The organism is Streptococcus oralis SK304 (assembly GCF_000287715.1).
In the GTDB taxonomy this organism is placed as follows: Bacteria; Bacillota; Bacilli; order Lactobacillales; family Streptococcaceae; genus Streptococcus; species Streptococcus oralis_Y.
Genome location: NZ_ALJN01000011.1, coordinates 1 through 47,309, shown reverse-complemented (window position 1 = coordinate 47,309; position 47,309 = coordinate 1). Strand labels below are relative to the sequence as shown.

The following is a 47,309-nucleotide window of genomic DNA, read 5'->3' as shown; positions in this document are numbered from 1 at the left end:
TATCGTAAGCAGTTCCCACTTCAGAACGTGGTGTATCCGTCACTTTCGGTGCAATCGTCACACCATCTTTGTTCTTGTACTCAACTGTGACATCACCATATTTCTTAGCTGGTGTGTCTGGAACAAGATCATAGTAGTAAACGATATTGGTATTGCCTTCTACCACTTTACCAGTTTCCGCTCCTTGAGTTGCGGTTGGATCCAGCTTGTACTTCTTACCATCTACAGTAGTAATAGTATCCTTGCGTTGATCCGTAGTATCGTAAGCAGTTCCCACTTCAGAACGTGGTGTATCCGTCACTTTCGGTGCAATCGTCACACCATCTTTGTTCTTGTACTCAACTGTGACATCACCATATTTTTTTTCTACCGGCTTTTCAACTTTGTCATAAACATAGACAACGCGGGTTGTTCCTTCAACAACCTGACCACTTTCTTGACCTTGTGTAGCATTGGTATCAATACGATAAGTTGTGCCATCATCCGCCGTAATGGTAGTTGGTTTGTGATCAGTTGTGTCATAGTAAGTACCAACCCGTGAAGTTGGTGTATCTACGACACGCGGAGAAATGGTGTTACCTTGCTTATCTTGGTAATCAACGACAACATTACCATACTTCTCTACTGGTTTTTCAAGCTTATCATAAACATAGACAACGCGGGTTGTTCCTTCAACAACTCTACCACTTTCTTGACCTTGTGTAGCTGTAGGGTCAATACGGTAACTTGCTCCATCGGCTGTAGTGATTGTAGACGGTTTGTGATCAGTCGTGTCGTAAGCCGTTCCGACTGATGTGTCTGGTGTATCTACGACACGCGGAGAAATGGTGTTGCCTTGCTTATCTTGGTAATCAACAACAACATTACCTTTTACTTCGGTATAGTAGTTTGCTACGTTTGTTGTACCTAATTTCACTTCACCTGTTGTATTATTAGTTGATGACACATATTTATAGACTTTGCCATCCGCTGTTGTAATTCTGTCTTGGTGTGTTGTTGTGTACTCTTCACCAACAGGAGTTCCTGTAGGTTTAATTGTTTGAGTATTGGTTAGTTTAGTAGTTGTCCCTTGAATATAGTTATCAAGTACGACATTCCCTGCAAGATTATATTCAACTAGATTGTATTCAAGATCTGGTTTTACAAGTGTAAAGCGAGATGGTAATTTGCTAGTAATAGCTAGCCAATATCCACCTTCCCATTGAGATGCTCGTTGCATCACAAAAGAGAGGGTATCTCCGCTTTCTGCTACACCGGCAATCCCCATTTTATAGAAATTTGGATCATCATAATCATCTTTAATATTGCTAGTTGGAGTATTTGCCGCCAAACGTCCATCAGTTTGTTTGTCAACCAAAGATCCGGTAATTTTTACTGGTCGGAAATTATAATCGGTAATACTTTCCTCATGTTTGAGACCAGCTAACCTCCCTGAGGTTGGTTCCGTTTTCGTTAGACTCGTCATAGCTAAAATAGCTGGATTCGTCTTTGTAAATTGAATTGGATTGCCATCCTCACCATAAAAACGAATATTTACACGGAATCTAGATAACTCATTAATTTTATAAAAAGTATAAATACCTTTTGTTGGATCTTTCTCCGCAAAGCCAACAATACCAGTCCCACCACTTAAGTTTGTAACCTCATAAATTACCTTAGAAATTTTCTGTCCATTATAAGTCGAATTCTGAAGATTGGTATAAGTAGCAGTGATAGTCTGTCCGTTTTCAATCTTAGGGATGTAAAATCTACTTCCACCACCTGAGAGTCTTGTTGTAAGTGATGGCACTGGATTGGATCCAAATGTTCCACCACCCGCCACATATTCCTCGTAGGACTGTGATCTAGGCATATCCTTTTGCCCATACTCTGTAGCACCACTAATAGATATCTTCCCATTAGGCTCACTCTCAAACTTTAAACCTTGACTGACAACTTCACTCAAATGACCGTCATTACCTACGTTCTCCTGAGCTTTTTTCAAATCACGTTTGTAGGCATCTACCCCCGTCTTGATACGAGTCGCTTGTGTTTCCTCAAGAGTGTTGGCAAGATCCTTTTTAGCATCTGACTCTATTTGGTTATTTGCTGTTCCAATATTTTCTGTTGGCTTTTGTTTTACATCAATGTTATAACCTTTTGCTTCAGAAACAGCATCTTTCAACTTTTGATTTTCCACAGTAACTTTTGGTTCTGTGGCTTCGGCCGACGCAACTGGAGCGGCCTGTGCTGCTGCAGGTGCAGTGTAAGTTACAGGGGTTGTGTCACTAGCCGAAGAAGCAGCTGTAGCTGTAGCTGGAGTTGTATCACTAGCCGAAGAAGCCACTGTAGCTGGAGTTGTTTCAGATGCTGGAGCAGTATAAGTTGCTGGCGTTTCAGATGTTGGGGTAGCTGGGGCTATAGTCACAGTTGAAGCGCCCTGAGTTCCTTCTGCAACCCTACTATCTTTCGCTGCAGGCTGTGAAGCCGTTGGATCAGAAGATGATACTTCATCTGCCAACACTGTTTTGTTATTACTAAACATAGCAATGGCGCCAAGAGCAATGACTCCAATTGTGCCATATACTTTATTTTTACGAATAGAACCGTGACCTTTTGTCTCGCTATTGTGATTGAACATGCGCGTTCCTTCCTTCATTTTTATAATTAACGTATTATTCATTGTTCTCTCAAAGGATTGATTTATTTAACCCTAATAATGATAAAACGAACAGACCGATTATTGCAAAAAAGAGTCGTTGGCTCGATAATCTCTTTTTTGCAATAATACAAATTTTTCACCAATAAACTTAACCAGCCACTTGTGCTAGTAGAACGACTGATTTAGAACCATCAAATTTTAGACTGTAGCACAATCCTTATAGATTTCGATGACATCGAAATCTTGACACATAAAAACCGAAAGTCTTTCTCTCACCAGAAAGAACCGGCATTAGCTTCTATAGGTATGCTGGTTTTATCGACGCAACACCTGTTTGTACTAGGTCGCTGGCATTTTCTGAATGTTTGATAACGCAGAGATCGTCTCATTGTTCACTGTTTCCAAATTGCTTGAGTCCCCCACATTACGAGCCAATAGAGGACTATCTCCCACTGCAAACATCCAAACCCTTGTCATGGTTAGAAGAAAATCATTTTTCTCATCATAAAACATCCCCCCCTATTTTCAAGAATAGATATATACATTACTACAGTAACAGTATAAAATATCACTTACTTTAATAATAATAGTATTTTTATAATTTGTCAAATTAAACACGTACCCTATCTAAAGATTGTGTAAAAAATGTCATGAAAACACTTAAAAACATATACTTTTTAGCTCTCTAGTACATTAAAGTGGCGTGTTCTCTGATTCAACATATAAATAAACAAAAATAAAGTGATTTGACACAATTCATAAAGAACGTATAAACCACCTTTGTCCTTTTACTACAGTTTCTGCCTTCTATCATTTTTCCTAGTAAGGGTTCTTTTATATCTGATTTTCAACTTGTAGAATTAGGATATCTATGCCTTGGTTATATATCCTTCTGATTTTAATAATTGGGTAATTTACGCTCAAGTAAACAGAATTTATAATGTATTTTACAGTAAATAACAAACATACCTAAAAAGTTTATCGCAACCATATATAGGCTTCAGACAGTAGATTATTGAAGTTTAAAAGACTGTGAAAAGGCGTAGTAAAATTTTCAGAGAATACAATTCTCACTTCTTAAACATTTAAAACAGTAGTGATTATAACATAAAAAGAAAAACAAGCAATGTCAGCAAGAAGAAGTATCACATTTCTCTCATACATGGTCTCTTAGAGACTCCTCAAAGAATAAAATGATTAGACATAATTTGATTAGTTATTCAAAGCTGCTGCCATTGTAGCTGCAACTTCTGCTTCAAAGTCGTTTGCAGCTTTCTCGATACCTTCACCAACTTCAAAGCGAGCGAACTCAACTACTGAAGCATTTACTGATTCAAGGTAAGCTTCAACTGTCTTGCTGTCATCCATGATGTAGACTTGTGCAAGAAGTGTGTATGCTTGGTCAACTTTAGTGTTGTCAAGCATGAAGCGATCCATTTTACCTGGGATGATTTTGTCCCAGATTTTTTCGGGTTTGCCTTCTGCAACTAATTCAGCTTTGATATCTTCTTCAGCTTGAGCAATCACTTCATCAGTCAATTGAGCTTTTGATCCATATTTCAAGTGTGGAAGAGCTGGTTTACCAACCATTGCACGGCTATCATTATCTTGGTCAATCACGTGGTTCAATTGTGCCAACTCATCTTTAACGAACTGCTCATCCAATTCTTTGTAAGAAAGAACTGTTGGTTTCATCGCAGCGATATGCATTGAGATTTGTTTAGCAAGTGCCTCATCTCCACCTTCGATGACAGAGATAACACCGATACGTCCACCATTGTGTTGGTATGCTCCAAAGTGTTGTGCATCTGTTTTTTCAAGCAAAGCAAAACGACGGAATGAGATTTTTTCACCGATTGTAGCTGTTGCAGATACATAGGCTGCTTCAAGAGTTTCACCTGAAGGCATTGTCAAGGCAAGAGCTTCTTCGTTGTTAGCTGGTTTTCCTTCAGCAATTACTTTAGCTGTAGCATTTACCAACTCAACGAATTGAGCATTTTTTGCAACGAAGTCAGTTTCAGCATTTACTTCAACTACTGCTGCAACGTTACCGTTAACAAATACACCAGTCAAACCCTCAGCTGCAACACGGTCAGCTTTCTTAGCTGCCTTAGCCATACCTTTTTCGCGAAGCAATTCGATTGCTTTTTCGATATCACCTTCAACTTCAACCAATGCTTTCTTAGCGTCCATAACACCAGCACCAGATTTTTCACGCAACTCTTTAACAAGTTTAGCTGTAATTTCTGCCATTTTGATTCTCCTATATTTTTTAAAAATAGGAGAGCCGGGCTAAGCCCCGCCCTCCTAGGTAATGATTACTTATTTGAATTAAGCGTTGTCGCCTTCTACAACTTCAACGATTTCTTCGATTGAGTCAGCTTGAGCTTCTGAAGCTGCAAATTCAGCTTCAACTGCTGTCGCGTCTTCGCCTTGACGACCTTCGATGATAGCGTCAGCCAATTTAGCTGTAATCAATTTAACCGCGCGGATAGCGTCATCGTTAGCTGGGATGATTACATCGATATCATCTGGATCAGTGTTTGTGTCAACCATCGCTACAACTGGGATACCCAATTTTTTAGCTTCTTTAACAGCGATTTGTTCTTTATGTGGGTCAACTACGTACATTACATCTGGGATACGAGGCATATCTTCGATACCACCCAAGAATTTTTCAAGACGTGCACGTTGTTTGTTAAGAAGTGCAACTTCTTTCTTAGGAAGAACATCAAAGATTCCTTCTTCTTCCATACGTTTGATTTCTTTCAAACGAGCGATACGTTTTTGGATAGTTCCCCAGTTAGTAAGAGTTCCACCCAACCAACGGTGGTTGATGTAGTATTGACCTGAACGTTCTGCTTCCTCTTTAACAGCGTCAGCAGCTTGTTTTTTTGTACCAACAAACAATACAACTGCATCGTTAGCTGCCGCATCACGCATGAAGTCGTATGCTTGGTCAGCGTATTTTACAGTTTGTTGCAAGTCGATAACATGGATTCCGTTACGCTCAGTGAAGATGTACTTAGCCATCTTAGGGTTCCAGCGACGAGTTTGGTGACCAAAGTGTACACCAGCCTCAAGAAGTTGTTTCATTGAAATTACTGCCATGAGTATTTCTCCTTTTTGTTTTTTTCCTCTTCTCGATTTCAACTTGCAAAACGACCCGAGGGCAACAGTTTCACAATTCATCAAGAATGAGTATTATCGTTTACACGACAAGGTTCATTCTACCACATTTTAGCCATATTTTCAAGTGATTTTGATAGATTTCGGTCTTGCTTTCGATAAAAAATAATAAAAGAGACTCAAATCGAGCCTCTTTATTTCATTCATTAGTTTGGATAGATATAAGTAACATAACCTTCAGAAGTTGTAGTTGGATTGAACCATCCACGTTTGTTACCGATTGTACGATCTCCACCATAGTTTGATTCTGATACTTGAATGCTAGTTGTTGATGAAACTGCTGTAACAACCGCTACGTGTCCATATCCACCATCATTCCAACATGCAATCGCACCAACTTGTGGAGTTGATCCAGTACGGAATCCTGCAGCCGCTGCACTTGTAGCCCACTGCGCTCCGTTACCCCAGTAATCTCCAGCCCAAGGTGCTAATGTTTTAGCTCCCCAAGTACATTCACCAGTTGGATAACTTGAAGCATTTGTACTGTATGTTGGACGTTGTCTAGTAGGAGTCGGAGTAGGTGCTGGAGTAGGTGCTGGAGTGTAGCTTGAGTCCTCGTCGTCAGATGCTGATGCTGATGTAGATGTTGCTTGCACTTGAGCTGAGAAACTTGTGTTTCCAGAAGCAACAACTGATTGTTGTTGACTTGTTTGACGTGCTTTATAAGCTGCCTCTGCTTCAGCTGCTGCTTTCGCTTCTGCCTCTGCTGCTGCTTTTTGTTCCAACAAGGTAGCTTTCTCACCTTCTGCAGTAGCTTTCTCTGCAGCAAGGTTCAACTCAGCAACTTTTAACTCCGCCTGTTTTGTTGTCAATGTTTGTGCATCGTCAGCAAGCGTTTGTTGGTTCGCAATTACAGTATTGATTGCTTCATTATTTGCAACTTGTTTTTCCGAGATTGATTTTTTATCAGCTTTTTGTTGCTCTAACATTTTGTTGTTAGCTGATACAATCTCGCTCATAGCCGCAACACGGGAAATAGCTTCTGTAATTGATTTTGAATTTACAATTGTATTGATATAGCTAGTTGCAGCACCGTTTGTTTGTGCGCTACGTGCTTGTTTTTCCAAAGATTCATTACGAGCAACAATGTTCTTAGAAAGCTCTGTAATTTCTCCTTCAAGTTTTTTAGATTCCGCCTGTAGTGTTTCATTTTCAGCTTGCAAGTTTGTTTGCTGTGTTTGAATAGCTGTAACTTGCGTTTGGATTTCATCTACCTGTTTTTGAGCTTCTTTTTGTTGGGCTGTCAAGTCACTAATCTTACTATCTTGAGCAGCAATTTTTTCATCAGTTGTTTCAGCGTGAACAGTTGTTAACACCGACACTTGAGACACTAATACTGTACTTAATAAAAGTGACGCTAAGATTTTTTTCTTCATATTGTGTAGATACTCCTTCTATTTAAGACATTACTAGTATACCAAAAAAAGACATAATAAATATTACGCCTTTGTTACATTTTTATTTCTTTCTTATAGATAATATTTTTCAAAAATATACTGGAAAATCACCATCCACAAAAAGTTTAAAATCATTGATGGGACAAGACTGTAGACAATGAAAACTGGCATTGATTCTACTGTCAGTCCCATAGCAAGGGCCAGGAGATAACTACCCATATCAAATAGGAAGCTCATCACAACTATTGTTAACATTCTCGTCCAACGGTTCAACAAAGTCACACTATTAAACTTGTGAAGTGAGGCACCTATCAAGATAAATAAAAGTGTCGCAATTCCTATCAAGTGGAAAAAATAGATATCGTACACCAAACCTGCTATACAGCAATAAGCTAGATAGAAGTATTCTGATACCTCAATTGTCTCAAACAAGAGAAATAAAAACAGGAAATGACTGGCTAAGTGAAAATGTGGATAAAAGGATTCCACTAATTGACCAATATGTGCATCAATTAGCACAAGAAAAGGAAGTAAAAAGAAAATACCAACTTGTTTTAACAGTCTCATTGTTAATTCCCCACTAACTCTACCACATGAAGATCTTTAGTATCAGCACTTAACTTTACTGTTACCTCTCGTGTTAGATAATCACTGCTATGAGTTGTAGCAACAACCTCTCCAACAGGAATATCCTTAACATTAAAGTTTCCAAGCCCCCCTGTAGTCACCCTATCCCCAGCACTAATGTCGCTGTTACTGTTTAATTGACTAATTTTAAGAAGTTCGGTTTCTTTGTCATAACCAACGATAATTCCGTAAATTTCAGTAGAACCATGCAAGATTTTAACGGAAATTTTATCCGAATTTTCGGTATTTGTCAATAGGTTGACAGTCGTTGAATGATCCTCCACTTTTGAAACACTGCCAATCAAGCCCCCATTTGCAATGGCCAACATATTTTCAGAAGCACCCTTTGAACTTCCTGCATCTATCGTTAACTCTTGCTTCCAAAATACCGGTGAACGCGTAATTACATCTGCTGCTATGTTTTTTGTAGCCTGCAATTTTGACTTCATATCCAGCAACTGACGTAGTTGTTCATTTTCATTTTTTAAACTTTCTGATTGATTAGATTCTACCTCTAGTTGATAGAGCTGTTTTTTTAGACTTTCGTTTTCATTGTAAGTCCGCGTCAAATGTCCCAAATCTGATTTGAAAGTATCAAACCACTGAAAGGGGTTTTGGACAATTCTATCTACTAAGGAAATCCCATCTCCTAGTTTCGTCACAATAGCGCTTGAATAGGTTGTCACTAATAGTACAGAAACTGCCAGAACTGTGACAAAAACGATGATTAGATATTTTGATTTTTTAAAACGGTTCATATTCCTACCTTTATACTAAAAACCTGCTACTGTGAACTTCTTATCAATCCTACAAACCTGCTAAGATTTTAAGAAAAATAAGAAACATCCCAGTACCAAAATCACAAGAATTGCCAGTGTATCCTTTTGACTCCATCTCAACTGTCTATACTGACTTCTACCCTTTCCTCCCTGATAACCACGCGCTTCCATGGCTATTGCCAATGAATCTGCACGCTTTAAGCTCGTCGCAAAAAGAGGAATTAAAATTGGAATCATAGCCTTTACTTTTTGAACGATGCTTCCCTCGCCAAAATCAACTCCACGAGCTTTTTGAGCATTCATAATTCTCGTCGTGTCATCCATCAAAGTTGGAACAAAACGCAAACTCATTGATAACATCAGACCAATTTCATGAACGGGAACTTTCACGCGTTTCAGCGGTGCTAAAAGAGCTTCAACTGCAGCTGCTAAACTCAAGGGCATGGTCGTTAAGGTTAGCAAGGTTGAAAAGAAAATAATCAGCACAAAACGACAGAAAATGATTCCAGCTTGTTGCAAAGCATAATCCGTTATTCTTATAAAAGAAAACTCAAATAGGACATTTCCACTTGAAATGAAAAAGAGCTGAAATAAAGTCGTAAAAGCAATCAAGAAAAACATGGATTTTAATCCCTGAACAAAAAATGAGAGGGAAACGCCTGACAAAGCGATAAATATACCTGTCGCTACAAAAAGAATGAGATTAGCGAGAGGATTATTAGCCCAAAATACAATCAAAATCAACAGAATCATAGCGAGCAATTTACTACGGGGATCCAAGCGATGAATGATGGAATCTCCTGGTATATAACGCCCTAAAATCATACTATCCATTTAGCGACTCCTTAAACTCCTCTATCTTGATTGGCAGTTTCTTAAAAGCTACACCCCTATCTGCCAAACGTTTACAAAAGGCTGTGATTTTAGGCACACCTAACTGTACATTTTCCATAGAGGCTACATCTTGGAAGACATCACTTGGTTTGCCACTTTTGACCAAACGCCCCTTTTCCATAACATAGACCTGATCAGCATATGCAGCTACATCATCCATCAAATGCGTTACCAAGACGATTGTCATTCCAGAAAGGTGGAGTTCTTTAAACAAGGTCATCAATTCTTTTCTGCCTAGAGGATCTAGCCCTGCTGTTGGCTCATCCAAAACCAAGACAGTTGGCTCCATGGCCAGCATACCTGCTATAGCTACACGTCTCATTTGGCCACCCGAAAGTTCAAAAGGACTGCGCTCAAAGAGTGACTCATCGATCCCTACCAAGGCTAACTTTTCACGCGCAGTTCTCTTGGCTTCTTCCTCAGAAACTCCAAAATTTTGTGGTCCAAACGCAACATCTTTCAAAACAGTTTCTTCGAAAATCTGATTTTCAGCAAATTGAAAAACTAAACCGACTTGCTTTCGAATCTGTCGAATTTCTTTATTTGTTGATGTAGGGGTAATGACGGTATCGAAAACTCGAACAGAACCCTTGCTTGGAAGCAATAGGCCATTTAAAAGCTGTAAGATCGTTGATTTCCCACTACCTGTATGTCCTATCAAAGCAGTATAGGAGCCGTCCTCAATCGTCAAGGAAACATCAGCCAAGGCTGATGAAGATAGGGGAGTCCCCTCTTGATAGGTAAAGCTCACATTTTCTAGAGTAATTCCCATAACTTGTCCTCTAGCTCTCCTTCTGTCAAATAACCATCCGGCAACTGATAGCCTGTCTCTCTCAAAGATTCTCTCAATTGATTCGTAAAGGGATCATCTAAGCCTATCTGGTCAAGGTCATCCCGAGAAAAAAGTTCTCTTGGGCTACTGGTTGACTCCACTTGGCCTTTTTTCATGACCAAGACACGGTCACTCATCGCAACTTCTTCCAAGTCATGCGTAATAGAGACAACTGTCATCTGGTGGTCTTTTCGAATCTCTTGAACTGTCTGAATCAGTTCGCTGCGTCCCTCAGGATCCAACATACTTGTAGCCTCGTCCAAAATCAAAATAGCTGGCCTCAGGGCAACAACTCCTGCAATGGCCACCCGTTGTTTTTGGCCGCCAGATAAACGAGCTGGTTCTCTCTTCTTAAAGTCCAGCATACCTACCAACTCCAAAGATTCAGCCACTCTCTTCTTCATTTCTTCACGAGGAAGTCCCTGATTTTCTAGGCCAAAGGCAACATCATCTTCAACAGTTGCACCTACAAATTGATTATCTGGATTTTGAAAAACCATACCAATTTGACGGCGTAAGTCCCAAACATTCTCAGAGGACAGCAATTGCCCATCTATCCAGATTTCCCCAGACTCTGCTTCAAGCAATCCATCAATCAAACGGATAGTTGTCGATTTCCCACTCCCATTATGACCTACAATCGAAAGCCATTCTCCCCGTTTCACGTGAAACGAGACATTATTAACATCATAATGATCCTGATCTTCCTTGTAACGAAAAGACAGATTTTTTACTTCAATAATCGATTTCATTTCGAACCAAATGTCCCTTTGAATACATGAGCGCTACCCTTGAAATAATCATAGCCAGAGTAGATAGTGAAAAACAAAGCGATATAAAGCAACAGCTGACCAATTAAATTCCAATGTAAGAGCAAAAAGATAATGGCAAACATCTGACTAAAGGTCTTGATTTTTCCTGGCATCGCTGCTGCTAGAACTGTCCCTCCCGTCTCAACAAGCAACAAACGCAAGCCTGTCACCGCAAGTTCACGACAGATGATAATAGCAACAACCCAAGCTGGAGCCATACCCAACTCAATCAACATGATAAAAGCTGACATAACCAACAACTTATCCGCCATTGGATCTGCAAACTTTCCAAAGTTGCTAACCACATTCCATTTACGAGCAAGGTAGCCATCAAGATAATCCGTTATACTAGCAACTGCAAAGATGATCGCTGCCAGCAAATGACTGCCTTGTGAATGGCCCAAAGTCAAAATAAGAATAAAGAGAGGTATAAAGAGAATTCTACCAATAGTTAATACATTAGGAATTTGTTCTTTTTTCATTGATTTTTCCTTAATCTGTAGTAAATGTAAGTGTCACAGTTCCAGTCTGAGTTGTCAGCTTCGAAGTATCAATCGTTTGATTGTCCACAGTCAAAGTAACCCCCTTTACCACACCCAAAGTAATAGTTACAGAATCTTTCGTTGAAACTGTTGTTTTTGCATTCTTATTGTCTGCGGATAGTGTCACACCACCTTCCAACTCACTTCCCGAAACACTAACCCAGCTAGTTGCATCTGAAACCGTCAGTTGAACCGTAGCGGTTTCCTTACTCGTTTTATAGAGAGCTTCAATGCGGTTTCCTTCGCCTGACACTGTAATAGTTGATTCCGTAGTAGAAGATGAGCTAGACGTCTGACTACTAAAAGATGAACTAGTTGAGGTTGTGGAACTAGTTGAGCTAACAACACTATAATTTGCAGAAGAAAGACTTGGCTGAGTTTGGATGTAGTTCCAGACATAGTAAGTCACAAAAATTAAAATCGACAAAGCAAATAGAACGAAATAAAACAAGGGGAGATAAGACGTTTTTTTCTTATTTGATCGTCTGCGACCAGACAAGTCTTCTTCATCAACATCGACCTCTTCATAAGTAATCATACTACCCGAATCATAGGCATCCAAGACAATTCTCTCATCCAACTCTACTGCCCAGGCATATTTTCTTAAAAAAGAACGAGCATAGAAGGTACTAGGAAGTTGATCAAAATCATCTGCCTCCATAGCTTCTAGAAAGTTCAACTGAATTTCAGTTTTTTCCTGTAATTCTTCCAGACTCAATCCCTGGTTAATTCTAGCTAAACGTAGAACCTCGCCAATTGTTTTTTTTCTCATACGTACCATTCCTTCTTTCTAGTATTAGTCATCTTTTAAGCTGGAAAGATGGTAAAATCAACTAGATCACCATCATCAATCAAACGATGTCCAGCTTCTAGAACATCCTCCAAAGTAATTTCCTGTAAAATTTTTGGAAAATCAAAAATTGTTTCTCCGCGATCCATAGGATCGTATTGGGTTGCGATAAATTCCAAGGAGTTCATGCTACTGAAAAGCTCCCCAAACATCTCACTCTTAACAAGATCTAAATGTTCCTCTGTAATATCCGTATCACTACTAAACTGACGAATCGCTTTACGAAATTGATGCGACAGAGAAACAGGCTCTTTGGTATCCATTGTCAATATCACAAAATGAAAGCGACTGTTGACTTCAACCTCAAGTGACAATGACGCATCTAACTTCCCAGTCTCATATAACCTTTGAAAACGGTCAGAAGTCCAACCAAACATCATCGTAAATAGCAATTTCAATAAAATATTGTAACGATAAGACTCAGCTTCTGTTATTTGCCCGTTACCTCTAATCGCAACAGCAAGTTTGGGTGAAGAAACTTCCATCCGAAGACTATCTGTTTGCTTCACAGGCTGCAAGGGTAGTTTCTCTTTTGTAACTGTAAACTGTTCTAAAGTTTTCTTTTCCTTTTTCGAAAAGTATTCCTCAACAACTTCCACATCAATATTCCCAACTAAAAACAGTGACATGTTGACAGGCTTGTAAAAGTCTGTAAAGTTTTCTTTTAAATTTGAAACTTGAATCTCAGAAATTGATTTTTCACTTCCAACAATATCTGTTGCTAAAGGAGTATCAGGATAAAGGTTGGCCAATGTTGCAAAAAACAAGCGTGAGTCTGGATCGTCTTGGTACATTTCTCGTTCTTGCTGGATAATATCCTGTTCCCTCAAAACAGACTCTTCTGTCAAATGAACATCTCCGACTAACTCATCTAGCAAATCTAAATTCTCTAATAGATGGTCAATTGTTGAAAAAAGATAGCTGGTTTTAGTAAAGCTTGTAAAGGCATTGCTTTCCGCACCTAATCGAGTAAAAGCAGCCATTATGTCCTCAGAGTTTTCTCTTTCAAACAATTTATGTTCAAGAAAATGTGCAATTCCTGCTGGATGATGACGTAAACCTTTGTCTAAACTTGTATAAGTTGCATCTACGGAACCAAATTGAACCGTTACAACCCCATAAACCTCATTGAAATCTTGTTTAGGGAGTAAAGAAACTGTCAATCCATTTGACAATTGTGTTTTGTAGACTGTTTCCTTTACAGCAGGATAGTATTTTTCTTCAAAAGTAACCTTTGTCATTCTACTCCTTCCATAAAGTAAATTGCTTGTAACTTCAAACTGTTGGCAGCTTTACATACCGCTTCTTTATCAACACTCTCTAATTTTGCCACCAATCGATCCATATCAAAGCTTGATTTTCCAAATAGAGCATTCAAATAGGCTCTTTCAACCAGAGTCTGTTGATTATCTTGAGCAATCAATAAAGATCTTCGAATCATCTCCTTGGTTTGTTCAAGTTCAAAATCTGTAAAGTTGCCCTTTTTCAGATCTAGCAATTGATGATTCATCATTTTTCTAGCCTGATTTCGATTTTCTCTATCGATACCCGCATACATCCTTAACAGACCACTAAACAAATCCAATTGACTAGATACTGTATAGGCAATTCCAGTATTTTCACGAACGTTTGTAAAAAGTTTCGAATGTGCAAATTCACCCAACAAACCATTCATGACAAGCATGGATAAATGCTCATCATCGCCATATTTTACAGTAGAATGATAGCCTAATTCCAAAATAGATTGCCCAACATTCCTCTGAACCATTCCCTCTCGTAGGACATTCGAATAAGATTGATAATATTGGATAGGAACACAATTCTCTCTAGCTGTAAGGGATAATGACTTCAGTGATTCTGTAATTTCTACTTCATTAAAATCACCTAAGAAAAAGAAATCAATTCGATCATTTTTCAGAGCATCTTGAAAGCAAGTGTAGCTACTTTCTGGAGACTCATTTGAAATGCTATTTCGTAAATCACTGTATCTCAATTGAAGACGCTCATCACGGAAGAACAAGCTATCCAACTCCTTATGAGAAAAATAAAATGAATCATCCATGTCAGTAGCTAAACTAGCCAACAACTGTTTTCTTTCAATTTCAAATAAGGCTGGCTCAAAAGCACTATCTTGAACTAAGGGAGCAAATAAAGTCTGTTTCACCAATTCCAAAATTCGAGAAGTCAAGACATTCTTTTTACTTAAAAAATCATCCCTCACATAGGTAAACGTTAAGTCAAGAATATGTGCCTGTCCCCTACGATAAGCACTTGTGGAAATATCTGTTCCATATAAACTTGCCAAGTATCTGCGAAATACTTGAGATGTTGGGTAAACTTGATTTGCCGTCTCCAACATACTCGCGCTCAACATGCGTCCTGCTATTGTCTCAAGAGATAAGGGAGCAGTAAAACGAATAGTGATTTTATTTGTTTTAAACTTTTTGGATTGAACAAAATGTGCTGAAATTCCAGGCACTAATTCCATACCTTACCTCCTTACATATAGAGTTCTATTATACCACGAAAATCAAAATTTTTCTTGTTCTCTTTATAGCTTTAAAGAGTAAAATCGTTTTCATTTCAGCTAACTTTCCCTCAGCTATTTCAAGGAAAATATGGTATAATACCAAAGATTGAGGTGAATTATGGAATACAAATTATTTGAAGAATTTATTACGCTCCAAGCCCTCCTAAAAGAGCTTGGAATTATACAAAGCGGTGGTGCTATTAAATCTTTTTTAATGGAGCATCAAGTTTACTTTAATGGTGAATTAGAAAATAGACGTGGGAAAAAAATTCGTGTTGGAGATACGATTGACATTCCTGATTTAAAGATTGACATCACCTTGACACAACCAAGTTTAAAAGAGCAAGAAGAATACCAAGCAGATAAGATTGAAAAAGAGCGGATTGCCAAACTTGTCAAAGAGATGAATAAGGGTGTAAAGAAAGAAAAACAAAAAACTTCTTTATCGCCTAAAGCCAAACAAGTTCCGCGTTTTCCAGGAAGATAACCATGTGGCTCCAACATTTAACAATTAAAACTTTTCGAAACTACAAAGAGGCAAAAATTGATTTCAATCCAAAATTAAACGTCTTTCTAGGTCAAAATGCACAAGGAAAAACCAATATTCTAGAAGCAATCTATTTCTTGGCCTTGACACGTAGTCATCGGACTCGTACAGATAAAAATCTCATTCATTTTGATGACGAGCAACTCCATCTTTCTGGCTTGCTACAGAAAAAAACAGGTTCTATCCCTCTAGAAATTGATTTAACGCCAAAAGGGCGTGTGACTAAAGTCAATCACTTAAAGCAAGCTCGCCTATCAGACTACATCGGACATATGAATGTGGTCCTCTTTGCACCTGAAGATCTCCAGTTAATTAAAGGGGCGCCCTCTGTTCGTCGAAAATTTATAGACATTGAACTGGGACAAATTAAACCAATCTACTTGTCAGACTTGTCAAACTATAACCATATACTCAAGCAAAGAAATACTTACCTAAAATCCAGCCAGAAGATTGACGAAACATTTCTGTCAGTCTTAGATGATCAGTTAGTAGAATACGGTTGTCGCGTCATAAAGCATCGGATAAAATTCATTAAAGACCTAGAGAAATTTGGTCAAAAAAAACACTTAGAAATTTCAAACCAATTAGAAGAGTTGTCAATATCTTATCAATCATCTGTCAACTTCACCAATGAAGAAATCTTAATGGATTCTTTTAAAATGGCTTTAGAGAAAAGTAAAGCAAGAGATTTATTTAAAAAGAATACTGGTGTTGGCCCTCATCGAGATGACATTACTTTCTATATCAATGGTATAGATGCTAGTTTTGGAAGTCAAGGTCAACATCGCAGTCTTGTTCTCTCTATCAAACTAGCAGAGATCGAGCTAATGGAAAGTATTACCAACGAGTCTCCGATACTCTTGCTTGATGATGTTATGAGCGAACTTGATAACACCCGGCAACTAAAATTACTAGAAACCATTTCTCAATCTATCCAAACCTTTATCACAACAACAAGTTTGGATCACTTACAAAACTTGCCAGAAAACCTTAGTATTTTCAATATTCAAAACGGTCAGATATCTGTAAATTAAATTGACACTGTTGTAAATAAAAGAACCCCTAATTTTCAGGAGTTCTTTTTTGTTTACATAGAGTAGTTTGGTGCTTCATTAGTAATTTGCACATCATGAGGATGACTTTCTTTTAGACCAGCTCCAGACATTTCAATAAATTGAGCATTATCATGTAGTTCTTTAAGGTTAGCTGCACCACAGTAACCCATACCAGAGCGAATACCACCAATCATTTGGAAAACGATATCAGCTACAGCACCTTTATAAGCAACACGACCTTCAATTCCTTCTGGAACGAGTTTGTTTGCTTCATTAACAGAACCTTGGAAGTAACGATCGCTTGAACCTTTCTTCATTGCAGCGATTGATCCCATACCACGGTAAGTCTTAAACTTACGTCCTTGGAAGATTTCCGTTTCACCTGGCGCTTCGTCTGTTCCAGCAAACATTGATCCAAGCATAACAGCATTTCCACCTGCAGCAAGGGCCTTTACAATATCTCCAGAATACTTGATTCCACCATCAGCGATGATTGTTTTGCCATATTCATGCGCAACTGCTGCTGCATCATAGATTGCTGTAACTTGTGGTACACCAACACCTGCAATCACACGAGTGGTACAGATAGAACCTGGTCCAATTCCAACTTTGACAACATCTACACCTGCTTCGTAAAGAGCACGCGCTCCTTCTGCAGTTGCAATATTACCTGCAATCAAAGTACGATCTGGGAAATGAGCACGAATTTCAGCAATTTTACGCAGAACTCCAGCAGAGTGACCATGTGCAGTATCAATAACAATTGCGTCAGCACCTGCTTCAAAAAGGGCTTCAGCACGTTCAAATGTATCTGAAGTGACACCCACCGCACCAGCAACTAGAAGACGACCAAACTCATCTTTAGCAGCATTTGGAAACTCAATAACTTTTTCAATATCTTTGATAGTAATCAAGCCAGAAAGACGGCCTTCCTCGTCAACCAAAGGAAGTTTTTCAATACGGTGTTCTTGAAGAATATGTTCAGCTGTTGCAAGATCTGTACCAACAGGAGCAGTGACAAGATTTTCACTGGTCATATGGTTCGAGATTGGTTGATTGTAATCTGAAATAAAGCGAAGATCTCGGTTTGTTAGAATACCAACCAATTTACGATTTTCAAGTGTTTCTACAACTGGAACACCACTGATACGGTAACGTCCCATCAGTTCGTCTGCCTCAGCAATGGTATGTTCTGGAGTCAAGAAGAATGGATCAATAATAACACCATTTTCAGAACGTTTTACCTTGCGAACTTCATCTGCCTGTTGCGCAATAGACATATTTTTATGGATTACTCCAAGACCACCTGCACGAGCAATGGCAATGGCCATTTGACTCTCTGTGACTGTATCCATGGCGGCTGTTATAATTGGGATATTTAAAGTCAGATTATCTGCCAATTTTGTTGTTAAATCTGCATCATTAGGCAACACATGACTTTCTGCTGGAATGAGCAATACATCATCAAAGGTAAAACCTTTTTTCAAAAATTTAGTGTCCCAATTAGACATTGAAGTTTCCTCTTTTCTTTCTTTTTGAGCTTGACTCTTTTTGTATTGTATCTATCATACCATTCTATGGAAATTTGTCAATTATATTTATAGCAGAAAATATAAAAAACTATCCCTGTTATTCTATGGAAGAGATAGTTTTACGATTCATATTTTATCTATTATTTAAAATAATTTAGTCCCATTGCTCCCTTAACTTCAGATAGAGTTTGCCCTGCAACCTCACGAGCTTTTTCACTACCTTTTTGAAGCATATTGTGCACTTCACCCATATCCTTAGCAAATTCGATACGGCGCTCACGAATAGGACCAAGTTCGCGTTCTAATATTTCAAGTAGATAACGTTTCGTCTTCACATCACCAAGACCACCACGTTGATAATGCTCTTTCATATCCGCAATTTCTTGAGCATCTTCTGGACGACCAAACACATCTAGATAATGGAAAACCATGTTTCCTTCAATCTTACCTGGATCCTCCACTCGAATATGATCCGGATCAGTATACATACTCATGACTTTTTTACGTAAAGTATCCGCATCATCTGCTAGATAAATACCATTATTAAGGGATTTAGACATTTTAGCATTTCCATCTAGACCAGGCAAGCGTCCTGCTCTCTCATTTTCTGGATATATCCCTTCTGGCTCCACTAAGACATCACAGTTATATGCATTATTAAAGGAACGAACAATCTCACGAGTTTGTTCAATCATTGGTTTCTGATCTGTCCCTACAGGAACATAATTAGCCTTGAAGGCAGTAATATCTGCTGCTTGCGCAATTGGATAAACCAAAAATCCTGTCGGAATACTTTCTCCAAACCCTTTCTGAGCAATCTCTGTTTTCACCGTAGGATTGCGCTCCAAACGAGCTAGTGACACCAAATTCATATAGTACATAGATAGTTCAGCCAACTCTGGGATTTGGCTTTGAATAAAGATAGTTGATTTGCTTGGATCCAATCCAACTGCTAGATAATCCAAGGCAACATTCCCAATAGACTCTACAATTGTTTGAGGATCTTTGGCGTGATCTGTCAAGGCTTGTTGGTCCGCCAAAAAAACAAACATCTCATACTTGTCTTCTTCCTGCAGTAATACTCTATTTTTGAGACTTCCAACATAATGTCCAATATGCAATTTTCCTGTTGGACGATCTCCTGTTAAAATAATGGGTTTCGTCATTTTTTTCTCCTTCAAAATAGTCTCTTCAATTATAGCATTTTTTTGTTAAAATAACAGAAAATTATTTAAATCAAACAACCAACTCATTGTAAACAAACCTGTCAATTTAATTGACATAAAATTGACAAACAAAAATTTGAATATTTCTCTCTTTTCTAGTAGAATAAATGTATTACATATTATAGGAGAAAAACATTGCTTACAGTATCTGATGTTTCACTACGTTTTAGTGATCGCAAACTTTTTGATGATGTCAATATCAAATTTACAGAAGGAAATACATACGGATTAATTGGTGCTAATGGTGCTGGGAAGTCTACATTCTTAAAAATCTTGGCTGGTGATATTGAGCCAACAACTGGTCACATCTCTCTTGGTCCAGATGAACGTCTCTCTGTTCTTCGTCAAAATCACTTTGACTATGAAGATGAACGTGCAATTGATGTCGTTATCATGGGAAATGAAAAACTTTATAGCATCATGAAGGAAAAAGATGCTATCTACATGAAGGAAGATTTCTCTGATGAGGATGGTGTGCGTGCCGCCGAACTCGAAGGTGAATTTGCCGAACTTGGAGGTTGGGAGGCAGAGAGTGAAGCGTCTCAACTACTTCAAAATCTTAATATTCCAGAAGAATTGCACTATCAAAACATGAGCGAATTGGCCAATGGTGAAAAAGTGAAGGTTCTCCTTGCCAAAGCACTTTTTGGCAAACCAGATGTTCTTCTCTTGGACGAGCCAACCAACGGTTTGGATATCCAGTCTATTACTTGGCTAGAAGACTTCTTGATTGACTTTGATAACACTGTTATCGTGGTATCTCATGACCGCCACTTCTTAAACAAAGTATGTACCCACATGGCCGACCTTGACTTTGGAAAAATCAAACTCTATGTCGGAAACTACGACTTCTGGAAAGAATCTTCTGAGCTCGCTGCTAAATTGCTAGCAGACCGTAATGCCAAGGCAGAAGAGAAAATTAAGCAATTGCAAGAATTCGTTGCTCGCTTCTCTGCCAACGCTTCTAAGTCAAGACAGGCAACGTCTCGTAAAAAAATGCTTGACAAGATTGAATTAGAAGAGATTGTGCCATCTAGTCGTAAATATCCATTTATCAACTTTAAAGCAGAACGTGAGATTGGTAATGATCTCTTGACAGTAGAAAATCTAACTGTAAAGATTGATGGTGAAACTATCCTGGACAATATTAGTTTCATCTTGCGTCCAGGTGATAAGACAGCTCTTATTGGACAAAATGACATTCAAACGACTGCATTAATTCGTGCAATTATGGGTGACATCGACTACGAAGGAACGGTTAAGTGGGGAGTTACTACTAGCCGTTCTTACTTGCCAAAAGACAACTCAGCTGATTTTGCAGGAGGAGAGTCAATCCTTGACTGGTTGCGTCAATTTGCAAGTAAAGAAGAAGATGACAATACCTTCCTACGTGGTTTCCTTGGTCGTATGCTCTTCTCTGGAGACGAGGTTAACAAACCTGTAAACGTCTTGTCAGGGGGAGAAAAAGTACGTGTCATGCTTTCAAAACTCATGCTCTTGAAATCAAATGTCCTTGTACTTGATGATCCAACAAACCACTTGGACTTGGAATCTATCTCAAGCTTGAACGATGGATTGAAAAACTTTAAAGAATCAATCATCTTTGCTAGTCATGATCACGAGTTCATTCAAACTTTAGCAAACCATATTATTGTTTTGTCTAAGAATGGCGTCATTGATCGTATTGATGAAACCTATGATGAATTCCTAGAAAATGCAGAAGTACAAGCAAAAGTTAAAGAACTTTGGGAAGACTAAATAAGACTTCAAAACTCAGTTGGGGTAACCAACTGAGTTTTCTATCATTCTACGAGGTAACATGAAATCATTTTTTAAAACATATTGGACCTATTTTGTTTCTTTCATCATTCCTTTAGTAATTATGACTGGAGTATACCTAACTCAAGGTATCTACTGGAATAGCGATGTATCTCCACTATTAGGAGACGGTTTCCATCAATACGTTATTTTTGATGTAGCTTTACGAAATATTCTACATGGAAATGGCAGTTTATTTTACACCTTTACAAGTGGCCTCGGACTGAATTTCTATGCTCTATCTAGTTATTACTTAGGTAGTTTTCTTTCACCCCTGGTTTACTTTTTTAATCTGTCAAATATGCCAGATGCTGTCTATCTGACCACTCTCTTAAAATTTGGGTTGATTGGTCTGTCAACCTTCTTTAGTTTGAATAGATTATTTAAAGATATCCCAAAATTTTTAAAACTTACCTTATCTACTTCCTATGCTTTAATGAGCTTCACTGTCAGTCAGTTAGAGATAAAAACTTGGCTAGATGTTTTTATCTTGATTCCTTTAATTATAACTGGTTTACACCTACTTATAACACAAAAGAAGCGCCTACTATACTTTACAAGTCTGTCAATCTTGTTTATCCAAAATTATTATTTTGGATATATGACAGCATTGTTTCTTATTTTCTGGTATCTCTGCCAAATTTCTTGGGACTTTAAAACTAGAAAATCATCTTTTCTTGATTTTGTTGTTACCTCCTTTTTAGCAGGAATGGCTAGTTTGATTATGACTCTTCCTACATTGTTTGATTTACAAACTCATGGGGAGAAGTTAACTGCAATCACAAAAATAAAGACAGATAGTAGTTGGTATCTGGATATTTTCGCAAAACAATTCATTGGATCTTTTGATACAACTAAGTATGGATCTATACCAATGATTTTTGTTGGATTGCTTCCTTTTATTTTGACCATTCTATTTTTCACAATAAAATCCATTAAGTTTCACGTGAAACTTACCTATGCAATTTTCTTTACTTTTTTAATAACAAGCTTTTACATAGAAGCCCTCGATTTATTTTGGCAAGGGATGCATACCCCAAATATGTTTTTGCATCGCTATGCTTGGATTTTTTCCACTCTGTTAATTTATAGTGCAGCAGAAGTCTTAAATCGTCTGAAAGAACTGAAGCTATGGAATCTATTTGTCTCACTTTTTCTGGTACTAACAGGATTTTTGGCTACTGTCTATTTTAAATCACACTATTCTTTTTTAACTGATTTGAATATCCTACTCACTCTTGAATTTCTTCTAGTTTATGCTCTTTTACTTCTTGCAGTCATTAGAAAATTTATCTCTGTAAATCTATTTGCAATTCTTTTGTCTTTATTTATAATAGCTGAGATAAGCTTAAATGCTTCATCTCAAATGGAAGGAATAGCTAAAGAATGGGCCTTTGCTTCTCGTAGCGCCTATAATAGAGATATCACTGCTATGGAATCCATTCTAAACCAAATTGACAATCCATTTACACGTACTGAAAAACTGCAAATTCAGACTGGAAATGACAGTATGAAATTTAACTACAATGGAATCTCTCAATTCTCATCTGTACGAAATCGTTCAACTAGCACTAGTTTGGACAAACTTGGATTCAAATCCTCTGGAACCAACCTCAATCTCCGTTATGCAAATAATAGTCTTTTAGCAGACAGTTTATTTGGAATCCAGTACAATATTTCTGAAACTTCACTTGATAAGTATGGCTTTCAAGAGATCTATCAAAAGGATCATTTAACCTTATATAAAAATCAACTCTCTTTACCCATTGCCTTTGCCACTCAATCTATTTACACTGATGTAAACTTTAACAATCACACTCTAGATAATCAAGCTTTATTTATAAACCAGCTTGCTAATCTCAACTTAGATTATTTCTCCCAAATAACATATGATAAAACAGATAATTCTGAAGGTTTAACAAGTATCACAGGTTCTACGAATGAAGATGCCCGAATTGATTATCAAATTAAGGTTCCTCAAAATAGCCAAGTCTATCTCTCTTTTTCAAATCTTCATTTTACAAACGATAAGCAAAAGAAAGTTGACATCATTGTCAACGGTGAAAAAAAGTCTTTTACAACTGACAATACCTTTAACTTCTTTAATTTGGGTTATACTGAAGAACAAAAAACTTTCAATATCAGTGTTAGCTTCCCTGGAAATTCTCAGGTATCATTTGAATCTCCAGCCTTCTATCGTTTAGATACTCAGGCCCTAACTGAGGCAATCCAAAAAATTGAAGAACAACCTGTAGAAGTATCCACCTCTAAAAATAAAGTCTTTGCTACATATGAAGTAAAACAAGATACCTCTATTTTCTTCACTATTCCTTATGACAAAGGTTGGTCTGCATACCAAGATGGAAAAAAACTTGAAATTAAGCAGGCTCAAACTGGTTTTATGAAGGTTGATGTTCCAAAGGGAAAAGGTACCATTACACTTTCCTTTATCCCTAATGGTTTTGTTATTGGAGCAGCCTGCTCACTAACTGCCCTTCTTCTTTTTGGAATCTATAATCACAGACGAAATTTATCTAAGACAGAAAAAGATTGACCAATTCCTTGGCCAATCTTTTTAATCTTCTTCCATTTTCTTAGGTTGATAAGCTAGCATACCTAAAGCAGTAAAGAAAGCTAGTGTTATAATAAGGAAAATCACTTGGTGATGAATATTTCCTGTCATAGAGATTGTTTGTCGTAAACCTGATACAGAGTAACTCATTGGTAACCAAGGATTGACACCCTTAAAGAAATCATTTGTCAAAGCAAGTGGATAGGTCCCTGCACTTGATGCTAACTGTAATAAAAGTAAAATAAGAGAGAAGAAAGCTCCTATACGGCTATTCCAAGTTGTTAAAGCTGTAACCATAGACATGAAAGCTAAACTTGTGATTATAATTAGAATCAAGGTCCTCATCTCATGGTTCGCAGTCAATCCAATAAGATGGACACCTCCATAAACTAAAACACCTGCTAAGACAGCTATAATCCCATTTATTTCAGAGCGAGACTTCAACCAAGCCCAGCGGCTCTCTGGATGACGTCCAGAAGGCAACTTAGCAAAAATCATATTAGTAGATATAGCAGCAACAAAAAGAGCAACTGATATCATATAAGGAGCCATGGCAATCCCATTTACAGGAACTTGGTCATTATCTGTTTTTGAGAGAACTAGAGGATTAGATAATGTTTCTGCATTTTCAGATTCTGTTGATGCTGATTTGAGCTGATTATTAGCATTTCCTAATCCTTGTCCTAATGAACCAACTCCTGTCTGTAAATCTTCAAGACCAGAGGTTAAGCTTGTTCCACCATCTGCTAGTTTTCCAGCACCATCTGCAATCTTCATAGCGCCACTTCCTAGCTGAGATGCCGCAGAAAGTAACTGTGTTGATTTATCTGTTAATTGACCAGAGCCAAATTGTAATTTAGTGAGACCTGCTATTAGCTCTGGGCTCTTATTATTCAATTGAGCAGAACCAGATGACAAACTTTCTATACCTGATACTAATTCTGGAGCTTTTCCAGCTAACGCATCTACTCCAGCTGTCAAGGTTGATGTATTTTCTGTCAACTTACTGGATCCAGAAACTAATTGATCTAGACTAGTTGTTAAATTTTCATTCTTTTCACTTAGTTTATTAGCACCTATAGAAATAGTATCTAGTCCCTTAGTGTAGTTTACAACTCCTTTTTCAATTGACTGACTTCCAGGAACTAACTGATTGTCTACAGTAGTTTGTAATTTTGTAAATCCATTTGACAATGTTGTCAAGGAGCTAGATGCTACAGGTAAGAGTTGATTTGCTTTCGTCTGTACATCAGATAGATTGGTTACTTGTTGTTCTGAATTCTCTATACTTTCTTTCAATCCTCCTACTGTCGTTAAAATTGTTTTTGCTGACTCAATAGTAGAATTAGAATTTTTAGAAATAGCTTCTATCAGTTCTTTCTTTTGTTCCTCTGTGAGAGATTGATAAGTAGCTGTTGATTGAAGGTTAGCAATAGTTTTCTCTTGTTCTGTCTGACTTTTGGTCACAATATCCTGAGCAAGAGTTGTTAGATTTTGCAAAGCTTCTGACAATGTACCTTTCAGTTGAGTATTATCTGACATTGTAAGAGCTTGTAGTGTTTTATTTAGTTCTCCTAGACTAGTTGCCAATTGAGTTATTTGTTCATTCTGTTGAGATGAGGAATTCAGTTGATTTGAAATTTCTTTAATACCAGTATTTAATTGCTCCATTCCATCTCTTAGTGCATCTGATTGATTTGATAATTGACTTGTTCCATTAGAAAGTTTTTCTACACTACTTGTATAAGCATTTACACCAACTGAAAATTGATTGAGACCTGTATCCAATTGTGAAACCCCACCTGTATAGGACTTTATACCTGTATTCAGCTGATTTACACCTGCCACCAATTCAGGAGTTCTTGAGGCCAATTGACCAAGTCCAGTGTCAACCTGTGAAACTGCATTTGTATAACTTTGTAAACCACTATTAAAAGTTCCTAAACCAAGATGTAATTGCTCTATAGCAGATACATAGGCAGACAATCCCTTTGTAAATTGATTAGCTCCATTTGAAAAAGTTACACTTGAGTTAGCTAGAGTATTGAGATTTGTCGTCAATGTTTGACTTCCTTTTGCTAACTGATTAGTCCCATCAGCCAGTTGTTCACTTCCATCAGCTGCTTTATTTATCCCAAACTTCAAGTCACTCATTTTTTGAAATAGTGCCTTGGTGTATGTTTCAGTTACATTCGTAGAGACTGTTTGTTTTAATTGTGTCATTGCAGAATCACTCATCTTACTTGCAATAAAGCTACGGCCACTTGAAGTTTGATAATCAATTTGCATCTGTTCAGGGTGATTTGTTAGGATCGAAGTAGCTTTTTCAGATAGATCACTTGGTAAAGTCACTACCATATAATATTCGCCATCATCTAGCCCCTTTTTCCCCTCTTCTTCATTGACAAAATGAAAATCTAAAGTTTTATTTTCTTTTAAATTAGACACCATGTCTTTTCCTATGGCCATTGTATTTCCATTATAAGAAGCTTCCTTGTCATTATTAACAACTGCTACAGGTAACTCCGATACTTGACCATATGGATCCCACATTGACGATAAAAATATGATATTGTATAAAGCTGGAATGAGAGAAATTCCTATCATTACAATAATGAATGTCGGTTTTTTAAAAATTGCTTTCCATTCTTTAAACATATTTCCTCCTTTTTTAAACATATTGTCTAAATTTTTGATATAATAGATTATACATTAAAAAATCTAAATTACAAGATAAAAAATATTTTTTTAGACATATAGTCTAAATTGTTCATAAGGAGAAACTATGAAAGAAAGTAACAAACGATTAAAAACAAAGAGAAATATTGAAAATGCCATGGTTCAATTATTGATGGATCAGCCCTTCGATCAAATTACTACAATTAAATTAGCAGAAAAAGCTGGAATTAGTCGTTCTAGCTTCTATACCCATTACAAGGATAAGTATGATATGATTGAACATTATCAAAGTAAGTTATTTCATACATTTGAATATATCTTCCAAAAACATGCTCATCATAAAAAAGATGCTATTTTAGAAGTATTTGACTATTTAGAGTCTGAACCATTATTAGCTGCTCTTTTATCTGAAAATGGTACCAAAGAAATCCAAAATTTCTTAAGAAATAAGCTTCATATCATGCTGAGCACGGACCTTCAGAAGCGCTTTATGCAACTACAACTAAATTCAATTGAATTAGAATATAGTAGCATTTATCTAACAAATGCTCTATTTGGAGTTTGTCAAACTTGGATTGCTCATGGAAAAAAAGAAAGTCCGCAAGAAATGACAGACTTCCTTATGAAAATGCTAGGTGATGTCAACTAAAAGAAAAAGAACACCAGATGGTGTTCTTTTTATCTAACTCCGCCAGTAGGACTCGAACCTACGACATCATGATTAACAGTCATGCGCTACTACCAACTGAGCTATGGCGGATAAAATAGTCCGTACGGGATTCGAACCCGTGTTACCGCCGTGAAAAGGCGGTGTCTTAACCCCTTGACCAACGGACCATCTATCTGTAGCAGATATAACCATTATATCAATTTCTTACTTATTGTCAATCACTTTTTAGATTTTTTCTCTAGAATATCTTTTAGTTTGCGAACTTTCAAACGGGTAATCGGGCAACGATGATCTTCATAAAAGACAACTTCTAAGTTCTTTCGATCAATTTCTCTCACATTTCCCACATTGACAAGGAAAGATTTATGGGAGCAATAAAATCGCTGGGTATGTTTGTCCTTTTCCTGAATATCTGTCATAGTTCCATAGAATTCTTTTGCAAAATTCTTACCAATAATCCGAAGTTTATGAGAAACTCCTGTGGTTTCGATATACAAAATGTCATGGTAAGGAATTTTCAAATCATTTCCTTTATAGTTGTAATCAAAATAGTCTACAACATCTTCGTTTTCAAGCAGCATGCTCTTAGTGTAAAAAATACTCTGCTCGATGCGTTTTTTGAACAATTCATCATTGATATCTTTATCAACAAAATCTAGGGCTGATACCTGGTATTTGTACGTTAAGGTAGCAAATTCAGATCGACTAGTAATAAAGACAATAATAGCATAAGGATTGTGATGACGGATAAATTGAGCCACTTCAAAGCCTTTTTTCTCGATTCCATGAATATCAATATCTAGGAAATAAAGCTGGTTTACTTCATCATTTTCGATATATTCCTTAAACTCACGAACTTTTCCTGTTGTCTTATATGAAATAGGAATATTCGATTCTTCCGAGATTTCATTTAATATTCTCTCTAGTCTCACTTGATGTTCAATAACATCTTCTAAAATTAATACTTTCATTCAAATTCCCTCTTAAATCTAATAATTTGTCTAAATGTGTTGTCTTCCATCTCTGTTTCTAAAATAATGTTGTCATACTTATCTAAAATCTCTTTGACATTATTAAGTCCTAGACCTCTATTTCTTCCCTTAGTAGAGAAACCTAAGGCAAATAGGTCCTCTGAAGGCGTCATAGTGATTTTGCATGAATTCTGGATAACTATAACTGTTTCAAAATCCATTTTAATGACTGCAACTTCCATTTGTTTCAAATAACTATCTGCAGCACCTTCAACAGCATTATTTAATAAAATGCTCATGATACGAACAAGATCAAGTAAATCTATTGACAGTCTAGTAATGACATCTTTTACTTCCAATGTAAACTCTACATCATTATTTCGTGCATAGACAATCGATTGAGCAATTAAACTTCGTAAAGCTGAATCTTCTATGTTATTTAAATCAAAGTAAGTATATTTTTCTGACCTCAATTTCTGATTTGCTTTTACTAAGACTTCATTGTAAACCCTGTTAATTTCTTGTAAATCTCCACTGTCAATCGCCATTTGCATGCTGACAAGCATCCCTGCATAATCATGACGAAAACCTCGAATTTCATTATACAACTCCACAATTTCATCAGTATAAGTCTGTAAATGTTTTTGTTCAAATTTCTTTTGTTTTAGAGCAATCTCTTTTTCAATTTGAACCTTGTGAGAATTCATTGCAAAGAAAATCAATAACAAGCAGATAAAAACAATGGTTGATAAAATACTTCCGAAGCTATTTAAATGATGAGTTGTACTTACTATATCTGAAATAAACAATAAGATATGCAAACCAAAGAAAGCAACTATTACTTTTTTTAAAAAAGGGTACAGATAATCTTTATCAAAATATTTAATATCCAGATGAAAATAACGAATTATTATTAGAATAGAAAAATAAGTCATCAACAATACTACTAAAAGAAATGTACTTTTATAATGCAATACTACTTCATCTCCTGTTATAGAAGATAAGGTTACGGATATAAAAGTATGAGTACTGTGATATAATAAAGACAGTAGTAAACTGATAAAAATAGCTTTGTATTTTTCAGACTTCTTTAACTTTCTTAAATAAAGGTACACAACCAAAGGAAATAAAAATTTAGACAAAGCAAAACTATTAGAAAATACTAGTGTAATAATTTCTTCAAGTATAAAAACTGAGATACATGTGTAACAGAAAAAAACAATTTGTTCTTTTCTATTTATTTTACAAATCCATTCATAACTTTTGCTAATGATGAGAAAATAAAAAATAGCTATCCCTAATCCAAATAAATCCATTACTCTCTACCTTTATTTCATTACTTTCTTCTTGGAAAAATAAGATTACGAATTGTTTCTGAAATTCTCCAATCTCCACCTCGAATCTCCTGCAATTCTGCCTCTGTTATCTCTTTAAATTGTTCCAACTTTACTGTATTTTTCATAATGAAATCTCCTGTATTATTTTTTCTTGTAAGTTAACTTACACACCTATTATACAAAATGAAGACCATGTAAGAAAAAATTCTTCCCAACTGTACATTTTTGCACCTGAAACGCACTTTTTTAAGAAAAAAGCTGGGATTTATCCCAGCTTCGCATCTAACATTGATCCCAGCAGGATTCGAACCTGCGACCGTTCGCTTAGAAGGCGAATGCTCTATCCAGCTGAGCTATGAGACCTAACATGACCATTCTATCAAAAAACAGGAGGTAAGTCAATCTTCTATTTATGGTAAGGAGAACCCTGCTGAATTGTAAAAGCACGGTAAATTTGTTCAACTAAAACCAATCTCATTAATTGATGTGGTAATGTCAGACGTCCAAAACTGACAGAAAGATTGGCCCTATTTTTTACAACAGGAGCTAGACCCAAACTTCCTCCAATGATAAAAGTAAGCGTTGAATATCCTTTGATAGAAGCTTGCTCTAGTTGCTTACTAAATTCCTCTGAGGAGAGTGTTTTTCCTTCAATGGCTAGTACAACGACAAAGTCTCTTTCTCCAACCTTAGAAAGAATTCTTTCACCTTCTGTTTCCAAGATTTTTTGATTTTCTAATTCACTGGCTTTGTCAGGTGTCTTCTCATCAGTGAGCTCAATCATTTCTAATTTGGCAAAACGTGAAATTCGTTTGGTATATTCAGCGATTCCATCTTTTAAGTATCTCTCTTTTAATTTTCCTACTGTTACAATTTTTATTTTCATTCTTCTATTCTATCATATCCACACTTCATTTCACATCTTATACACACAAAAATCATCCAAAAACACTATAAAATTCACAGAATAAGGTGAGTTATCCACAACTTGTGTAAAACTTTTAAGCTTAGATTAAGTTAATAGGTTTATAATCTTGACAAACAATAGCAAACGGAGGCGTTTATGAAACACTTACAAAAATTTTACAAAAAAGGAGTTACTTTTCTTGTAATTATTCTAATAGGATTTTTGAGTGGTGCACTAGGAAGTTTTGTAACATTACAACTTTATCAAAAACAAGGAAATCAAGCTACAAATAATAATTCTGGCACTGTAACTCAAACATCATACAAGAATGAAAACTCAACTACTCAAGCAGTGAATAAAATTAAGGATGCTGTTGTATCAGTCATTACTTATTCTGCTAATAAACAAAGTAGTGTATTTGGAACGGAAGAATCAAATTCTGATACGGATAATCAACAGATTGCAAGTGAAGGATCAGGTGTCATCTATAAAAAGAACGAAAATGATGCTTATATTGTAACAAATACTCACGTTATTAACGGAGCTTCAAAAGTCGATATCCGTTTAGCTGATGGTACAAAAGTCCCTGGTGAAATTATTGGATCGGATACCTTCTCTGATATTGCTGTCGTAAAAATTTCTTCAGAAAAAGTTACAACAGTGGCAGAATTTGGTGATTCAAGCCAACTTAATGTTGGAGAAACAGCGATTGCTATTGGTAGTCCGTTAGGTTCAGAATATGCTAATACAGTTACACAGGGAATCATCTCAAGTCTTAATCGAAATGTTTCTCTAAAATCTGAAGATGGTCAAGCTATTTCAACAAAAGCCATTCAAACAGATACGGCCATTAACCCTGGTAACTCTGGTGGTCCGCTTGTAAATATTCAAGGACAAGTAATTGGTATTACATCAAGTAAGATTGCAAGTAATGGTGGAACATCTGTAGAAGGTCTTGGTTTTGCAATTCCTTCAAACGACGTACAAAATATCATTAAACAGCTTGAAAGTGATGGTAAAGTGACTCGTCCTGCTCTTGGAATCCAAATGGTCAATCTGTCTAACGTTGGAGCTAATGATCTTAGAAAACTAAATATTCCAAGTGGCCTCACTTCAGGTGTAGTTGTTCGATCTGTTCAAAGTAATATGCCTGCAAATGGACATCTTCAAAAATACGATGTCATTACTAAAGTTGACGACAAAGAGATTACTTCATCAACAGACTTACAACATGCTCTTTACAACCATGCTATTGGAGACACTATAAAAATAACCTACTACCGTAATGGTAAAGAGGAAACAACCTCTATAAAACTAGATAAGAATTCTGGTGATTTGGAACATTAATTGACATCAGTGTAAAGAAAACTTTACAGAAAGTAAAAGATATGTTAGTGTAGAATCATGGAAAAATTTGAAATGATTTCTATCTCTGAAATACAAAAAAATCCTTACCAACCTCGGAAAGAATTTGATGTAGAAAAATTAAAAGAATTAGCTCAGTCAATCAAAGAAAATGGGCTCATCCAACCAATCATCGTTCGTCAATCTCCTGTAATTGGTTATGAAATCCTTGCAGGAGAGAGACGATATCGAGCTTCTCTCTTGGCTGGTCTGACCTCTATTCCAGCCGTTGTGAAACACCTCTCAGATCAAGAAATGATGGTTCAATCAATCATTGAAAATTTGCAGAGAGAAAATTTAAATCCTGTTGAAGAAGCACGCGCCTACGAATCTTTAGTAGAAAAGGGATTTACTCACACTGAGATAGCAGATAAAATGGGGAAATCTCGTCCTTATATCACTAATTTTATTCGTTTGCTTTCATTACCAGAATATATCTTAGATGAAGTAGAAAATGGAAAAATTTCTCAAGCTCATGCACGTTCACTAGTTGGTTTGGACAAAGAGCAACAAGACTATTTCTTCCAACTAATCAAAAATGAAGACATCTCTGTGAGAAAGTTAGAAGCGCTTCTTACAGAGAAAAAACACAAGAAGCAAAAAAAAAGTGATTCTTTCATCAAAGACGAAGAAGATAAATTAAAAAAACTACTCGGTTTAAGTGTAGAAATTAAACTTTCAAAAAAAGATACTGGAAAGATTATTATCTCCTTTTCAAGTCAAGAAGAATACGATAGAATTATTAACAGCCTGAAATAAGGCTGTTCTTTTATTTTCTCAACCCACAAATTTATCCACCAATTTTTTTATCAAAAAGCCCACTAAATCAAGGATTTTTCTATTTATCCCCAACCTGTGGATAAATACTGTTAACATTGTGGATTCTTTTTCCCAATCTGTGGAAAAATCCTACTATCTATGGTAAAATAAGTCTAGCACTAAACTACTAAAATCATAGTAAAGGAGGAAAACTAGTTGAAAGAAAAGCAATTTTGGAATCGTATTTTAGAATTTGCTCAAGAAAGATTGACTCGATCTATGTATGATTTCTATGCTACACCTGCTGAACTCATCAAAGTAGAAGAAAGTACAGCTACTATATTTCTACCGAGATCAGAGATGGAAATGGTGTGGGAAAAGCAATTAAAAGATATTATCATTGCTGCTGGTTTTGAAATTTATGATTCTGAAATCAAACCTCACTATATTTTCACTAAACCTCAGAGTACAGAATCTCCTCAAGTAAATGATACGAATAGTGTCTCTACTTACAATTACACACCTGCACTACCAACGATTCCTTATTCTGAAACAGGATTAAAAGAAAAATATACCTTTGATAACTTTATTCAAGGTGATGGGAATGTTTGGGCGGTATCTGCTGCGTTAGCTGTATCAGAAGACTTAGCTCTGACCTATAATCCTCTTTTCATCTATGGAGGACCTGGTCTTGGAAAGACTCACTTGCTCAATGCGATTGGAAATGAGATTTTGAAAAATATTCCTGATGCGCGTGTCAAGTACATTCCTGCCGAAAGTTTTATCAATGACTTTCTTGAACACTTGCGACTTGGGGAAATGGAAAAGTTCAAAAAAACTTACCGTAGCCTTGATCTCTTATTGATCGATGATATCCAATCTCTTAGTGGCAAAAAAGTCGCGACCCAGGAAGAATTTTTCAATACCTTCAATGCTCTTCATGATAAGCAGAAACAGATTGTCCTAACCAGTGATCGAAGTCCTAAACACCTAGAAGGACTTGAAGAGAGACTTGTCACACGCTTTAGCTGGGGATTGACGCAAAATATCACTCCTCCTGACTTTGAGACACGTATCGCCATTCTTCAAAGTAAAACAGAGCACTTGGATTACCATTTCCAAAGTGATACTCTAGAATACTTGGCTGGCCAATTTGATTCAAATGTTCGAGAATTGGAAGGAGCAATCAACGATATCACTTTAATTGCCAGAGTGAAGAAGATTAAAGATATTACTATTGATATTGCTGCGGAAGCTATTAGAGCACGTAAGCAAGACGCCCGCCAGATACTTGTTATTCCAATTGAGAAAATCCAAACTGAAGTTGGTAATTTTTATGGAGTGAGTGTCAAAGAAATGAAGGGGACGAGGCGAGTTCAGAACATCGTTTTGGCACGTCAGGTTGCTATGTATCTAGCTAGAGAACTGACAGATAACAGTCTTCCAAAAATCGGAAAAGAATTTGGCGGAAAGGATCACACCACCGTTATTCATGCCCATGCTAAAATCAAATCATTGATTGACGAAGACGATAATTTACGTTTAGAAATAGAAGCAATTAAAAAGAAAATTAAGTAGCTTGTGGATAACTTTTCCTTTCTTATCTTTTTTATCCACATTTTTTAAACAAGCTTAGAAGCTTAAGTTTACTAAATAGCACTCAGTTTTCCACAGAATTCACACACTCTATTATTACTATTAACTTTCTAATACTAAAAATAAATAAAGGAGAATCCATGATTCATTTTTCAATCAATAAAAATTTATTTCTACAAGCCTTAAATACTACAAAACGAGCAATTAGCTCAAAAAATGCTATTCCAATTTTATCAACAATCAAAATTGACGTTACCAATGAAGGAATTACTTTAATTGGATCAAATGGGCAAATCTCCATTGAAAATTTCATTTCTCAAAAGAATGAAGATGCTGGTCTTTTGATTACTTCATTAGGTTCGATTCTTCTTGAAGCCTCTTTCTTTATCAATGTTGTATCCAGTCTTCCAGATGTAACGCTAGATTTCAAAGAGATTGAACAAAAACAAATTGTCTTAACCAGTGGCAAATCAGAAATTACCCTAAAAGGAAAAGATAGCGAACAGTACCCACGAATCCAAGAAATTTCAGCAAGCACTCCTTTGGTTCTTGAAACAAAACTGCTCAAGAAAATTATCAATGAAACAGCATTTGCTGCAAGTACGCAAGAAAGTCGTCCCATCTTAACAGGTGTTCATTTTGTATTGAGCCAACACAAGGAACTAAAAACAGTTGCGACAGACTCACACCGCCTTAGCCAGAAGAAATTGACTCTTGAAAAAAATGGAGATGATTTCGATGTGGTAATTCCTAGTCGTTCTCTCCGCGAATTTTCAGCGGTATTTACAGATGATATTGAAACTGTAGAGATTTTCTTTGCAAATAATCAAATCCTCTTTAGAAGCGAAAATATTAGCTTCTACACTCGTCTCCTAGAAGGAAACTATCCTGATACAGATCGTTTGATTCCAACAGACTTTAACACTACAATTACTTTTGATGTGGTTAATTTGCGTCAATCTATGGAGCGTGCACGTCTCTTATCAAGTGCGACTCAAAATGGTACTGTGAAGCTTGAAATTAAAGGTGGAGTTGTTAGCGCCCATGTTCACTCTCCAGAAGTTGGTAAAGTAAACGAAGAAATCGATACGGAGCAGGTGACTGGGGATGATTTGACTATTAGTTTCAACCCAACTTACTTGATTGATTCCCTCAAGGCTTTAAATAGTGAAAAAGTCACTATTAGCTTTATCTCAGCAGTTCGTCCATTTACTCTTGTGCCAGCAGATACTGACGAAGATTTTATGCAGCTTATCACACCAGTTCGTACAAACTAAGTGAAAGAGGTTGAGCCTGGCTCGCCTCTTTTATGATATAATCGAAAAAGAAAAGGAGAGTAGTATGTATCAAGTTGGAAATTTTGTTGAAATGAAAAAACCACATGCTTGCACCATCAAGTCAACAGGTAAAAAGGCCAATCGTTGGGAAATTACACGTGTAGGGGCAGATATCAAAATCAAATGTAGCAATTGTAACCACCTTGTCATGATGAGTCGCTATGATTTTGAACGAAAAATGAATAAGATTATTGACTAAGAACCCTTAGTTAGAGGGTTAGCAAGTTTTCCCTTTTTGTGTTATAATGTTAGGGATTGAAATGAGAACGGAGAATGAGAAACTATGGCTTTAACAGCAGGTATCGTTGGTTTGCCAAACGTTGGTAAATCAACCCTTTTTAATGCAATTACAAAAGCGGGAGCAGAGGCAGCAAACTACCCATTTGCGACTATTGATCCAAACGTTGGAATGGTAGAAGTTCCAGATGAACGCCTACAAAAACTAACGGAAATGATTACTCCTAAAAAGACAGTCCCAACAACCTTTGAATTTACAGATATTGCAGGGATTGTAAAAGGAGCATCAAAAGGAGAAGGTCTAGGAAATAAATTCTTGGCCAACATCCGTGAAGTAGATGCGATTGTTCACGTAGTTCGTGCTTTTGATGATGAAAATGTTATGCGTGAGCAAGGACGTGAAGACGCCTTTGTGGATCCACTTGCAGATATTGATACCATTAACCTGGAGTTGATTCTTGCTGACTTAGAATCAGTCAATAAACGCTACGCGCGTGTAGAAAAGATGGCACGTACGCAAAAAGATAAAGAATCAGTAGCAGAGTTTAACGTCCTTCAAAAGATTAAGCCTGTTCTTGAAGATGGAAAATCAGCTCGAACTATTGAATTTACAGATGAGGAACAAAAGGTTGTCAAAGGTCTCTTCCTTTTAACCACTAAACCAGTTCTTTATGTTGCCAATGTGGATGAGGATGTAGTTTCAGATCCAGATTCTATCGATTATGTGAAGCAAATTCGTGAATTTGCAGCGACAGAAAATGCAGAGGTAGTTGTTATTTCCGCGCGTGCTGAGGAAGAAATTTCTGAGTTAGACGATGAGGATAAGCAAGAGTTTCTTGAAGCACTTGGCTTGACAGAATCAGGTGTTGATAAATTGACTCGAGCTGCTTACCACTTGCTTGGACTTGGAACTTACTTTACAGCTGGTGAAAAAGAAGTCCGTGCTTGGACCTTTAAGCGTGGTATGAAAGCTCCTCAAGCAGCTGGTATTATTCACTCAGACTTTGAAAAAGGTTTTATTCGTGCAGTAACCATGTCATATGAGGATCTAGTGAAATACGGATCTGAAAAGGCTGTAAAAGAAGCTGGGCGCTTGCGTGAAGAAGGAAAAGAATATATCGTTCAAGATGGCGATATCATGGAATTCCGCTTTAATGTCTAATAATATTTAACAAATAATGTCAATTAGGTTGGAAAGCAATTCCAACCCTTTTGGCTTTTGAAAGGAAAAATAAATGACCAAATTACTTGTAGGATTGGGAAATCCAGGGGATAAATATTTTGAAACCAATCACAATGTTGGCTTTATGTTGATTGACCAATTGGCTAAAAAACAAAACATCACTTTTACACACGACAAGATATTTCAAGCTGACCTAGCCTCTTTTTTCCTAAATGGCGAAAAAATTTATCTTGTCAAGCCAACGACCTTTATGAATGAAAGCGGGAAAGCAGTTCATGCTCTATTGACTTACTATGGTTTGAATATTGAAGATTTACTCGTTATTTACGACGACCTTGACATGGAAGTCGGAAAAATTCGTTTAAGAGCAAAGGGCTCAGCAGGTGGTCATAATGGTATCAAGTCTATTATTCAACATATTGGTACTCAGGTCTTTAACCGTATTAAAATAGGAATTGGAAGGCCCAAAAAAGGCATGTCAGTTGTTCACCATGTTTTAAGTAAGTTTGATCAGGAAAACTATGTAGGTATTTTACAGTCAATTGACAAGGTTGACGATGCTGTAAATTACTATTTACAAGAAAAAAACTTTGAGAAAACGATGCAGAGGTATAATGGCTAAATGGTGACTTTATTAGATTTATTCTCAGAAAATGATCAGATAAAAAAATGGCATCAAAATCTGATAGATAAGAAAAGACAACTAATACTTGGTTTATCAACGTCTACCAAGGCTCTTGCAATTGCAAGCAGTCTAGAAAAAGAAAATAAGATTGTGTTACTGACTTCAACTTATGGAGAAGCAGAAAGAATTATCAGTGATCTTCTTTCTATCTTAGGAGAGGAACTTGTCTATCCTTTTTTGGTCGATGACTCTCCTATGGTAGAGTTTTTGATGTCTTCACAAGAAAAAATCATTTCGCGAGTTGAAGCCTTGCGTTTTTTAACTGATTCATCTAAGAAAGGGATTTTAGTTTGTAATATCGCAGCGAGTCGATTGATTCTACCTTCTCCGGCTAGATTTAAAGAAAGTATTATAAAAATTGCAGTCGGTGAAGAATATGATCAACATGACCTTCTTCACAAATTAAAGAAAATAGGCTATCGCAAAGTTACGCAAGTACAAACTCAAGGTGAGTTTAGTATTCGAGGAGATATTTTAGATATTTTTGAGATGTCTCAGTTAGAACCTTTTCGAATCGAGTTTTTTGGTGATGAAGTAGATGGAATTCGGACTTTCGAAGTAGAAACACAATTATCAAAAGAAAATCAAACAGAACTTACCATCTTTCCAGCAAGTGATATGCTCTTGAGGGAAAAGGACTATCTACGAGGTCGGTCTGCTTTAGAAAAGCAAATTTCCAAGACCTTATCACCAATTTTAAAATCATACTTGGAAGAGATTTTGTCAAGTTTTCATCAAAAACAAGTACATTCAGATAGTCGAAAGTTTTTATCTTTATGTTACGATAAAACATGGACTATATTTGATTATATTGAAAAAGATACACCAGTGTTTTTTGATGATTACCAAAAATTGATGAATCAGTATGAAGCCTTTGAAAGAGAGTTAGCGCAATACTTTACAGAAGATTTACAGAATGGTAAATCATTTTCTGATATGCAGTATTTTGCAGATACAGAGCAAAGCTATAAAAAACAAAGTCCAGTTACCTTTTTCTCCAATCTCCAAAAAGGATTAGGAAATCTCAAGTTTGATAACATTTATCAATTTAATCAATATCCTATGCAGGAATTTTTCAATCAATTTTCTTTTCTAAAAGAAGAAATTGAGAGATATAAAAAAATGAACTATACCATTATTCTGCAGTCTAGCAATTCAATGGGAAGTAAAACATTGGAGGATGTTTTAGAGGAATATCAGATTAAATTTGATTACAGAGATAAGTCAAGTATCTGTAAAGAATCTGTAAACTTGATTGAGGGTAATCTAAGACATGGTTTTCATTTTGTAGATGAAAAAATTCTCTTGATTACTGAACATGAGATTTTTCAAAAGAAATTAAAACGTCGTTTTCGAAGACAACATACATCAAATGCAGAGCGTTTAAAAGATTATAATGAACTTGAAAAAGGGGACTACGTTGTTCACTATATCCATGGAATTGGTCAATATCTAGGAATCGAAACAATTGAAATCCAAGGCATTCACCGTGATTATGTCAGTGTACAGTATCAAAATGGTGACCAAATCTCCATCCCAGTAGAGCAGATTCAGTTACTGTCAAAATACGTTTCAAGTGATGGGAAAGCTCCAAAACTTAATAAATTAAATGATGGTCATTTCAAAAAGGCCAAGCAAAAAGTTAAGAACCAGGTAGAGGATATAGCTGACGATTTAATCAAGCTTTATTCTGAGCGTAGTCAGTTGAAGGGGTTTGCTTTCTCAGCTGATGATGATGAGCAACATGCTTTTGATGATGCTTTCCCTTATATTGAAACGGATGATCAACTTCGCAGTATTGAGGAAATCAAGAGAGATATGCAGGATTCTCACCCCATGGATCGACTTTTAGTTGGGGATGTTGGTTTTGGGAAGACTGAAGTTGCAATGCGTGCAGCCTTTAAGGCAGTCAATGATCACAAACAGGTGGTCGTTCTAGTTCCGACAACAGTTTTAGCGCAACAACACTATACGAATTTTAAGGAACGATTTCAAAATTTTGCTGTTAATATTGATGTGTTGAGTCGCTTTAGAAGTAAAAAAGAGCAGGCAGAGACACTTGAAAAATTAAAGAATGGTCAAGTCGATATTTTGATTGGAACGCATCGTGTTTTGTCAAAAGATGTTGTGTTTTCAGATCTAGGCTTGATGATTATTGATGAAGAGCAACGATTTGGTGTTAAGCATAAGGAAACATTGAAAGAACTGAAGAAACAAGTGGATGTCTTAACATTGACAGCTACTCCAATACCACGTACTCTTCATATGTCTATGTTGGGAATCAGAGATTTGTCTGTTATTGAAACACCTCCGACCAATCGTTATCCAGTGCAAACCTATGTTTTGGAAAAGAATGATAGTGTGATTCGTGATGCTGTCTTGCGTGAAATGGAGCGTGGAGGTCAGGTTTACTATCTTTACAACAAAGTTGACACTATTGATCGGAAGGTTTCAGAATTACAGGAGTTGATTCCAGAAGCTTCGATTGGGTTTGTTCATGGACAAATGAGTGAAATTCAGTTAGAAAATACTCTATTGGACTTTATTGAAGGTCAGTATGATATTTTGGTGACAACTACTATTATTGAAACAGGTGTTGACATTCCAAACGCCAATACCTTATTTATTGAAAATGCAGATCATATGGGCTTGTCAACCTTGTATCAGTTAAGAGGAAGGGTTGGTCGTAGTAATCGTATTGCCTATGCCTATCTCATGTATCGTCCAGAAAAATCAATTAGTGAAGTCTCTGAGAAGAGATTAGAAGCGATTAAGGGATTTACAGAATTAGGCTCTGGATTTAAGATTGCGATGCGAGATCTTTCGATTCGTGGTGCAGGAAATCTCCTAGGAAAATCTCAATCAGGTTTCATTGATTCTGTTGGTTTTGAATTGTATTCACAGTTATTAGAGGAAGCTATTGCTAAACGTAATGGTAATGGGAATAAAAGAATCAAAGGAAATTCTGAGTTGATTTTACAAATCGACGCCTATCTTCCTGACACTTATATTTCTGACCAGCGACATAAGATTGAAATTTACAAGAAAATTCGACAAATTGACAACAGTGTCAACTATGAAGAACTACAAGAAGAGTTGATGGACCGCTTTGGAGAATACCCAGATGTAGTAGCATACCTTTTAGAGATTGGTTTGGTCAAATCTTACTTGGACAAGGTCTTTGTTCAACGTGTGGAAAGAAAAGAAAATAAGATTACAGTTCAATTTGAAAAAGTCACTCAACGACTATTCTTGGCTCAAGATTATTTTAAAGCCTTATCCGCAACGAACTTAAAAGCAGCCATAGCTGAGAATAAGGGATTAATGGAAGTTGTATTCGATGTCCGAAACAAGAAGGATTATGAAATTTTAGAAGGTTTGCTGATTTTTGGAGAAAGTTTATTAGAGATAAAAGAATCAAAGGAAGCAAATCCTATTTAACATTTTTCTTCTATAAAAAGGATAAAAATGGTAAAATAGTAATTTGAGGTAATAAAAATGAGATTAGACAAGTATTTAAAAGTATCACGAATTATTAAACGCCGCACAGTCGCAAAAGAAGTAGCAGATAAAGGTAGAATCAAGGTGAATGGAATCTTGGCCAAAAGTTCAACGGATTTGAAAGTTGATGACCAAGTTGAAATTCGCTTTGGAAATAAATTGTTGCTTGTTAAAGTACTAGAGATGAAAGATAGTACAAAAAAAGAAGATGCAGCAGGCATGTATGAAATTATCAGTGAAACACGGGTAGAAGAAAATGTCTAAAAATATTGTACAGATGAATAATTCTTTTATTCAAAATGAACACCAACGTCGTCGTTACTTGATGAAGGAGAGACAAAAGAGGAATCGCTTTATGGGTTGGGTTCTGATTTTGATGATTTTATTGTTTATTTTACCGACCTATAATCTGGCCCAAAGCTATAATCAGTTACTGCAACGTCGTCAGCAATTGACAGAGTTGAAAGAGCAGTATCAAACTCTCAGTGATGAAAAGGACAAGGAATCCGCTTTTGCTGCAAAGTTGAAAGATGAAGACTATGTAGCAAAATATGCACGCGCCAAGTACTATTACTCAAAGAAACGAGAAGCAATTTACACAATTCCTGATTTGCTTCCGAGGTAATGTCATGGAAAATTTATTGGAAGTTGTTGAACAATTTTTAAGTTTATCAGATGAAAAATTAGAGGAATTGGCAGCTAAAAACCATTTATTACGATTACAAGAAGAAAGGGAAGAGAAGAATGCGTAAGTTCTTAGTAGTTTTATTGCTACCTGCTTTTATCATAACCTCAAGAGTAGTTAGCACAGAAAAACAGCTTCCTTACTCTTCGCAAGAAATTTATTATCTAACCGAGTCTGATTATGGATTCTACTATAAAGAAACTCTGGAATCCCCAATGGTATATGGAGAAACAGCTGTCTATGCTAATGAGGATCTTGTCAAGGAGTCTGGTAAATTGACTCCTGAAACCACCTTTAAAATAGTAGAATGGCGTTTGAATAGACAAGGTGTTCCTGTTTTTAAATTAGATAATCACCAGTTTATCCTTGCAGATAAGCGCTTGGTCTATGATCAAAGTCAAGTTCAAACTCAAAATAGGCAAGTATGGTTGGAGCCAGGGTTTGTTATCTACAACAGCCCCTATGATGCGAAAGAAATTTCTTCCTCTTTATCTCCCTATCAACGCGTAACAGTGGATAGAACCCTTTTTGCTGAGGGACAAGAATTTCTTCATATTGATCAAGTTGGGTGGGTATCAAAAGATTTCGTCTCAGAAGAGGACAATCGTATCCAGAAGGTTCAAGAAATCTTATCAAACAACTATCAGAATGAAAATTATTCTATTTATGTTAAACAACTGAGCACGGGTAAAGAGGCTGGGGTGAATGAAGACAGCAAACTCTATGCAGCTAGCATCTTGAAACTAGCCTACCTTTATTATGCTCAAGATAAGATAAATCAAGGGGAATATACGTTAGAAAGTAGCTTCAAGTATATCCCAGAAGTAAATAGTTTCCCTGGGTCCTATAAACCAGAAGGTAGTGGTAGCTTACCTAAAAAAGAAGATAACAAAGAATACAGTCTTCAACAGTTGATTACCAAGGTAACAAAAGAGTCTGACAATGTTGCTCATAATATTTTAGGTTATTATGTGACCAATCAATCTGACGGGGCTTTCAAAGAAAAAATGTCCACCATTATGGGTGAAGATTGGGATGTGAATGACAAATTGACTTCTTCAAAAATGGCTGGAAAACTTATGGAAGCTATTTATAATCAGAATGGTTTTGTCCTAGAGTCTCTAGGTAAGACCGATTTTGACAACCAACGAATCGCAAAAGGTGTTTCGGTTAAGGTAGCTCATAAAATTGGAGATGCCGACGAGTTTAAACATGACACTGCCATTGTCTATACGGATTCTCCTTTCGTTCTTTCTATTTTCACCAAAAATTCTGATTATGACACTATTGCTAAGATAGCTAAGGATGTCTATGAGGTTCTAAAATGAGGGAACGGAATTTTTTAAATCACTTTCTCCAAAAAGAGTATTTCAAAAAACATTCTAAAGTCTTATTGGCTCTGTCTGGCGGACTGGATTCAATGTTTTTATTCCAGCTATTGTCTACTTACCAAAAAGAGTTGGAAATTGAGTTGATTTTAGCACATGTAAATCATAAGAAGAGAAGGGAGTCTGATTGGGAGGAAAATGAACTAAGGAAGTTAGCTGATGCAGCTGAACTTCCTATTTATATCACAAGTTTTTCAGGAGACTTTTCAGAAGCGCGTGCTCGAGAGTTTCGTTATGATTTTTTTAGGAAAATCATGAAAGAGGTTGGAGCGACTGCCTTGGTTACTGCCCACCATGCAGATGATCAAGTTGAAACGATTTTGATGCGCTTGATTCGAGGAAGTCGGTTACGTCATTTAACAGGAATAAAAGAAAGTCAAGTAGTTGATGGCATTGAAATCATCCGTCCCTTATTGCATTTTCATAAAAAGGATTTTCCACCAATTTTTCATTTCGAAGATCAAACAAATCAGGAAAGTACCTATTTTCGCAATCGCATTCGGAATAGGTATTTACCAGAACTTGAAAAAGAAAATCCTCGCCTTAAATCCGCCCTTTTAGATTTAGGAAGGGAGATTTCAGATTACCAAGTAGCCATAACGGAGCTTTCTGAACAGATTGATGTGGAAGATTTGAATGAGCTATTTTCATACTCTCAACAAACTCAAGGAATCTTGCTCCAGAATTATCTTAATCAATTTCCAGACTTAAATCTGACAAAGGCTCAGTTTGCCGAAGTTCGACAGATTTTAGCAACGAAAAGCCAGTATCGTCATTCTCTTAAAAATGGCTATGAATTGATAAAAGAGTATCAGAATTTTCGAGTTTGTAAAATCAGTCCTCAGGCCGATGAAAAGGAAGATGAACTTGTGTTACACTATCAAAATCAAGTTCGATATATGGGCTATTTATTTTCCTTTGGCATCCCTATTGAAGGGGATTTTGTTCAAAAAGTAACGGTTTCACGGGAAACATCTGTACATATTAGATGTCGAAAACCTGGCGATGTTATTATCCTAAATGGTCATCGAAAGAAACTGAGACGTTTATTTATAGATTTGAAACTCCCTATTGAAAAACGAAAAACAACCCCTATTATTGAGCAATTTGGAGAAATTGTCTCAATTTTAGGAATTGCGACCAGTGATTTGAGTAAAAACACGAAAAATGATATAATGAACACTGTAATTTATATAGAAAAAATAGATAGGTAAAAAGATGTTAGAACACGATATTGAAAAAATCCTCGTTTCACATGATGAAATTACAGAAGCAGCTAAAAAGCTAGGTGCACAACTAACAAAAGAATATGAGGGGAAAAATCCAATTCTTATTGGAATTCTAAAAGGATCGATTCCTTTTATGGCTGAATTGGTTAAACATATTGATACGCATATTGAGATGGACTTCATGATGGTATCTAGTTACCATGGTGGAACAGCAAGTAGTGGTGTCATCAATATCAAGCAAGATGTGACTCAAGATATCAAAGGAAGACATGTTTTATTTGTAGAGGATATCATCGATACAGGTCAAACTTTGAAAAATTTGCGAGATATGTTTATTGCAAGAGAAGCAGCTTCTGTTAAAATCGCGACTTTGTTGGACAAACCAGAGGGACGTGTTGTTGAAATTGAAGCGGATTATACCTGCTTTACTATTCCAAATGAGTTTGTAGTAGGTTATGGTCTGGATTATAAGGAAAATTATCGTAACCTTCCTTATGTCGGAGTATTGAAAGAAGAAGTTTATTCAAATTAGAAAGATCTATCTTTAATGAAAAAACAAAATAATGGTTTAGTTAGAAATCCATTTCTCTACTTGTTAATTATCTTCTTCCTAGTGACAGGATTCCAGTATTTTTACTCTGGAAATACTGCTGGACGAAGCGAAAAAATTAACTATACAGAATTGGTAAAAGAAATTACAGCAGACAATGTAAAAGAATTAACCTATCAGCCAAATGGTAGCATCATTGAAGTGTCTGGTGTTTATAAATATCCTAAGACTAGTAAAGAGGAAGCAGGAATTCAATTTTTTACTCCTACAGCTACAACAGTAGAAAGATTCTCAAGTACTATTCTTCCGTCTGATTCAACAGTTTCAGAATTGCAAAAACTTGCTTCTGAACATCAGGCTGAAGTTACAGTCAAACATGAGAGTTCAAGTGGTATGTGGATCAATATCCTTGTGTCTGTTGTTCCATTTGCTATTCTTTTCTTCTTCCTATTCTCTATGATGGGAAATATGGGAGGAAATAATAGTAGAAATCCAATGAGTTTTGGACGTAGCAAGGCTAAAGCTGCTAATAAAGAAGATATCAAGGTACGTTTCTCAGATGTTGCAGGTGCTGAGGAAGAAAAACAAGAATTAGTCGAAGTTGTTGAATTCCTAAAAGACCCAAAACGATTTACAAAACTTGGTGCGCGTATTCCTGCGGGTGTTCTTTTGGAAGGACCTCCGGGAACAGGTAAGACCTTACTTGCTAAGGCAGTTGCTGGAGAAGCAGGGGTTCCGTTCTTTAGTATCTCAGGATCTGACTTTGTAGAAATGTTTGTCGGAGTTGGTGCAAGTCGTGTTCGTTCTCTTTTTGAGGATGCAAAAAAAGCAGCGCCAGCTATCATCTTTATCGATGAAATTGATGCTGTTGGTCGCCAACGTGGTGTCGGCCTCGGTGGAGGAAATGATGAACGCGAGCAAACTTTGAACCAACTCCTGATTGAGATGGATGGTTTTGAGGGAAATGAAGGAATCATCGTTATCGCTGCAACTAACCGTTCAGATGTTCTAGATCCAGCTCTTCTCCGCCCAGGACGTTTCGATAGAAAAGTCTTGGTTGGTCGCCCTGATGTTAAAGGTCGTGAAGCAATCTTGAAAGTTCACGCTAAAAATAAACCTCTGGCGGACGATGTTGATTTGAAACTAGTTGCCCAACAAACCCCAGGCTTTGTGGGAGCTGACTTAGAAAATGTTCTAAACGAGGCAGCCTTGGTTGCAGCCCGTCGCAACAAATCAATTATTGATGCTTCAGATATTGATGAGGCAGAGGACAGAGTGATTGCTGGACCATCTAAGAAAGATAAAACAGTATCACAAAGAGAACGTGAATTGGTTGCTTATCACGAGGCCGGACATACCATTGTTGGTTTAGTCTTGTCAAATGCCCGTGTTGTTCATAAAGTTACCATTGTACCACGTGGACGTGCAGGTGGCTACATGATTGCACTTCCGAAAGAGGATCAAATGCTTCTATCTAAAGAAGACATGAAAGAGCAATTGGCAGGTTTGATGGGTGGTCGTGTAGCTGAAGAAATTATCTTTAATGTTCAAACTACAGGAGCCTCAAATGACTTTGAACAAGCTACTCAGATGGCGCGTGCAATGGTAACTGAATATGGTATGAGTGAAAAACTAGGACCAGTTCAATACGAAGGAAATCATGCTATGTTTGGTGTACAAAGTCCTCAAAAATCAATTTCAGAACAAACAGCCTATGAGATTGATGAAGAAGTACGTTTATTATTAAATGAGGCACGAAATAAAGCAGCTGAAATTATTCAATCAAATCGTGAAACCCACAAGTTGATTGCAGAAGCATTGTTGAAATACGAAACATTGGATAGTACACAGATTAAATCTCTTTACGAGACAGGAAAAATGCCTGAGACAGTAGAAGAGGAGTCTCATGCACTATCTTATGATGAAGTAAAATCAAAAATGAGTGAAGAAAAATAAATTTAGAGAGGTTCAACCTCTCTTTTTATTTTCTAATGTGATGGTTACCGAGCAGATGCATTGATAGTTGACCCTCCTCGTACAGGCTTAGATGATAAGCTGTTGGATACCATTCTGACCTATGTCCCAGAAAAAATGGTCTATGTATCCTGCAATGTTTCGACCTTGGCGCGAGATTTAGTTAAACTGGTAAAAGTCTATGATCTCCAGTATATCCAGTCGGTCGATATGTTTCCCCACACTGCACGGACAGAAGCAGTTGTTAAGTTAGTGAAGAAAATAAAAAATCAACTTCATTGAAAAAAAGTTCTTGACAAAGGAGGAAAAGTAGGTATAATAGAAAGAGTTGAAAAGCTCAAGGTCCGTTGGTCAAGGGGTTAAGACACCGCCTT

At 36.7% G+C, this 47,309-nt stretch carries 41 protein-coding genes, 3 tRNA genes and 1 pseudogene; 21 read left to right on the top strand and 24 right to left on the bottom strand.

The window, feature by feature from the left end:
• The 14 genes from HMPREF1125_RS06060 to yfmF all read right to left on the bottom strand — a co-directional run.
• Positions 1–2,662: GbpC/Spa domain-containing protein (locus HMPREF1125_RS06060; RefSeq protein WP_196218622.1), on the bottom strand; the 2,662-nt coding region annotated here is incomplete at its 3' end.
• Between the two features lie 318 nt (positions 2,663–2,980).
• A complete protein-coding gene (locus HMPREF1125_RS12740; RefSeq protein WP_002883006.1) occupies positions 2,981–3,154 on the bottom strand; it encodes a hypothetical protein in 174 nt (57 codons plus the stop codon).
• A 699-nt stretch (positions 3,155–3,853) separates the two neighbouring features.
• Positions 3,854–4,894: a translation elongation factor Ts gene (tsf, locus tag HMPREF1125_RS06055; RefSeq protein ID WP_000808089.1), complete on the bottom strand. Its 1,041-nt coding sequence runs from the start codon at positions 4,892–4,894 to the stop codon at positions 3,854–3,856.
• A 78-nt stretch (positions 4,895–4,972) separates the two neighbouring features.
• On the bottom strand, positions 4,973–5,752 hold the full coding sequence (gene rpsB, locus HMPREF1125_RS06050) for a 30S ribosomal protein S2 (protein WP_000268477.1): 780 nt from the start codon (positions 5,750–5,752) through the stop codon (positions 4,973–4,975).
• A 224-nt stretch (positions 5,753–5,976) separates the two neighbouring features.
• Entirely contained in the window at positions 5,977–7,206 is a 1,230-nt protein-coding gene (gene pcsB, locus HMPREF1125_RS06045) for a peptidoglycan hydrolase PcsB (protein WP_000727003.1), read from the bottom strand.
• A 93-nt stretch (positions 7,207–7,299) separates the two neighbouring features.
• Positions 7,300–7,794 (bottom strand): rod shape-determining protein MreD, encoded by a 495-nt coding sequence (gene mreD, locus HMPREF1125_RS06040; RefSeq protein WP_001237923.1) that lies wholly within the window; start codon positions 7,792–7,794, stop codon positions 7,300–7,302.
• Positions 7,795–7,796: 2 nt separating this feature from the next.
• Positions 7,797–8,612 carry a rod shape-determining protein MreC gene (mreC, locus tag HMPREF1125_RS06035; RefSeq protein WP_001078974.1) on the bottom strand — a complete coding sequence of 272 codons (816 nt, stop codon included), beginning with the start codon at positions 8,610–8,612 and terminating at the stop codon, positions 7,797–7,799.
• Positions 8,613–8,672: 60 nt separating this feature from the next.
• Positions 8,673–9,467 (bottom strand): energy-coupling factor transporter transmembrane component T family protein, encoded by a 795-nt coding sequence (locus HMPREF1125_RS06030; protein ID WP_000377878.1) that lies wholly within the window; start codon positions 9,465–9,467, stop codon positions 8,673–8,675.
• Positions 9,460–10,299 (bottom strand): energy-coupling factor transporter ATPase, encoded by an 840-nt coding sequence (locus HMPREF1125_RS06025; protein ID WP_000513196.1) that lies wholly within the window; start codon positions 10,297–10,299, stop codon positions 9,460–9,462. Before HMPREF1125_RS06025 ends, HMPREF1125_RS06030 begins: the two co-directional genes overlap by 8 nt.
• Entirely contained in the window at positions 10,284–11,111 is an 828-nt protein-coding gene (locus HMPREF1125_RS06020) for an energy-coupling factor ABC transporter ATP-binding protein (protein ID WP_000835744.1), read from the bottom strand. The genes HMPREF1125_RS06025 and HMPREF1125_RS06020 overlap by 16 nt, the downstream gene beginning before the upstream one ends.
• Positions 11,108–11,653: a CDP-diacylglycerol--glycerol-3-phosphate 3-phosphatidyltransferase gene (gene pgsA, locus HMPREF1125_RS06015; RefSeq protein WP_000712149.1), complete on the bottom strand. Its 546-nt coding sequence runs from the start codon at positions 11,651–11,653 to the stop codon at positions 11,108–11,110. Before pgsA ends, HMPREF1125_RS06020 begins: the two co-directional genes overlap by 4 nt.
• A 10-nt stretch (positions 11,654–11,663) precedes the next feature.
• The gene (rodZ, locus tag HMPREF1125_RS06010; protein WP_001227981.1) at positions 11,664–12,485 is read right to left on the bottom strand and encodes a cytoskeleton protein RodZ; all 822 of its coding nucleotides are present in this window, start codon (positions 12,483–12,485) and stop codon (positions 11,664–11,666) included.
• A gap of 35 nt (positions 12,486–12,520) precedes the next feature.
• Positions 12,521–13,804: an EF-P 5-aminopentanol modification-associated protein YfmH gene (yfmH, locus tag HMPREF1125_RS06005; RefSeq protein ID WP_000170126.1), complete on the bottom strand. Its 1,284-nt coding sequence runs from the start codon at positions 13,802–13,804 to the stop codon at positions 12,521–12,523.
• Positions 13,801–15,051 carry an EF-P 5-aminopentanol modification-associated protein YfmF gene (yfmF, locus tag HMPREF1125_RS06000; RefSeq protein ID WP_000424578.1) on the bottom strand — a complete coding sequence of 417 codons (1,251 nt, stop codon included), beginning with the start codon at positions 15,049–15,051 and terminating at the stop codon, positions 13,801–13,803. The genes yfmH and yfmF overlap by 4 nt, the downstream gene beginning before the upstream one ends.
• Before the next feature lie 160 nt (positions 15,052–15,211).
• Between yfmF and yaaA the strand changes: the two genes are divergently transcribed.
• Together yaaA and recF are read left to right on the top strand one after the other, a co-directional pair.
• Positions 15,212–15,580, top strand: coding sequence for a S4 domain-containing protein YaaA (yaaA, locus tag HMPREF1125_RS05995; RefSeq protein WP_000455883.1), 369 nt, complete (start codon positions 15,212–15,214; stop codon positions 15,578–15,580).
• Positions 15,581–15,582: 2 nt separating this feature from the next.
• A complete protein-coding gene (recF, locus tag HMPREF1125_RS05990) occupies positions 15,583–16,674 on the top strand; it encodes a DNA replication/repair protein RecF (RefSeq protein WP_000266684.1) in 1,092 nt (363 codons plus the stop codon).
• Positions 16,675–16,727: 53 nt separating this feature from the next.
• On the opposite strand, the gene guaB is transcribed toward recF, so the two are convergent.
• Both guaB and trpS read right to left on the bottom strand, forming a co-directional pair.
• Positions 16,728–18,206 carry an IMP dehydrogenase gene (gene guaB, locus HMPREF1125_RS05985; protein ID WP_000073408.1) on the bottom strand — a complete coding sequence of 493 codons (1,479 nt, stop codon included), beginning with the start codon at positions 18,204–18,206 and terminating at the stop codon, positions 16,728–16,730.
• Positions 18,207–18,367: 161 nt separating this feature from the next.
• Positions 18,368–19,393, bottom strand: a complete 1,026-nt coding sequence (gene trpS, locus HMPREF1125_RS05980) for a tryptophan--tRNA ligase (protein WP_000165468.1) — start codon at positions 19,391–19,393, stop codon at positions 18,368–18,370.
• Between the two features lie 195 nt (positions 19,394–19,588).
• Here trpS and HMPREF1125_RS05975 point away from each other — a divergent pair, with 195 nt between their 5' ends.
• Together HMPREF1125_RS05975 and HMPREF1125_RS05970 are read left to right on the top strand one after the other, a co-directional pair.
• Positions 19,589–21,211, top strand: coding sequence for an ATP-binding cassette domain-containing protein (locus HMPREF1125_RS05975; RefSeq protein WP_000958773.1), 1,623 nt, complete (start codon positions 19,589–19,591; stop codon positions 21,209–21,211).
• A gap of 61 nt (positions 21,212–21,272) precedes the next feature.
• Positions 21,273–23,825, top strand: coding sequence for a YfhO family protein (locus HMPREF1125_RS05970; protein ID WP_000834504.1), 2,553 nt, complete (start codon positions 21,273–21,275; stop codon positions 23,823–23,825).
• Positions 23,826–23,846: 21 nt separating this feature from the next.
• Here the strand turns inward: HMPREF1125_RS05970 and HMPREF1125_RS05965 are convergent, their stop codons facing one another.
• Positions 23,847–26,501, bottom strand: a complete 2,655-nt coding sequence (locus HMPREF1125_RS05965; protein ID WP_000472074.1) for a YhgE/Pip domain-containing protein — start codon at positions 26,499–26,501, stop codon at positions 23,847–23,849.
• 127 nt (positions 26,502–26,628) lie between these two features.
• Between HMPREF1125_RS05965 and HMPREF1125_RS05960 the strand changes: the two genes are divergently transcribed.
• Positions 26,629–27,171: a TetR/AcrR family transcriptional regulator gene (locus tag HMPREF1125_RS05960; protein WP_000665086.1), complete on the top strand. Its 543-nt coding sequence runs from the start codon at positions 26,629–26,631 to the stop codon at positions 27,169–27,171.
• Positions 27,172–27,208: 37 nt separating this feature from the next.
• Here the strand turns inward: HMPREF1125_RS05960 and HMPREF1125_RS05955 are convergent.
• The 7 genes from HMPREF1125_RS05955 to rlmH form a co-directional block, all read right to left on the bottom strand.
• Positions 27,209–27,282, bottom strand: a tRNA-Asn gene (locus HMPREF1125_RS05955).
• A gap of 5 nt (positions 27,283–27,287) precedes the next feature.
• Positions 27,288–27,359: transfer RNA gene (locus tag HMPREF1125_RS05950), tRNA-Glu, on the bottom strand.
• A gap of 51 nt (positions 27,360–27,410) precedes the next feature.
• The gene (comE, locus tag HMPREF1125_RS05945) at positions 27,411–28,163 is read right to left on the bottom strand and encodes a competence system response regulator transcription factor ComE (RefSeq protein ID WP_000866079.1); all 753 of its coding nucleotides are present in this window, start codon (positions 28,161–28,163) and stop codon (positions 27,411–27,413) included.
• Entirely contained in the window at positions 28,160–29,479 is a 1,320-nt protein-coding gene (comD, locus tag HMPREF1125_RS05940) for a competence system sensor histidine kinase ComD (protein ID WP_000362889.1), read from the bottom strand. Before comD ends, comE begins: the two co-directional genes overlap by 4 nt.
• Positions 29,480–29,499: 20 nt before the next feature.
• Positions 29,500–29,625 (bottom strand): competence-stimulating peptide ComC, encoded by a 126-nt coding sequence (gene comC / locus HMPREF1125_RS05935; protein ID WP_000799677.1) that lies wholly within the window; start codon positions 29,623–29,625, stop codon positions 29,500–29,502.
• 164 nt (positions 29,626–29,789) lie between these two features.
• Positions 29,790–29,863: transfer RNA gene (locus tag HMPREF1125_RS05930), tRNA-Arg, on the bottom strand.
• Positions 29,864–29,906: 43 nt separating this feature from the next.
• Entirely contained in the window at positions 29,907–30,386 is a 480-nt protein-coding gene (gene rlmH / locus HMPREF1125_RS05925; protein WP_000694227.1) for a 23S rRNA (pseudouridine(1915)-N(3))-methyltransferase RlmH, read from the bottom strand.
• A 177-nt stretch (positions 30,387–30,563) separates the two neighbouring features.
• On the opposite strand from rlmH, the gene HMPREF1125_RS05920 reads away from it, so the two are divergent.
• The 16 genes and pseudogenes from HMPREF1125_RS05920 to HMPREF1125_RS05845 form a co-directional block, all read left to right on the top strand.
• The gene (locus tag HMPREF1125_RS05920; protein WP_000681811.1) at positions 30,564–31,754 is read left to right on the top strand and encodes a S1C family serine protease; all 1,191 of its coding nucleotides are present in this window, start codon (positions 30,564–30,566) and stop codon (positions 31,752–31,754) included.
• Between the two features lie 57 nt (positions 31,755–31,811).
• Positions 31,812–32,570: a ParB/RepB/Spo0J family partition protein gene (locus tag HMPREF1125_RS05915; protein ID WP_002883005.1), complete on the top strand. Its 759-nt coding sequence runs from the start codon at positions 31,812–31,814 to the stop codon at positions 32,568–32,570.
• Positions 32,571–32,849: 279 nt separating this feature from the next.
• Entirely contained in the window at positions 32,850–34,148 is a 1,299-nt protein-coding gene (gene dnaA, locus HMPREF1125_RS05910; protein ID WP_419185387.1) for a chromosomal replication initiator protein DnaA, read from the top strand.
• Positions 34,149–34,306: 158 nt separating this feature from the next.
• Positions 34,307–35,443: a DNA polymerase III subunit beta gene (gene dnaN, locus HMPREF1125_RS05905; protein WP_000581146.1), complete on the top strand. Its 1,137-nt coding sequence runs from the start codon at positions 34,307–34,309 to the stop codon at positions 35,441–35,443.
• Positions 35,444–35,507: 64 nt separating this feature from the next.
• Positions 35,508–35,702, top strand: coding sequence for a DUF951 domain-containing protein (locus HMPREF1125_RS05900; RefSeq protein ID WP_000285192.1), 195 nt, complete (start codon positions 35,508–35,510; stop codon positions 35,700–35,702).
• An 84-nt stretch (positions 35,703–35,786) separates the two neighbouring features.
• Positions 35,787–36,902, top strand: a complete 1,116-nt coding sequence (gene ychF / locus HMPREF1125_RS05895) for a redox-regulated ATPase YchF (protein ID WP_001218700.1) — start codon at positions 35,787–35,789, stop codon at positions 36,900–36,902.
• 73 nt (positions 36,903–36,975) lie between these two features.
• Positions 36,976–37,545, top strand: coding sequence for an aminoacyl-tRNA hydrolase (gene pth, locus HMPREF1125_RS05890; RefSeq protein WP_000163950.1), 570 nt, complete (start codon positions 36,976–36,978; stop codon positions 37,543–37,545).
• Positions 37,546–41,049, top strand: a complete 3,504-nt coding sequence (gene mfd, locus HMPREF1125_RS05885) for a transcription-repair coupling factor (RefSeq protein ID WP_000258064.1) — start codon at positions 37,546–37,548, stop codon at positions 41,047–41,049.
• A gap of 57 nt (positions 41,050–41,106) precedes the next feature.
• A complete protein-coding gene (locus tag HMPREF1125_RS05880; protein WP_001234973.1) occupies positions 41,107–41,373 on the top strand; it encodes an RNA-binding S4 domain-containing protein in 267 nt (88 codons plus the stop codon).
• The gene (locus HMPREF1125_RS05875; protein WP_000041924.1) at positions 41,366–41,734 is read left to right on the top strand and encodes a septum formation initiator family protein; all 369 of its coding nucleotides are present in this window, start codon (positions 41,366–41,368) and stop codon (positions 41,732–41,734) included. Before HMPREF1125_RS05880 ends, HMPREF1125_RS05875 begins: the two co-directional genes overlap by 8 nt.
• Before the next feature lie 4 nt (positions 41,735–41,738).
• Positions 41,739–41,861 carry an SP_0009 family protein gene (locus HMPREF1125_RS12930; protein ID WP_000429343.1) on the top strand — a complete coding sequence of 41 codons (123 nt, stop codon included), beginning with the start codon at positions 41,739–41,741 and terminating at the stop codon, positions 41,859–41,861.
• Positions 41,854–43,122, top strand: a complete 1,269-nt coding sequence (locus HMPREF1125_RS05865) for a serine hydrolase (protein WP_001224811.1) — start codon at positions 41,854–41,856, stop codon at positions 43,120–43,122. Before HMPREF1125_RS12930 ends, HMPREF1125_RS05865 begins: the two co-directional genes overlap by 8 nt.
• The gene (tilS, locus tag HMPREF1125_RS05860; RefSeq protein ID WP_001209192.1) at positions 43,119–44,396 is read left to right on the top strand and encodes a tRNA lysidine(34) synthetase TilS; all 1,278 of its coding nucleotides are present in this window, start codon (positions 43,119–43,121) and stop codon (positions 44,394–44,396) included. Before HMPREF1125_RS05865 ends, tilS begins: the two co-directional genes overlap by 4 nt.
• 4 nt (positions 44,397–44,400) lie before the next feature.
• Positions 44,401–44,943 (top strand): hypoxanthine phosphoribosyltransferase, encoded by a 543-nt coding sequence (gene hpt, locus HMPREF1125_RS05855; RefSeq protein ID WP_000889395.1) that lies wholly within the window; start codon positions 44,401–44,403, stop codon positions 44,941–44,943.
• A 15-nt stretch (positions 44,944–44,958) separates the two neighbouring features.
• A complete protein-coding gene (gene ftsH / locus HMPREF1125_RS05850; RefSeq protein WP_000744590.1) occupies positions 44,959–46,917 on the top strand; it encodes an ATP-dependent zinc metalloprotease FtsH in 1,959 nt (652 codons plus the stop codon).
• 39 nt (positions 46,918–46,956) lie between these two features.
• Positions 46,957–47,217, top strand: a pseudogene (locus HMPREF1125_RS05845) (23S rRNA (uracil-5-)-methyltransferase RumA); the annotation flags it as partial.
• Positions 47,218–47,309: the final 92 nt, after the last annotated feature.

Excerpts from the sequence above, each read along its gene's own strand:
- HMPREF1125_RS05900 (WP_000285192.1), top strand. The coding sequence starts at position 35,508 with ATGTATCAAGTTGGAAATTTTGTTGAAATGAAAAAACCACATGCTTGC.
- ftsH (WP_000744590.1), top strand. The coding sequence starts at position 44,959 with ATGAAAAAACAAAATAATGGTTTAGTTAGAAATCCATTTCTCTACTTG.
- tilS (WP_001209192.1), top strand. The coding sequence starts at position 43,119 with ATGAGGGAACGGAATTTTTTAAATCACTTTCTCCAAAAAGAGTATTTC.
- rlmH (WP_000694227.1), bottom strand. The coding sequence starts at position 30,386 with ATGAAAATAAAAATTGTAACAGTAGGAAAATTAAAAGAGAGATACTTA.
- yfmF (WP_000424578.1), bottom strand. The coding sequence starts at position 15,051 with ATGGAATTAGTGCCTGGAATTTCAGCACATTTTGTTCAATCCAAAAAG.
- comE (WP_000866079.1), bottom strand. The coding sequence starts at position 28,163 with ATGAAAGTATTAATTTTAGAAGATGTTATTGAACATCAAGTGAGACTA.
- HMPREF1125_RS05915 (WP_002883005.1), top strand. The coding sequence starts at position 31,812 with ATGGAAAAATTTGAAATGATTTCTATCTCTGAAATACAAAAAAATCCT.
- mreD (WP_001237923.1), bottom strand. The coding sequence starts at position 7,794 with ATGAGACTGTTAAAACAAGTTGGTATTTTCTTTTTACTTCCTTTTCTT.
- HMPREF1125_RS05880 (WP_001234973.1), top strand. The coding sequence starts at position 41,107 with ATGAGATTAGACAAGTATTTAAAAGTATCACGAATTATTAAACGCCGC.
- dnaN (WP_000581146.1), top strand. The coding sequence starts at position 34,307 with ATGATTCATTTTTCAATCAATAAAAATTTATTTCTACAAGCCTTAAAT.
- trpS (WP_000165468.1), bottom strand. The coding sequence starts at position 19,393 with ATGACGAAACCCATTATTTTAACAGGAGATCGTCCAACAGGAAAATTG.
- HMPREF1125_RS05920 (WP_000681811.1), top strand. The coding sequence starts at position 30,564 with ATGAAACACTTACAAAAATTTTACAAAAAAGGAGTTACTTTTCTTGTA.
- pgsA (WP_000712149.1), bottom strand. The coding sequence starts at position 11,653 with ATGAAAAAAGAACAAATTCCTAATGTATTAACTATTGGTAGAATTCTC.
- HMPREF1125_RS05970 (WP_000834504.1), top strand. The coding sequence starts at position 21,273 with ATGAAATCATTTTTTAAAACATATTGGACCTATTTTGTTTCTTTCATC.
- HMPREF1125_RS06030 (WP_000377878.1), bottom strand. The coding sequence starts at position 9,467 with ATGGATAGTATGATTTTAGGGCGTTATATACCAGGAGATTCCATCATT.
- mfd (WP_000258064.1), top strand. The coding sequence starts at position 37,546 with ATGGTGACTTTATTAGATTTATTCTCAGAAAATGATCAGATAAAAAAA.
- yfmH (WP_000170126.1), bottom strand. The coding sequence starts at position 13,804 with ATGACAAAGGTTACTTTTGAAGAAAAATACTATCCTGCTGTAAAGGAA.
- HMPREF1125_RS06020 (WP_000835744.1), bottom strand. The coding sequence starts at position 11,111 with ATGAAATCGATTATTGAAGTAAAAAATCTGTCTTTTCGTTACAAGGAA.
- HMPREF1125_RS05875 (WP_000041924.1), top strand. The coding sequence starts at position 41,366 with ATGTCTAAAAATATTGTACAGATGAATAATTCTTTTATTCAAAATGAA.
- ychF (WP_001218700.1), top strand. The coding sequence starts at position 35,787 with ATGGCTTTAACAGCAGGTATCGTTGGTTTGCCAAACGTTGGTAAATCA.
- HMPREF1125_RS12930 (WP_000429343.1), top strand. The coding sequence starts at position 41,739 with ATGGAAAATTTATTGGAAGTTGTTGAACAATTTTTAAGTTTATCAGAT.
- pcsB (WP_000727003.1), bottom strand. The coding sequence starts at position 7,206 with ATGAAGAAAAAAATCTTAGCGTCACTTTTATTAAGTACAGTATTAGTG.
- HMPREF1125_RS05965 (WP_000472074.1), bottom strand. The coding sequence starts at position 26,501 with ATGTTTAAAGAATGGAAAGCAATTTTTAAAAAACCGACATTCATTATT.
- HMPREF1125_RS06025 (WP_000513196.1), bottom strand. The coding sequence starts at position 10,299 with ATGGGAATTACTCTAGAAAATGTGAGCTTTACCTATCAAGAGGGGACT.
- HMPREF1125_RS05865 (WP_001224811.1), top strand. The coding sequence starts at position 41,854 with ATGCGTAAGTTCTTAGTAGTTTTATTGCTACCTGCTTTTATCATAACC.
- pth (WP_000163950.1), top strand. The coding sequence starts at position 36,976 with ATGACCAAATTACTTGTAGGATTGGGAAATCCAGGGGATAAATATTTT.
- comC (WP_000799677.1), bottom strand. The coding sequence starts at position 29,625 with ATGAAAAATACAGTAAAGTTGGAACAATTTAAAGAGATAACAGAGGCA.
- recF (WP_000266684.1), top strand. The coding sequence starts at position 15,583 with ATGTGGCTCCAACATTTAACAATTAAAACTTTTCGAAACTACAAAGAG.
- comD (WP_000362889.1), bottom strand. The coding sequence starts at position 29,479 with ATGGATTTATTTGGATTAGGGATAGCTATTTTTTATTTTCTCATCATT.
- rodZ (WP_001227981.1), bottom strand. The coding sequence starts at position 12,485 with ATGAGAAAAAAAACAATTGGCGAGGTTCTACGTTTAGCTAGAATTAAC.
- rpsB (WP_000268477.1), bottom strand. The coding sequence starts at position 5,752 with ATGGCAGTAATTTCAATGAAACAACTTCTTGAGGCTGGTGTACACTTT.
- HMPREF1125_RS05960 (WP_000665086.1), top strand. The coding sequence starts at position 26,629 with ATGAAAGAAAGTAACAAACGATTAAAAACAAAGAGAAATATTGAAAAT.
- yaaA (WP_000455883.1), top strand. The coding sequence starts at position 15,212 with ATGGAATACAAATTATTTGAAGAATTTATTACGCTCCAAGCCCTCCTA.
- HMPREF1125_RS12740 (WP_002883006.1), bottom strand. The coding sequence starts at position 3,154 with ATGTTTTATGATGAGAAAAATGATTTTCTTCTAACCATGACAAGGGTT.
- dnaA (WP_419185387.1), top strand. The coding sequence starts at position 32,850 with ATGTATGATTTCTATGCTACACCTGCTGAACTCATCAAAGTAGAAGAA.
- mreC (WP_001078974.1), bottom strand. The coding sequence starts at position 8,612 with ATGAACCGTTTTAAAAAATCAAAATATCTAATCATCGTTTTTGTCACA.
- tsf (WP_000808089.1), bottom strand. The coding sequence starts at position 4,894 with ATGGCAGAAATTACAGCTAAACTTGTTAAAGAGTTGCGTGAAAAATCT.
- hpt (WP_000889395.1), top strand. The coding sequence starts at position 44,401 with ATGTTAGAACACGATATTGAAAAAATCCTCGTTTCACATGATGAAATT.
- guaB (WP_000073408.1), bottom strand. The coding sequence starts at position 18,206 with ATGTCTAATTGGGACACTAAATTTTTGAAAAAAGGTTTTACCTTTGAT.